This window comes from Rhizobium hidalgonense (genome assembly GCF_002914525.1).
Classification (GTDB): Bacteria; Pseudomonadota; Alphaproteobacteria; order Rhizobiales; family Rhizobiaceae; genus Rhizobium; species Rhizobium hidalgonense.
On the sequence record NZ_LODW01000059.1, the window covers coordinates 224,998 to 279,691 of the forward strand.

The window sequence follows — 54,694 nt, forward strand, 5'->3', positions numbered from 1 at the left end:
CCGTCGAAACGACGGCACGCGTATTCCGCAAGGCAGACGCTCGGATTGAAATCGGCGTCTACGCCAATGCCTTCGAAGGGGAAACAGGTGAAGCGGCCGCCAATGAAGGCCTGCACGATACTCGCGACGACCTGAACGACGATACTTATTCGCGTTATGCCTGCTCCTGGGCCGACGCTGGGGCTACGATCATCGGCGGCTGCTGCGGCATCGGCGCTGCCCATATCCACCGTCTCAGGCAGACGCTTTCGAGATGAGCCGCCACGGCTTCGTTCATCCCGCTTTCGACGCCGCCTTTTGAAGCTCAAGGAGAAGCTCGATCAACTTCGGCGCCATGACCCGGATTTCCGAAAGGTGGACGGCGCTCAATCTCGTCAGGAGGTCGTCGGCCTTCTCGGTCAGGAGCAGCGTCTGCCGGCGCCTGTCGGCCGGGTCGGCATGGCGTTCGACCAGTCCGGCATCCGACAGCCGCCCGACGAGTTCGGTGGCCGTATGCGGCGCGATGATCAGCCGCTCGGCCAGCATGCCGATGGTTACCGCTTCGCCGCCGCGTTGTCCCTTGATCGCCAGTAGCGCCTGATGCTGCTGCACGGGCAGTCCTTCCGACTGCGCAGCAGAGGCGCTGAAATCCATGAACTGGCGAAGCGCGAAGCGAAGGTCGGCGAGCGCCTCGTAGTCCTCCTGTCTCAGTGGCAGCGGGTTTTTCTTCACACTCGTTCTCCTCTGCCGCTTGAGCGGAGCGACCGTGCTCGGCTGCGGCCCGGGTAACACGCGACCCCGGCTTCTGCGCGCGAACACTTCGCCATCTCGAATAGATGGGCAGCCGCTGGCCGGTCAAGTGAGGCATCTTCTGAGACATTTTCGCCTTGTTGCATTCGTCCATTGATTTATATCGTATCACGATATAATGACGCCACTCTAGCATACCCATTTCCGCGTAGCAGAGGCTTCCATGGCGCAGCATCAACCCAGCAACCGGCCGCATGATTTCACCGGCGGCCTTTCTCGGCGCGAGGCCGGGGATTTCACCACCGACAGGCGCGTGCTCGTCCTGATCGGCATGTCCATCATCATCGGCACCGCCGGGGCCTTTGCGGCCTGGTGTCTCGTCAGCCTGATCGCGCTTGTGACAAATGTCATCTGGTTCAGGCAGATCGGCATTGAGCCTGCCTCTCTGGCTGCCGTGCCGCGTTCGCTATGGGTGGTGCTGGTGCCGCCGCTCGGCGGCTTCGTCATCGGACTGATGGCCCGCTTCGGATCGGAGAAGATCCGCGGCCACGGCATTCCCGAGGCGATCGAGGCGATCCTGATCGGCGGCAGCCGGATGTCGCCGAAGGTTGCGGTCCTCAAGCCGCTGTCCTCGGCAATCTCGATCGGCACCGGCGGGCCGTTCGGCGCCGAGGGGCCGATCATCATGACCGGCGGGGCGATCGGCTCGCTTTTTGCCCAATTCTTTCACATGAGCGCCGCCGAGCGGAAGACGCTGCTCGTCGCCGGTGCCGCCGCCGGCATGACGGCGATCTTCGGCTCGCCGATATCGGCGGTTATGCTGGCGGTCGAACTCTTGTTGTTCGAATGGAAGCCGCGCAGCTTCATTCCCGTCGCCGTTGCCGCCTGTGTTTCGATCTACTGGCGCCCGCTGCTCTTCGGCACCGGCCCGCTGTTCCCGACCCATTTCCAGGTAGATTTGCCCTGGTGGGGAATTTTCGCCTGTGCGGCGATGGGCATCATCTCCGGCTTGCAATCGGGGCTGCTGACGACGCTGCTCTACAGGATCGAAGACCTGTTCGAGGCCTTGCCGATCCACTGGATGTGGTGGCCTGCGCTCGGCGGTCTCGTCATCGGCCTCGGCGGCCTGATCGAACCGCGGGCGATGGGCGTCGGCTACGACATCATCGATGGCCTGCTTAACAACCGGCTGCTCGCGCCGGCTGTACTGTCGATCCTGCTGGTAAAGACCATCATCTGGCTGTTTGCCCTGTCGTCGGGCACTTCGGGCGGCGTGCTCGCTCCGCTTCTGATTTTCGGCGGCGCTCTCGGATGGCTGGTCGGGCTTGTCATGCCGGGCAATGATCCAGGCTTCTGGGCGCTGCTCGGAATGGCGGCGATGATGGGTGGAACCATGCGTGCGCCGCTGACGGGAACCTTCTTCGCGATGGAGATCACCGGCGACGTCAGCACGCTCGTTCCCCTGCTCGCCGCAACTGTTGTGGCTTATGCCGTCACCGTCCTGCTGCTGCGCCGCTCGATCCTCACCGAGAAGATCGCGCGCCGCGGCCAGCACATCACCCGCGAATACGGCGTCGATCCGTTCGAACTGTCGCGCGCAAGGGAGATCATGATCGCCGATGTCGATACGCTTCCCGTCACCATGACGGTCGGAGAGGCCTGCGATTTCTTCGCCTCTCAAGAGAGGACCCATCGGATCTACCCGGTGGTCGATGCCGTCGGCAGACTGGCCGGCATCGTCTCGCGGGCCGACGCTCTGCTCTGGCAGGGTGAGGCGGCGCTTGCCGTCCAGACGCTCGGCGAAAACGTCACGGATGATTCCGTTCCCGTCGGGCATCCGGACGATACCGTCGCCTTCATCGCCGACCTGATGCTGTCGACGGGTGACGGACGCATTCCGATCGTCGATCCCGCCTCGGGCAAGCTGTGCGGCCTGATCGCCCGCAAGGATCTGCTGCGGCTGCGCAGTTCCTACCGGTCGGCGGAACTTGATCGGCGGCCTTATCTGACTGCCGGAGCAAAGAGCAAGGCTTGATAGCAGCCTCGGGGTTCCTTCAGGGCATGCAGGGGCCGAGCGTCGTCGGCCCCCCGCAAACCGAAGCATTCGATCCAGTGCAGCTTGCCACTTATCCAGTCACGGGTGTATGGTCATGATAGTCATTCTGGTCAGGAGGTGAGCGATGCGACCATCACGGCGGGGCGATGAAAGCTGGACTGTTGCCAGTGCAAAGGCGAAGCTTTCCGAGGTGATCGAACGTGCGCAATCCGCGCCACAGACAATCACGCGAAACGGCAAGCCGAGCGTCGTCGTCGTCTCTGCGGAGGAATGGCAGCGAAAGACGGCGCGCAAGGGGACGCTTGCCGAATTTCTGATTGAATCGCCGCTGCGCGGCGCCGATCTGGACCTTGAGCGTCAATACGACGAACCGCGTGATCCGGCGCTGTGAAGTTTCTGCTGGATACCAATGTCCTGTCCGAGGTGACCAAGCCGAACCCTGATGCGCGGGTCCTGGAATGGCTGGACAAGCTCGACGAGGATCGTTCTTTTATCAGTATCGTGTCGATCGCAGAGATCCGGCGCGGTGTTGCCCTGATGGACAAGGGACGCAAACGCGACGCGCTGGCCGAATGGCTTGCCCAGGATCTGACTCAACGCTTCGAGCACCGCATCATTCCGGTGGACGAACCGGTGGCCCTGGCCTGGGGAGACCTTATGGGCCATGCAAAGCGAAGTGGCCGCGGCCTGTCGTCGATGGACGGCCTGATCGCGGCGACCGCGGTTGCTCACGATCTCGGCCTTGCAACCCGCAACACGAGTGATTTCGAGGGCTTTGGGATCGAACTGATCGACCCCTGGGCCGGGTGAAGCGTCTCCGGTCTAATAGAGGCTGCAGCCTTCAATGCAATCCGAAGAGGTTCAGCAGTTCTTCGCGGTGCCGGACGAATTCCGGCGCGCTGCGGTCGCGGGGGCGCGGCAGATCGATGTCGATCAGGCGTGGCTCGCCTCCCTTTTCCCGCGGCAGGATCAGGATCCGGTCGGCGAGATAAATCGCCTCCTCGAGATCGTGGGTGACGAGAATGGTCGTCACATCCTCATCGCGCCAGATCCGGGCGAGTTCCTGCTGCATGCCGATCTTGGTCATGGCGTCGAGCGCGCCGAGCGGCTCGTCGAGCAGCAGGATTTCCGGCTGGACGGCAAGTGCCCGGGCGATGCCGACGCGCTGGGCCATGCCGCCGGAGAGCTGCCGGGGATAGGCCGTCTCGAATTGCTGCAGGCCGACGAGCTTGACATAGTGACGTGCCCGTCCCCTCGCCTGCTCGCGGGTGAGGCCTCTCGTTTCCAGCCCGAAGGCGACATTGTCCAGCACATCAAGCCAGGGCAGAAGACGCGGCTCCTGGAAAATGACGGCGCGCTCTGCGCCGACGCCCTGTATCGCCTCGCCGTCGACGAGCACGTCTCCGGCGTCGGAATCCTCAAGCCCGGCCAGAACCCGGAGCAGGGTCGTCTTGCCCGAACCGCTGGCGCCGACGATGGCGAGGCTTTCGCCGGAGCGGATATGGAGATTGATATCCTTCAGAACCTGCAGGGGTTTGCCGTTCAGTCTGTAGGATTTGGAAAGGTGACGGATCGTCACCTCTCCGCGGCGAATGTCCTCAGCGACGCTCATCACGCTTCCTCAGTTGCTTGCCGGCTTGGCGTCGGCGGTGAAGAGAATATCTTTGGCCGCCAGCTGGCCCTGCTTCAGCTTGCCTTCGCGAACCAGGACGTCGATCCAGAACTGGATGTCGCGCTCGACCGGCAGACCGCCGGCACGCACGCCGTAGCCGCGGAAATATTGTGCGAGATCAGCGTTCTCGCCACGCTCGCCGAGCGCCTTGGCCAGGATTTTCTTGGTTTCCTCGGGATGCTCGCGAGCATAGTCGAGGGCGCGGGCCGACTGCTCGACGAAAATCTTCGAGGCCTCCGGATGCTGCTGGATGAAATCGCGGCGCAGAACCACAAAGCCGCCGGCGATATCTCCCAGCACGTCGGTATCGTCGAAAACCGGACGCAGGCCGCCGTTCTTGAGTGCGGCCCCTTCGAAGGTCGTCTGCCAATAGCCGAAGGCGGCAATGTCGACCTGCTTGGAGCGCAGCACCTGCTCCAGCTGCGGTCCCGGAACGACGATCTGGTTGGCGGAGTCGCTCGGCAAGCCGACGGAATGCAGGGCTTCGCGGATCGTATAGTCGAGATGCGCGCCGAGCGTGTTGACCGCAATGCTCTTGCCGGCAATGTCCTTGATTGTTTTGATCGGGCTGTCTTCCAGCACGTAGAAGGTCGATTGAACCTCGTCATTGATGCCGTTCGACGGATAGGCGGCGACGAAGTCGTTGCCGCCGATGATCGAATTCAAGACGGCTGAGGTGGCGGCGCTGCCGATCTCGACATCGCCGGATGCGAGCGCGATCAGAGAGGCCGGACCACCCTGGGCATAGCCGACATTTTCCAGCGTGATGCCCGTATCCTTGAAGTAACCGAGTTCTTCGGCAAGCTCATGGGCGGCAAGGCCGCCTTGGCTGGCGAGATAGCGCAGCTTCACCGTGTCGGTGGCGGCTGCCGGCGTCGCAAGACCGAGAGCGATTGCGGCCGGCAGGATAAGATTGCGGGGATGGAATGTCATGTTGTGTCCTTTCGGAAGAGGAAAATCGGTGGAAGCAATCAGCGGCTCGGCTGGGACCAGCGGCAGAGACGGCGCTGCAGGAGAACGAGCAAGGCGTTGGCGGCAAGCCCAAGGAAGGCGAGCAGCAGGATCGCTGCAAACATCAGCGGGATCTGGAAATTGTACTGGGCGTTCATCACCTGGAAGCCGATGCCCTTGTTGGCGCCGATCATCTCGGCGGCAATCAACAGCAGAAGGGCGGTCGTCGCCGAAAGACGCAAGCCGACGAAGATCGCAGGGACGGACGCTGGCAGGATGACGCGGCGGAAGACGGTGAGCGGGCCGGCGCCATAGGTGCGCGCCATCTCGATGAGCTTCTGGTCCACCTCCTTGACGCCGCTGATCGTGGCGAGCAGGACCGGAAAGAGCGTCGCCCAGAAAATCACGAAGATCTTCGATGTTTCGCCGAGGCCGAGCAGCAGGATGAAGACCGGATAGAGCGCCAGCGCCGATGTCTGGCGGAAGAGCTGCAGGATGGGATCGAGCGCCTGCTCGACCAAGCGAAACTGGCCCATGAACAGGCCGAGCGGAATGCCGACCACGACGGCAAAGGCGAAGGCCGTTCCGGCTCGCTGCAGGCTGATGGCGATGTCATCGAGCAGCGCGCCATTGGCAAGGTTGGTCCAGAGAGCCGACAGGATCACGTTCAAGGGCGGGAAGACGGCGGGGTTGACCCAGCCCCTGGTGCTCGACACCTGCCAGAGTACCAGGAAGCTGATGAGCAGGCCGTAGCGTGGAAAAAGTGATGCGAGCACGCCGCGCAGCTGGGATGCGAGTGGGGAAGTCGTGCTTTCGCCGCTTTTCAGGCGGCCGAAGCTTGTCGGGAGAACCTGGTTGTTGATTTCATAGGCCATGGTGCGCTCCTCACTCCGCCGCCTGGAGAGTTGCGTGTCCTGCAACCCATCGATTGCTCGGGAAAGGCAGGCCGAGGTTTTCCCGCAGCGTCTTGCCCTCATAGGCCGTGCGGAACAGGCCGCGGCGCTGCAGTTCGGGGATGACCAGATCGACGAAATCGTCGAGCGCCGTCGGCAGCCAGGGCGGCAGAATGTTGAAGCCGTCGGCCGCTTCGTTCTCAAACCATGTCTGCAACGTATCGGCGATCTGCTCGGCCGTGCCGACGATGGTGTAGTGGCCGCGGGCCGATGCGATCCACTGATAGAGCTGGCGGATGGTGAAGTTGTTTTCGTCGGCAATCTGGCGGATGAGGGCCTGGCGGCTCTTCATGCCTTCGGTCGGCGGCGCCGGCGGAAGAGGCCCATCAAGATCATAGCCATGCAGGTCGAGCGTGCCGCCCGTCAGGCCGTTGAGCAGGCCGATCCCGTCTTCTTCGACGATCAGCGAGGTCAGGCGGTCGTATTTCTCGCGCGCCTCCGCTTCCGTCCTGCCGACGAAGGCCGAGACGCCGGGCATGACTAAAATGTGATCGGGGTTGCGGCCGAGGCCGCGGGCGCGCGCCTTGATATCCCGGTAGAATTCCTGGGCGGTTTCGATGTGCTGATGGGCGGTGAAGATGACTTCAGCTGTTGCCGCGGCGAGCCCGCGCCCGTCTTCCGACTGCCCGGCCTGGACGATGACGGGATGCCCCTGGGGCGAGCGTGAAACATTGAGGGGACCGCGCACGCTGAAATGCTCGCCGCGGTGGTCGGTGTCGTGCAGCTTCGCCGGATCGAAGAACACGCCCGTTTCCTTGTCGCGGATGAAGGCGTCGTCCTCGAAGCTTTCCCAGAGTTTGCGGACGACGTCGACATGCTCGGCGGCACGGCGATAACGATCGGCATGTGGCAGCTGGGTATCGCGGTTGAAGTTCTGTGCCGTGAGGTCGCCGGTGGTCGTCACGACATTCCAGCCGGCGCGGCCCTCTGAAATCAGGTCCAGCGAGGCGAACTTGCGGGCCGTTGTATAAGGCTCCTCATAGGTCGTCGAGGAGGTCGCGATAAAACCAAGATGGGTCGTGAAAGGCGCAAGCGCCGAGAACAAGGTCACCGGTTCGAAGCCGGCGACGCGGGCATTGCCGCCTTCGCGTGCTCCGCCGAAACCGACAGCCAGTCCATCGGCCAGGAAGTAAGCATCGAAGAGGCCGCGCTCGGCTGTCAGTGCCAGCTGCTTGTGAAACTCGAAACTGGTGGCGCCGTCGGCCGGCTGGTCGGGATGACGCCATGAGGCGACATGCTGTCCGCCACCAGGAAGAAATGCTCCAAGCCTGATTTTCCGTGTCATTTCGCGTCCTCTCCGTTTGCCCCGAACAGCCCCAGCTCCTCTGCGAGGGCAGGTATAAATCTGTCTATCGAGCCACTAGGATATGTTCTCCATAGATTTTATAGAGAAACTTAATTTCATAGTTTCGGGAGAAGAGTGAATAGATTTTCGGGATCGGGGGAAAATTGGAAATCAACGATTGGGGTCGCCAAACTGCTGGCAGCTGGTCTTGCGCTTGATCGTTGATGTCTTTGGTCGGGCCGGCAGATACGCAGGCATCCCAAACCCATCGCGAAGGCGGGCGAGCGTTGCACGATCAAGGAAGCATGCGGGGATGACCCGTTTAGTTACCACGTCCGTGACGCCGGATATAGCTCCCCACGTTTACCCGGGCATCAGCTCCGTTTTGGTCGGGCCGGGGCATGTTCGAGGCGGGCGGCGGCCTTCTTCAGGCAGCCGAGATAACGGTCCCTGTTCGCAATGCCGTCGTCGCGTGGCGTGACCAGGCAGAGCGTTGCGGCTGCATGGCCTTCCTCGCCGCGCACCGGCACGGCAAAACAATGGGTGAAACTATCGACGATGCTGTTGAAGGTGAAGAGACCTTCACGCTCGGCCTGGCGCACCTCGGCGATGAAGGTTTGCGGCTCGAGCCATTCGCCGCCCGGCAGGCGGAAATCCTGCGGCGGAATGAAGTTCAGTATCTCCTGATCCGACAGATGCGCAACGAGCAGGCGGCCTGACGCCGTCCACGGGATCGGCACCGACTGGCCGACATCCGTTGAAATGCGGAAGGGCCGCGCGCCTTCGCGCATGCGCACGACCGTGTACCTGTTTCCATCCAGCATGCAGAACTGTGCCGTCTCCCGCGTCTCGTCGGCAAGATGCTCCAGCGTCGTCTCGCATTCGCGGGTGAAATCGAAATGATTTTCATAGGCGGCGCCGAGGAAATAGAGCTTGCGACCGAGATAGACCCGCCCCTCGCCGCCGGTGAATTCGAGAATGCCGTTGCTCAGTAGCAGGTTGACGAGCTCGTAGACCGAGGAGCGCGGCGCGCCGATCTGCGCGGCGATCTCGTTCGGCTTCAGGGCCTGCCGTTTCTGGCGCAGGAAATCGAGGATTTCGAAGGCGCGGTCGAGCCCGCGGGCGCGTTTGCCGGCTGCTTCGTCCTGGACTGCATCCATTGCTGTCGATCCCAATTTTTGTTCGGTCAAGCTTTTCAAATTCTGTGGCGCATCTGTCAACCGACGCCCGTCATTCCTAGCAGACGAAAATTTTTTTCATCCCTCTTGCGAGGTGGAAAAATCGGCATAAGATCACCGCGTCCGTTATAAGGATCATATGTACATTATATTGGACGTTGATGGTCAGTCGTCAAGGCTGCCGCACAAAAAAGGGGATCGACATGAAGAATTTAGAAAACAGCATTTCCGCTTCACTGCGCCGCCGCCTTCTCGCCGGCGCCGCTGCCGCCGCTGCCCTCCTCGTCTTTTCCACCGGTACGGCCTCGGCCGCTGCCAATTGCATCAAGGGCGACAGGAAAGCGCCCTACACGATCGGCTGGGCGAACATCTATTCGGTGCCGACCTGGATGAAGCAGACAGAAGGCACGATCACCGCCGAAGTGGAGGAACTGAAGAAGGCGGGCCTCGTGAAGGACCTGATGATCACGGATGCGCAGGGCAACGCCCAGACGCAGATCCAGCATATCCAGTCGATGATCGACGCCAATGTCGACGCCATTGTCGTTATCGCCGGCTCCTCCAACGCGCTCGACCGCGTCATCTCTGATGCCTGCGACAAGGGCATCGCCGTCGTCAACTTCGACAGCCTCGTCAACACCGACAAGGTGACGGCGAAGATCAACACCGATTCCAGCGAATGGGGTGCGACCGCGGCCAAGTGGATGGTCAGCCAGCTCGGCGGCAAGGGCAAGATCATCATCATGAACGGCCCGGCCGGCATTTCGGTCAGCGACGACCGTCGCAAGGGCGCCCAGCCGGTGCTCGACGCCAATCCGGGCCTCAAAGTGATCACCGAGACGAACACGGAATATAACGTTGCCCCGGCGCAGGAAGCGATGACCAGCCTGCTCTTTGCCAATCCCGAAATCGATGGCGTGCTGTCGCTCGGCGGCGCGCTGTCGGCCGGCTCCGTCATGGCCTTCGAGCGTCAGGGCCGCGACCAGGTGCCGACGACGGGCGAAAATGCAAGGCAGTTCCTGGAACTGTGGAAGGAGAAAGGTCTGAAGGGCTGGGCGACGATGCAGCCCAACTGGCTCGGCGCGCTTTCCGTCTATACCGCCGTACAGGCGCTGCAAGGCAAGGACGTGCCGGCCTTCGTCAAGGTGCCGCTGCCCGTCATCGACGACAGCACGATCGGCAGCTACCTCTCACGGGCCGACAAGTTCCCGGCTGACGGCTACATCTACTCGGATTACGACCAGGCGCTCTTCGACAAGCTGCTTGCCAAGTAATACGCCCAAGTAATCCTGAGCTGAGGACACCGTCATGACGGAAGAACGGCCCCTGCTGGAAGCCCGGCAGGTGTTCAAGGGATTTTTCGGCAATCCCGTTCTGAAGGGCGTCGATATCGCCCTTCTGCCGGGCAGGGTTCACGCTCTGCTCGGCGAAAACGGCGCCGGCAAGTCGACGCTGATCAATCTCCTGTCCGGCGCCCTTCTGCCGGACAGCGGGTCCATCCTTGTCGACGGCAGGCCTGTCGGGCGTTTCAGCCCGGCGGCGGCGCGGGCAGCGGGCATCGCCGTGGTGCAGCAGGAACTGAGCCTGACGGCCAATCTCTCGATTGCCGAAAACATCGGGACCGGCGCCTTCCCGCGCCGGTTCGGCCTCATCGATTACAGAGCGCTGCATCGCGGTGTGCAGGATGTCTGCGATATGGTCGGGCTCACCGAACCGCTCGACATGCCGGTCGCCGATCTCGCGCTCGGCCGCCGTCAGATGGTGGAGATCGCCAAGGCGCTGTTCCGCAAACCGCGCGTGCTGATACTGGACGAGCCGACCTCGTCACTTTCCGCGCATGAAGCCCGCATCCTTGCCCGCCTCATCGAGACGCTCAAGGGACGCGGCACCGCGCTTCTTTATATTTCCCACCGCCTCAACGAGGTGCAGGCGCTCTGCTCGCATGTCACGGTGCTGAAGGACGGTGGCGTCACCGCCGACCAGTCGCTCTCCGGCATCGATGGCGAGGGGCTGGTCCGCCTGATGGTCGGCCGCGAAACCGGCGACCTGTTCCCGCCGCGCGCCGTCGCCAAACCAGGCGCGATACGCATCGACGTCGAAGATTTTTCCGCCGGCATGGTACGCCATATCGGTTTTTCTGTCCGTGCCGGCGAGATCGTCGGCATTGGCGGGCTCGTGGGACAGGGTCAGGAAGACCTGCTGCTCGGTCTCTACGGCGCGATTCCCGCGTCCGCCGCCCGTGCTGATGTATCGGGCAAATCAGGCCTGCCCGCCAATGTCGGCGCGGCGAATGCGGCCGGTATCGTCTATGTGCCGGCCGACCGCAAGCATGAGGGATTGGTGCTGCCCCACTCCATCGCCGCCAATCTCATCCTGCCCTCGCTCGGACGGCTCGCCCGCAGGGGCTTACGCGACCGACCGGCGGAAGGCGGCCTGGTCGCCGATCTCGCCCGTCGCCTGGCGATCAAGGGCGATACCGCCCGCCCGGTGCAGGCGCTTTCCGGCGGCAATCAGCAGAAGGTGGCGCTCGCCAAATGGCTGCCGCTCGATCCGTCGGTTCTGCTCCTCAACGACCCGACGCGCGGCGTCGACATCGAGACCAAGCGTGAGATCTACCTGATGCTGCGCGCCTTCGCTGCCGAGGGGCGGCTCGTCATTCTCGCCAGTTCCGACACGCCGGAACTCGTGCATCTTTGCGACCGCGTCGTGGTTCTGCGCGAGGGGCGCGTTGCGGCAACACTGTCGCAGGATGAAATCAGCGAAGCGGCGATCGTCGGCGCGGCCATGGGCATTGCGGCCGCGACGCAGGGAGAGGCGGCATGAGCACGATTTCGTCATCCGGGCTTTACGGCGCAATCCAGCTCCGCCGCAATCGCGGCCTCGCCGGCCTCTATCTGGTGGTCGCCACCTTTCTCATCCTTTATGCAGTGCTCTTTCCCGGTATCCTTTCGATCGGCGGCTTCTCGAAATTCACGCAGAACTGGTTCCCGCTTGCGCTCGTCACCATGGCGCAGGCGCTGCTCATGCTGAACGGCGGCATCACCCTGGCGATCGGTCCGCTGGTGAGCCTGGGAGCGGTGATCGCGGCGACGACGATGGAAGGGGCGCTCGGCGTGCCGGGCGGCATTCTGGCCGTCGCGCTCGCCGGTCTCGCGATCGGCGCCCTCATCGGCGCCATCGTCACGCTTTTGAGGCTGCCGGCAATCATCGTCACGCTGGCCGGATCCTTCATCATCAGCGGCGTTGCGCTCATTCTGCTTCCGCGGCCGGGCGGGGTCGTTCCCGATTGGCTGTCGACCGCGCTTGCCGGCCACACGCCGGTTGCTTTCCTGCTGCTCGTCTTGATCCTTGTGCTCTGGAAAGCCTTTCTCGCAACGCCGCTCGGTCTCGGCATCTATGCGGCCGGCGACAACCCGGTCGGCGCATTCCGCTCCGGCGTTCCGGTCGAACGGGTGAAGGTTGCAGCCTTTGCGCTCTCCGGTCTTCTTGCGGCGCTGACCGGCCTTTTCGTCGCCGCGCAGACCGGCTCGGGCGATCCTGTGATCGGCACGCCCTTCACGCTGAACTCGATCGCTGCCGCCGTGCTCGGCGGGGTGGGTTTCCTCGGCGGCAAGGGCACGATGCGCGGGGCGATCTGCGGCAGCCTGCTGCTCTCTGTGATGATCAACGTCATGTTCTTTCTCGGCTTCCCGCCGGTCGCGCAATATGTCGCGCAAGGTCTGATCATCGTCGGGGCGGTCGCCGTTCCGGAGCTTCTCGGTCAATGGAGGGCAAGGCGATGAACATCATCAGATCCGCATCCCGCAATCCGCCGCTTCTGACCTTGCTTCTGGTCGCGCTCGTCTGGATCGTCGCGAGCCTTGCGCTGCGCGGTTTCGGCGCCTATGGCCATCTGCGCTATCTGCTCGAACTCGCCGCCGTGATCGGCATCGTCGCTGCCGGGCAGACGCTCGTCATCCTGATGGGCGGCATCGATCTTTCCGTCGGGGCTGTCATCACCGTCACGGCGATCCTGCTGCCGCTGATTTCGCCGGCCTGGGATCCGACAGGCCTTGCCGGCATTGCGGCGGCGCTTGCCATCGCCACCGGCATCGGCCTGATGAACGGCGCGGGGGCTGCCTATCTTCGCGTGCCGTCGATCATCATGACGCTTGCCATGGCGACCTTCCTGCAGGGCCTGCTGGTCATCGTCGCCGGCGGCAGTGCGGTCACCGTCAGCAATCCCGCAGTCATTCTGCTCGGTCAGGCGCGGCCGCTCGGCATTCCCTCGGGCATCATTCTGTGGCTCGTTGTTGCGATCGCCGTGCTGCTGCTCGTCCACCGCATGCCGACCGGCGCCCGGTTTCTGGCGCTCGGGGCAAACCCGCTCGCTGCCCGGCTCTCCGGCGTCAGCATCACCCGCAACACGCTGATCGTCCACACCCTGTCCGGCTTCTTTGCCGGGCTGGCGGGCCTTCTCGTGCTCGGCATGAACCGGCAGGGCTATGTCGGCATCGGCGATCCATATCTGCTGACGTCGATCGCCGCCGTGGTGCTCGGCGGCACCTCCATCCTCGGCGGCCGCGGCACCTATGCCGGGACCATCCCCGGGGCGATCCTGCTCGTCACCACGACGGCGCTGATCACCGTCGTCAACGCCTCGCCCGGCTGGCGGTCAATCATGTTCGGCACGCTGATCCTTGCCCTCCTGCTTGTTTCCGGCCGCGAGGCGCGCAGATGACGCAGCGCTACGATGGGCCGGTGATCGACCCGCACCACCATCTCTGGGACCTCGGCCTGCAGCGCCATCCCTGGCTGCAGAAGGCGCGGGCATCAGGCGAGGAAATGGTATTCGGCAGCCTGGCGCCGATCCTGCGCGACTATGGCATCGATGATTATCGCGCCGATGCTGCCCGCCAGGACGTGATCGCAACCGTGCATGTAGAGGCCGGTTGGTCCGTTGCCTATCCGCTGGAAGAGAGCCGCTGGCTTGAGGGTCTCGACCGCAGCTCCGGTGTGGCCCGCCGCTATATCGCGCGCGTTCCCCTCGACGGGCCGGATGCCCAGCGCCTGCTCGAAGCCGAAGCGGAAAACTCCAACGTCGTCGGCATCCGCGATATCCTGAGCTGGCATCCCGATGCGGCGAAAAGTTTTGCGTCGCGTCCGGATCGCATGGGCGATCCCGCTTGGCGTGCGGGGCTTGCCCATGCCACGCGGCTCGGGCTGGTCTTCGACCTGATGCTCTATCCCTGGCAGATGGCTGAGGCGCTGGAACTGGTGCAGGCCTTTCCCGAAACGCTTTTCGTGCTCAACCACGGCGGCAGCCCTGCCGATCGCACGAAGGACGGCATGGCGCTCTGGCAAGGCGGCCTGTGGGCACTCGGCGGCGCACCCAACGTGCGCGTGAAGATTTCCGACCTCGTCGCCTATGACCATGCGTGGACGCTCGAAAGCCTGCGGCCGGTGATCGAACATTGCCTCGACTGTTTCGGCCCGGCGCGCGCGATGTTTGCCAGTGACTTTCCGGTCGCCGGCCTGCATGCCTCTTTCGACGAGGTCTATCAGACCTTCCGCACGGTCGCCGCCGAGCTCTCTCTCGACGAGCAGCGCGCCTTGTTCTTTGCCACCGCCAACGACACCTATCGCCTCGGTTTGGCCGATCCGGCCGAGATCGGAAGAGGCCGCCATGTCTGATCTTCATATTGCGGCGGAAAACGTCCTGATCGACGAGCGGGTGCGCGGCTTTCCGCCGGGTCATCCGCCGCTGCCGCCTGCCGCGATCGGAATGCAGGGATGGAGGCCCTATGATGGCAGGATGGGCCTGCCGCTGATCTCGCTCGACCGGCAGGCCTTCACCGGCAATGTCGAGCTGATGATGGCCTATGTGAAAAGCCATGGCGCCGAAATCGCGCCGCACGCCAAGACGCCGATGTCGACGGCGCTGGCAGAGGCGCTTCTGGCCGCGGGCGCCTGGGGCACGACCGTCGCCGACATCCGTCAGGCGGCCGTCCTGCTCAAGGCCGGACAGCGCCGGCTGATTCTTGCCAACGAGATCGGCGGGATCGCCGCCGCCCGCCGGCTTGCAGCCCTGCTCGGCCATTATCCCGATGCGGAGCTCCATGTCTTCGTGGATTCGACGGTGCTCGTCGAGGCGCTTCGATCCGCATGGCAGGAGCGTGCGGATCTGCCGCCTCTCGGCCTGCTGCTGGAATTCGGCGCCGGCCGCGCCGGTCTCCGCGGCGCCGAAGCCGCAGCGACAATTCTCGACGCGATCCTGGCGGTGGAGACGCCCGCCTTCCAACTGACCGGCATTGCCGCCTACGAGGGCGCTGCCGCGACCGCAAATGCGGAAGAGACGATGCTTCGTATCGAGGCGCTGATGGCGATGACATCAGATTTCCTGCCGACGATCCGCGCCCGCATCGGCAAGGCCCGGCCGCTTCTCGTCTCCGCTGGTGGCTCGGTGTTTTTCGATGTCGTGGTGGCGCGGCTTTCAGCCGCCGTCGCCGTCGATCCCGCCAGCCGGCTCGTGCTGCGCAGCGGCGCGATCTTCTTCCACGATCACGGCGTCTACGAGCGCGGTCTTGCCGGCCTCGATGCACGTGGCGGCCTGCGCGTCGGCGATAAGATGGTTTCGGCGGCGGGGGGGTTCCGTCCGGCGCTCAGGGTCTGGGCCGAGGTTCTTTCCCGGCCGGAGCCAAAGCTTGCGATCTCAGGCATGGGCATGCGCGATGTGGCAATGGATCAGGGCCTGCCGCGGCCCTTGGCGCTCTACCGCAATGGCGCGTATCTCGGCAATCTCGAAAGCGCCGAGGTTTTCCGTCTCAACGATCAGCATGCCTTCCTGGCCATTGCCGAGGATAGCGACGTCTCGATCGGCGACGTCATCGAGTTCGGCATCTCGCATCCCTGCACCTGCCTCGACCGGCATGCAATCCTCTATGGCCTCGACCCGGATCATTCGGTGACGGCGGCCTATCTCACAAGCTTCGGCTGAATTCTCCTTCCAAGCTCAGAAAAGGAAAAGCTGCATGATCCAGCGTTATCAGAAGGGCTCGCGTATGAGCCAGGCCGTCAGCTATGGGGGTCTTGTCTATATTGCCGGCCAGGTGGCGGAAAACCGCAAGGCGGGCATCGAGGAGCAGACCCGCGACGTGCTCGCCAAGATCGACGCCCTTTTGAAGGAAGCCGGCACGGACCGTTCGCGCCTCCTCGCCGTCGACGTGTTTCTGCCGGCGATTACCGATTTCGAGGCGATGAACGGCGTCTACGACAGCTGGATCGACATCGAAAATCCGCCGGCCCGCGCCTGCACCGAAGCACGGCTCGCCGATCCCGATCTGCGCGTCGAAATGACCGCGGTCGCCGCACTCTGATCCAACGGCAACCGCCCGCACTGGAGACATCATGCACAGCGGCCTCGTCAATCCGATCGACTTTTCGCGCCAGGGCCGTCAGGCCGGTCATCTCGCTATTCCCTATTCGATCGACCGCTCGCCCTATTATCAGATCCGCATTCCGGTCCTTCGCTTGCAGAATGGCAAGGGGCCGTCCTTGCTGCTGATGGCCGGCAACCATGGCGACGAATATGAGGGCGAACTCCAGCTCGGCCGGCTGATGCGCCTGCTTGACGTCGCCGAAATCCGCGGCGCCGTCACCATCCTGCCGATGGCGAACCTGCCGGCGGTGATGGCGGCCAAGCGCTGCTCGCCCTTCGACGGCGGCAACCTCAACCGAGCCTTTCCCGGCGATCCCACGGGCTCGCCGACGGCACGCCTCGCGCATTTCCTCGAACACGTCCTCTTTCCGCGCCATGACGCCGTGCTCGACCTGCATTCCGGCGGCACGTCGATGACCCACCTGCCCTGCACGCTGATCGAGCGGCAGGCCGATGCCGCCCGCTTCGAGCGGTCCGTCTCGCTAATGCGGGCGATGGGCGCGTCGCATGCCTTCATCGCAGATAACGGGCCGGCGGCGCCGACATCGATGGGGGCTGCGGCACGGGCCGGCATCATCGGGCTTTCCGGCGAATTCGGCGGCGGCGGAACCGTGACGCCCGAGACGATGGCTTTTACGGCGGCGGCGATCGACCGGCTGCTCGTGACGCTCGGGATCGTCGGGCGCCCGGTTCTGTCGCGCGCGCCGCTCTCGGAGCCGGGGCCGCTGCAGCTGCTCTCGCTGTCACGGCACAGCCAGGGCATCTACGCCAACCGCAGAGGCTGGTTCGAGCCAGCCGCAGCCCTCGGGGCAACCGTTTCCGCCGGTGATCTCGCCGGATGGTACCATGACCTGGAACGCCTGGAGCCGCCGGAGGAAGAGCTGCGTTTTGCCGAGAGCGGCATCGTCATTTCCCATCGGCTGCATTGCGACAGCCAGGCCGGCGACTGCCTGATCCAGGTTGCCGAGCCCATCACCGCTTAGGTAATGGCGCCGACCGCCGCCCTGACCCAGTCGAGACGTTTGGCCGGGATGAGGCCGTAATTGTAGAAGTTCACGCCGTCAGCGCCGGCATCGACGGCCGCCTTGGCGCGGGCCGCCAGCACCGCGGCTTCACCGACCTCGGGATAGAAGACGCGCAGGCCGACGCCGAGGAATCTCTGCGGCCCGATCGCCGCCCGGCCGGCGCGGATGACATCGCCGATCGCATCGGGCTCCATATCGTAGCAGCAGAGGATCGCCCCGTCGCAGAGCTTGCCGACGGCGGTCAGATCGACGCCGCCGAGCCAACCGTCCTTCAGGTCGATCAGCACGATCCGGCTCGCCGGATCGGCCGCCGCCTTGATCTCGCCGATCAGGCTGGTCACCGGTTCGCTGCGCCAGGCGAGATAGGCATGCAGATCGGGATGGTCGCGGAAGGCATCGATGCCGGCCGCCGGAAAATCCGGGAACTGGCATTCCGGGATATCACGTTCGCAGAGTTCGGCGATGAAACGCGCAACAGTTCGGCGCGCACCTTCGGCCGGCACGCCGGCCTTTGCGGCGCGCGCCGCGCAATGATCGCAGAAGCAGAGCGACAGCAGAAAATCGTCTTCGGCGTTGAGGCCGACGCCGTCTTTCTCGTGATGGTATTCATGCGCGAAGCCCATGAAGTTCGGGCTTTCGAGCTCCACCATATCCGGCTGGTAATTCACTGTGATGTCGCGCACGAGGGTGACGGCATAGGCGCGCGCCGCCGGGCTGGAAGGGCAGAGATTGTAATAGTTGGGATTGCCGAAGGCGTTGCGCGTCACGTGATCACGATGCAGCATGCCGAGACGGCTGTTGTGGAGGCAGACCGTCCAGCAGGAGACCTTGAGACCGGTCGCCTCGCGTTCCCTGGCCAGCGCCTCCAGCATGTCGCCGCGCTCGGTGACATTCCCCGCCATCAGCGGCCGGATCAGCTTGTCCTGCCACAGGCTCTCGTCCGGCCGGAAGTAGACCGTCCCGTCCTCGGGAAAATAGGCCTTCTGCTGCGGGCTGCGCGGCTGGAGAAAGCGGCCGGCATGATAGGAGGTCGCCATGCTGATCGTGTTGAGGCCTGCCCGGTTGCGAAGCTCGGCGGCAATCGCATCGAGCCCCTGGTCCTGGATATCCCAGGGGTAAGTCCACATGGAAAGGTGCATGGTGCGCTCCGGTTCAAGTCTGTCCGCTTTATAGAACATGTGTCCATAATAGTGTCCAGGCTCGTTTGAACGCGGAGGGCGGCGCGAAAGCCGCCCACCCTGCCCTGTCAGCGGCTGATCGTTGCCTGCAGCGCGTCGATGGAGGATTGGATGCCGGCCTCGGTCGACATGGTGAAGTCTTCCATCTCGAGGCTGACCCAACCGTTGTAGCCGACCATCCTGACGACCGAGAAGAATTCCTTCCACCACTGCAGGTCATGGCCGGCGCCGACGGCGACGTAATTCCAGGTGCGGTTGGCAACGTCGGTCACGTCCTTTAGTTCCAGAAGACCATTGATGTCGGCAAGTCCCCGCTCGATACGCGTATCCTTGCCGTGGCAATGATGGATTGCGCTTCCGAGCGCGCGTGCCGCGGCAATCGGATCGGCGCCCTTCCAGAACAAGTGGCTCGGATCGAGGTTCATGCCGACCGTCGGACCGACCTCGTTGCGCAGGCGGAACAGGGTTTCCGGGTTCCAGACGAGCATGGCCGAGAAGTTTTCCAGCGCGTATCGCTCGACCCCGACTTCCCCAGCGAGCTTGACCAGATCATGCCAGAGCGGGAAGGCGCGATCTTCCCACTGGTAGCGGTCGCGTTCCGGCATCTCGTCCGGCCAGCTTTTGGTATAGACGAGCCAGTTGGGTACGCTGTCGCCGGGGGCGGCTTCCGGCAGGCCGGACATGGTGACGATCGTCTTGACGCCGATTTCGCCGGCAAGACGGATCGTCTGTTCCATTTCCTTGCGGTGACGCTTGCCCATGTCGCCCGGATCGAGCGGATTTGCCGAGCAGTTCAGCGCCGCGATTTCGAGGCCGCGGGCTTCGATTTCCTTGAGCTTGGTTTTCAGCAAGCCCTTATCTTCGAGCAATTCATCGGCGCGGAAATGCGGCGCGCGCGACCAGCCGCCGCCAGTCATCTCGATGCCTTCAACGCCGAGTTTGACGCATTTGTCGAGCATATCGGTAAAGGACAGGTTGCCCATGACGTCGGTGCAGATCGAAAGTTTCATATCATTGTCTTTCTAAAAGAGGGGTGGGGAACGCGCCCGGGAGGAGGATGGAGGAGATCCCGCGCGCCCCCGGAACTGATCACTCGAATGCGACCCAGGCGGCGCCCGCATCGGCCGAGCGGACGCAATTCTCAAGCCAGCGCACGCCTTCGGTGCCGGCCTCGATGCCGGGATAATGATGGGTCTTGAGGAAGGCCTCGTCGCCGCGGCGTTTTGCATCGATCGCTTGGGCGAGCCAGAGGTAGATGTTCGCCCAGCTGTCGCCGAGGCCCTCGGTATGCAGCGCGCCCATGCGGTCGGCCGCGAGGCTTTCCTCTTCGAGATAGGGCATGCCGTGATGCAGCGTTCGGTTCGGTTCGCCCTGCACTTCATAGATCAGCTGGTCGGGATGGGCATCCGACCATTCGATCGAGGCCTTGGAGCCGACGAAACGGTAGCGCTGCGAACCCATGTTGCCGGCATTAACCGAGGATACCCAGAGACGGCCGCGGGCGCCGTTGTCGTAATGCATGAGAACGGTTGCGTGGTCTTCGAGCGGCGCGCGGGTCGGAATGAAGGCTTTGCGGTCGCAGAGCAGCTTTTCGATCTTCAGATGCGGCAGCACGACCTCGGAGAGGTAGTAGAGGTGCGTGCCGATATCGCCGAGAACGAAGGTCGGGCCGGCGGTTTTCGGATTGGTGCGCCATTTCACCGCCTCGCCGGCGCCGACATCATCGCCCGAATTGAAGCCGTGGGTATATTGCATGTCGACGATGCGGATCTCGCCGAGCATGCCCTTCTTGACCATCGCCGCCATCTGATGAACCAGCGGATGGCCGGTGAAGCCATAGGTGACGCCGACGATCAGGCCGTTCTCTGCGGCGAGTTTGGCGATTTCGTCGCATTCGGTGACGGTGAAGAACAGCGGCTTTTCGCAGATCACGTGCAGCCCGGCTTCCAGGCATGCCTTGGTGATCTCGTAATGGGTGAAGTTCGGCGTGGCGATCGAGACCACCTCGACGCCGTCCTCGCGCCCGGCCTCCCCAGCGATCAACGCCTTATAGTCGCCGTAGCAGCGGTCGGCGGCGACGCCGATCTTCGTGCCGAAGTCGCGCCCGCGCGTCGCCTCGAGGTCGAAGGCCCCGCAGACGAGCCGGTAGGTGCCGTCCCGCTGGGCGCCGGTTCTGTGCTTGTAGCCCACCTGCCCGGTGCGGCCGCCGCCGACCATGCCCCAGCGCAAGGGGCGTTCGATGGATCTTTCTCCGTTGATCATCTGATCATTGCTCCTGAAATGGCCTGCCGCGTCATTCCGCCGCCATGGCGGTCGGCAGTGCGTAAAGCTTGGGTTTCGGTATCATTTTCACCGGTTCGAGGCCGCCGCTGGACACGGCTCTCAGAGCAGCATCGGCCACCAGTGTCGCCGCATATCCATCCCAGGTGGAAGGTCCGCCGGCCGTTCCTTTAGAGGCGGCGACGATCCATTCACGGAATTCCTGGTCGTAGGCCTCGATGAAGCGCTCGCGCCAATCCTCGGGGATCGCCTGGCGAATGCCGTTCAAATCCGAGATCACGGTCGCCGGGCGGTTCGGCAGCGCGGCGACGCCCGTCTCGCAGCTGATCTCGCCGCGGATGTCATAGCCATAGGCGATGTTCACCGAAATCTCGACGTCGACCAGCGCACCCGAGGCCATGTGCAGGAGCACGAACACCGGATCGCGCAACGCGCCGCCGCGCGAGGACCGGCGCGGCACACGCACCTCCACGCCGGTGATTTCATCGGACAGCAACCAGCGGGAAATGTCCGCGTCATGCACCAGCGTGTCGTTCAGCGGCATCTCCGAGCTGTAGAGCCCTTCGGGAACGGAAGCGTTGCGATGCACGGAATGGAAGAGCAGCGGCGCGCCGAGTCTGCCGCCATCGATGACCGCCTTCAGGCGGCGATAATCGGCATCGAAACGACGCATAAAGCCTACCTGCACCAGCCGCCGGCCGAAGGCTGTTTCCGCCTCCATGACGCGGAGTGCGGCCGCCTCGGAGGTCACCAGCGGCTTTTCACAGAAGACCGGCTTGCCGGCGGCAATCGAGGCGAGCAGCTGCTCCTCATGGGCCGGCCCCCAGGAGCAGATGATCACGGCCTGCACCTTTTCCGAAGAAATCAGCGCCGAAGGCGTGGCGAAGACCTCCGCTCCCGCGGGGGCGGCAGCGGCGGCGCGGGCCTGGTCGATATCGGTGACACCGACGATTTCGACACCGGGAACGACGTTCGTCAGGCGGCGGATATGATCCCGGCCGATCATGCCGGTGCCGATGACGCCAACCTGAAGGGTCATTTCGCCCCCCAATGCTTATCGATGTAGCGCTGCATTTCGGAGCGCATGAAGGTGCCGCTCTGGTCCGCTTTGTCCTCCCAGGCAAAGACGCAGGCGGTCATGATGCCGTCGAAGCCGATCTCGGCGAGCGTGCCGAAGAACGCGTCCCAGGGAACCTCGCCCTGACCGATATTGAGGTGCTGGTGCACCCGGGCGTTGGTACCGGGCGGATTGAGGATATATCTGAGGCCCGACGAAGCCTTGTGGTTGAAGGTGTCGCCGACATGGACATGCGCCAGCACGTCCTTCGCCTCGCGCAGCATCGCTTTGGTATCGTCGCCGAAATAGAAGGTGTGTGGGGCGCAATAGAGGAACTTGACGCTCTTCGAATTGACCGTGCGGATGATGTCGAGCGCCGGCTGCAGCGTTTCGCACCAGTCTTCCGGATGGGGCTCGACATTGAGCTGAATGCCCTCGCGCTCGAAGAGCGGCACCAGTTCCTCCATCGAGCGCCACCACGCATCTTCGCAGGCCTCGATCATCGAGCCGGTGTGGCAGCAGTAGCAGGATCCCTTGTCCGGGTGCGGGCCGCGGCCGAACTCGGAATTCATGGTGTCGACTTCCAACTCGACCGCGATTTCGATGGCGCGTTTCCAGTGCTTGACGGCGGCCTGGCGTTCGGTCTCGTCATTGGAGGCCCAACGATACATCGGCAGCAGCGAGGCAATGCCGACGTCCGCCTCTTTCAGGGCCCTCTTGAAACTTCTGATCCGCTCGGGAAAGACACGCGGCGCCTTGAACCATTCGAGGAAATCGCCGCGTGGGGATAGTTCGATCCAGTCGTAGCCGAGTTCCTTGACCTTCCCAGGCAGTTCCTCAAGCGAAAGGTGCCGGTGCATGAACGGGTCGATTGCGATTTTCATTTTGACCTCCGGATTCCAGTCATGATTTTCCTTCCCCGGCGGCGGTCTATTCTGCCGCTGCCGGACGCTGTGTGTTTTGTGCTGTGTCGTTTGCAGTGCCGTCAGCGGTTACTCAGCCGGCGGCGAGTGGCTCTCATGGCTTGCTATGTAAGTATCGATTTGAGCTTCGAGGCCCGCCATGGTTTCCCCGCCGGCCATCAGATCGGTAATCTCCTCGCGGGTCTTCTCGCCCCGGCGGAAATCGGCGGCGATCGCGCCGCGGATGAGCACCGCGAAGTGATCGCCGACCGCCATCGCATGCATGACCTGGTGGGTGATGAAGATCACCGCCAGACCGCGCCGCTTCGCCTCATTGACGATCCTCAGCACGTGCGCCGCTTGCTTCACACCGAGAGCGGCGGTCGGTTCGTCGAGGATCAGCACGCGCGCGCCGAAATGCACGGCCCGGGCGATGGCGAGCGACTGGCGTTCGCCGCCCGACAGCCCGCCGACAAGGCGGTCGCCATCGTCGATCCGGGTGATGCCGAAATCCTGGACGGCTTTGACGGCAATCTCATTGGCTTTCCTGCGGTCATAGACCTTGAAAAGACCCCAGCCCTTGGTCGGCTCGACGCCGACGAAGAAGGAGCGGCCGATCGACATCAGGGGAAATGTGCCGCCGAATTGATGCACCGCCGAGATGCCCTTTTCCTGCGCATCACGCGGTCCGCTGAATTCGACCGGGTTGCCGTCCATCAGGATGGTGCCGCGCGTCGGTTTGTGGACGCCGGCCAGCGTCTTGATCAGCGTCGATTTGCCGGCGCCGTTGTCACCGAGCAGGCAGAGCACCTCGCCGGCGCGGACCTTGAGCGAGATATCGTGCAGCACGTCGATCGGGCCGAAGCTCTTGTCGACATTCTGGAGTTCAAGGATTGGAACATTGTCGGACATGGGTGTCGCTCACTTGTTTTTCTTCGGCACGAAGCTCAAAGCCATCTGCCGGAACGTGTTGTTCATCAGAACGGCGGCCATGAGCATCACACCGATAATCAGGTTGGACCAGTTGCGGTCGATGTTGGTGAAGTAGATGCCCTGGCTTACGACCGCGAAGGTCAGCGCGCCGAGAAAGATCCCGGCGACCGAACCGAAGCCGCCGGTGAGCAGCACGCCGCCCACCACGATCGAGACGACCGTATTGAAGATGTAGTTCATGCCCCCCGAGACCTGCGCGGAATTGAACAGGATGGCGCCGCACATTCCGACGAAGGAGGCGGCCGTGCTCGACAGAACGAAGAGGACGATCCTCAGCCGGTCGGTCGGAATGCCGGCATTGCGTGCGCTGACCTCGTCTCCACCCATGGCGACGATCCAGTTGCCGTAGCGGGTCGCGTGCAGCACGAAACCAAAGACCACCGTCAGTGCCAGCCACCACAGGATGATCACCTGGAATTTGCCGTGGATGAGGTCGCCGAACACCGTCTTGGCCCAGGCGGGGGCGTTGAGCGGAACCGAAGCGGCCCCGGTCAGGATGACGGATCCGGCCAGCACGAGCCCCTGCACCGCCACCAGCGTGCCGAGGGTTATGATCAGCGAGGGCACGCTGGTGCGCACCGCCAGGAGACCGTTGACCAGCCCGACGAGGACGCCGATGGCGAGCACGCCGAGCATGCCGATGACGATTGGCAACTCGTAATAGCCCGAGAGAATGGCGATCGTCATCGAGCCCGCCGGGATCATCGCGCCGATCGAGATATCGAGCTCGCCTGATATCATCAGAAGGCCGACAGGCAGGGCGACGATACCGAGATTGGCGGCGAAATTGACCCAGCTTGCCGCGCCGAAGAGCGTACCGAGGCTGACGCCGCCAAAGGCGACATAGAAGACGATCACCGCGACGAAGCTCAACACGGCGCCGAATTCCGGGCGGCGTACGAAGTGTCCAATGGAAAAGCCGTTCATCTCTTCGCCCTCACTTCTTCTTTTTCGCGGCGTAGGACATCGCCATCAGCCGGAACTTGTCGTTCATCATCACGGCGAGCAGCAGGAGCGCCCCGATGATGACGCTGCCGAGATTCGGGTCTATGCCGGTGAAATAAATGCCCTGATTGACGATCGCGAAGGTGAGCGTGCCGAAGACGATGCCCACCACCGATCCGGCGCCGCCGGTCAGAAGCACACCGCCGATGACCACGCACATGATTGAATTGAAAATGAAGGATTGCCCGCCGAGCACCTGCGCGCTCTGGTAGACGAGCACTTGGCTGACGCCGACGAAGGCGGCGGAAAAGCCCGACAGCATATAGAGGGCGATGGTCAGTTTGTCGGTCGGAATACCGGCGTTGCGGGCCGAGACCTTGTCGCCGCCGAGAGCAAAGATCCAGTTGCCCACGGGCGAGATGTGCAGCAGGCAGAAGAACCCCACCGCAAACAGAATCCACCAAAAGATCGTCACCTGGAACATGCCGCCGATAAAATCGCCGAGGATCGCTTTGACGGTTGGGCTTGGCACCAGCGATACGCCGGTGCTGCCGGCGATCAGCACGGTGAAGCCCAGCGTCAGGCCCATGACGGCGAACATCGAGCCGATGGTGACGATCAGGGACGGGACGCGGGTGCGGTTGACGAGATAACCGTTGAAAAATCCGACGATGAGCCCGACGCCCAGGCCGGCGGAAATCCCGACGATTTCGGGAAAGCCGTAATGGCCGGAAAGGATCGCCACCGTCAGTGATGATGCCGGGATCACCGCGCCGATCGAGAGGTCCATTTCGCCTGCGATCATCAGGAGCCCGATCGGCAGCGCAACGATGCCGATCTCGGCGGCAACGTTGAGCCAGCTCGCATAGCCCGCAGCGGACAGGAAGACCTTGCCGCCCAGCAGGGCGAAGAAGACGAACACCGCAATCAAGCCCAGCAACGATCCCGCTTCGGGGCGTCGGGAAAGCTGACCGATGGTCGCTTTGGCATGGCCGCCCGAAGCAGCCGACGGGGCGAGGACATCGTTTCTCGCGTTCATTTGACACCACCAATAAAGCCGCATGACCGGTAAGGGTCGGCGCTTCTGAAAGAATGGAAGCTGCCCGCGTGAGGGGCAGGCAGCTTCACCACGTTCGGCCGATCCCTTACCGGGCGCCGGCCTTCACGCCTGCCAAGGTGGCATCGACGTTGGACGCGTCGATGACGCCGGGGCCCGTCAGGATTTCGCGGGTCGGCACGGTGAGGCCGTAATTGACGTTGCCGTTCAGGATTGAAACCGCCAGATAGCCCTGCAGGTAACCCTGCTGGTCGATCGCACAAAGCTGGCTGCCACTCTTGATGTTGTTCAGAACGGTTTCATCCATGTTCATGCCGCAGACCTTCACCTGTCCGGCTTTGCCGGCCTGCGTCACGCCGTTGACCGCCGAATTGGTATCGACATTGCCGATCGCGAAGACCGCCTTGATCTCCGGATGCTGCAGCAGATGCGCCTTCAGCGCCTGTGCCACGGCAGTTGCCGAACCGAATGACGTGGCGGGCAGCGGCAGCGACGAACCGGTGCCGCCCCCTTCGGTCACGCCGTCGGTCATACCTTTGCAGAAAGATTCGATGTTTGCCGCACCTGGAAGCGTGTTGAGGCAGACGGCGTTCTTCAGGTCATGCTTGGCGAAGTAGCTGCCCGCAGCCTTGCCGGAGAGATAGTCGTTTGAGCCGACATAGTTCATTGCACCGAGGCGATCGGCGGCTTCGATGCCGCCGGCATTATAGATGATCAGCGGAATTTTCTTGTCGACGACCGCTTTGAAGGCGGGGTCCATGGCCTCCGGCACCCAGTCCGGGCCGACGATCGCATCGGCGCCCTGGTCGATGGCCTGACGGATCAGCTCGGCCGCATCGACGCCGAGATTGTCGTAGTTCTGCGGCCCGAGCCAGACGACCTTGCCGCCCTGGGCTTCCGCGACCTTGCCGGCATCCTCGGCGCCACGCTTGACGATCGACCAGAACGGATCGTCCGGCTTGCCGCCCACAACGAAAATGTTGGCGGCCATAACGGCCGTGGCAGTGCAGGTCACGATGGCAGCAGCCGATATGGTTGCCGCGAGGCGGCGTAATCTAGTCATCTCAATCTTCCTCCCGTGGCCCGCCTCCCTGGCGTGGCCGTGAAGAGAAACATATCACCGCTTGAAATTCTCGAAATGTGAAATCATACTAAACATGCATAAAGTATCACAGAGTATCAATCATAATGATACGAACGCTGTGGACGATGGAGGGAATAATCATGCGGCGGCCAACCATATCCGATCTTGCCAAGGAGGCCGATGTCTCCATTGCGACCGTCAATCGGATCCTGGCCGGCACCGCCTCCGTCAAAGGCACGACCGTGCAGCGCGTCCAGGCGGCCGCGGAGCGGATCGGCTTTTACGGCGCCGGGGCAATCGAGGACCGGCTGCGGAAGTCGGCGCCGAAATACCGGCTTGGCTTTCTGCTGCAGCAATCCAGCCGCGAGCTCTACCAGCTCTTCGGCAAGAAGATTGTCGAGGCGTGCCGCGCCAGGCGCGATGAAGTCATCGAGCCGGTGGTCGATTTCGTGGATCTGCTGACGCCGGAGAATATTGCCGGCCGGCTCAAGGCGCTCGGCGCAAATTGTGACGCCGTCGCCGTGGTCGCCGCCGATCACCCGGTGATCGCCCAGGCCATCCGCGATTTGCACGACAAGGGCAAGCCGGTCATTGCCTATATTACCGACCAATCCGCCCGCGAACGGGCCGCTTATGTCGGCGCCGACAATTGGAAAATGGGGCGGACGGCGGCATGGCTGATCTCGAACATGACCCACGGACCGGGGCGGATTGCCGTCTTCATCGGCAACCACCGTTACCAGTGTCAGGACGTCTCCGATGCCAGCTTCCGCTCCTATGTGCGCGAACACGCGCCGCATCTGACCATCGAGGACAGCCGTCCCACGCATGAGGAGCCGAACGAGGCCTACCGGATGGTCAAGGAATTACTGGCGACGACGGATGACCTCACCGGCATCCTGATCGTCGGCGGCGGCATTTCCGGGGTCTTGCGGGCGCTGAGGGAAGTGCCGCAGGAGCGGCGCCGCAGCATCCGCCTCGTCTGCCGGGACATTGGCCCGGAGACGCGAAAAGGCCTGTCAGAGGGGATGATTACCGCGGCTCTCTGCCATCCGCTAGAACAGACGTCCACGGCGCTGGTCGAGACGATGATCGAAACGATCACGCAGGGTGCCTCGGGCGGCACTATCCAGCGGACCATTACTTTCGAAATCGTGACGCCCGAGAATATCTGAGATGACAGCCGCAGCGTTCGCCGCGACTGGAAAGCTGGCCCGGGCTTATCAAGGGCCGATCCGCGCGGCGTCTCAGATGTCGACGACAAGGCCCTTGGCTTTCAGCACCGGTGCCAGATTGCTGACCTCGATGACCGATTTGCCCGCCTTGTAGGCGGCGATATAGCCGGCTTCGGCATCTTCGCGAGCCTGCGAAAGCCGGGCGGCTTCCTGCGCTTCCTGCCTGCGCACCACCACCAGTCCGTCGGCGTCGCCGACGATGATGTCGCCCGGATTGATGGTTTCGCCGCCGACGATGATCGGGTCGTTCACCGCCGCAATGGTTTCCTTCACCGTGCCCTTGATGCAGACGCTGAGCGAGAAGACGGGGAAACCGAGTTCTCTGAGCTGCAGCGTGTCGCGTACGCCGGTGTCGGTGACGAGGCCGCCGATGCCTTTGGCAATGCAGGCATTGGCGAGTACATCGCCGAAGGATCCTGCTTCCTCGTACTCGCCCGCCGAGACAACGATGATATCGCCGGGCTTCGCGTAGTTGATGGCGAGCTGCAGCATGATGTTGTCGCGCGGCGCGCATTTGACCGTGAATGCCGGACCGCACAGTTTCATGCGGTAGTCGACGGGCTTGAGGCGCGAGGAAAGCGCGCCGCGGCGTCCCTGGGCCTCGTGGATCGTCGCCGGCGAAAATTTCGAAACGGCCTCGATGTCAGCTTTGCTGGGCCGTTCAGCGATGTCTTTTATATGAATCATGGGTGCCTCACATCGTTGGTAGACGGCGGGCAAATCCCGCCGTCTTATCTCGGTTGAATGTCTTCGGGAGGTTCCGAGACCGGTCGGTCTACGGGATCGGGTCGAATTTCAGCTGCGCGAGCGGCACGACTTTGTCGGTGCGGGTCATCTTGTACTCGGTGTTCGGGCCGAGCCACTTGTCCCAGATCTTGTTGATGTCGCCTGAAGCGTCGAGCTTGTGCAGGATTTCGTTGATCTTGGCCGTCAGCGCCGGCTGATCCTTGGCCATGCCGATGCCGATCGGCTGGTAGAGCATCGGCTCCTCGATCATCCGCATTTCCTTGCCCTTGCTCTTCGATTCATTGACGAACTTGGTCGTCGTCATGGTGTTGGCGACCATGCCGCGCGCCTTGCCCTGCTGGACGGCGAGGTAGGCCGAGGCGGTATCCTGGAAGGTCAGCGGGTCGGATTTGTTCAGCTTGATCGACATTTCCGAGGTCGAGCCCTTGGTCGAGGCGATGCGCTGGCCTGCATAATCGGCCTTCGACTTGCCGGCATCGTCGGCCGGCACGATCAGCATCTCCTTGGCGAGATAATAGGGATCGCTGAACTGGATCTGCTCGGCGCGGCTCAGCGTATAGGCAAGGTTGGCAACGGTGATGTCGACCCGGCCGAGCTTGACCTCCGGCACGCGGGCTTCGACCGAAACCGGCTTGATCTCGGCCTTGACGCCCAATTCCTTGGCGATGGCGCCGCAGAGATCGACGTCGAAGCCGGCCATTTCGCGGGTCTTCGGATCCGGCGAAGCGAAGGGAGGAACGTCGGCGAACGTCGCGCAGCGCAGGGTCTTGGCCGACATGATGGTGTCGAGCTGATCGGCTTTCGCGGGCAAGGCGGCTGCCATGCCGGCGAATGCGACGGTGAGGCTTAGGTATTTCCACTTCATTGCTGTTCTCCTTTGTTTTTAATGGTTAGGTATCAATGCCTGAGATCAGCGAGGAACCGCTGAGCCCGGGGATGGGTCGGATTGCTGAAGAAGTCCTCGGGGCTCGCCGTTTCGATGATCTGGCCGGCATCGATGAACCAGATCCGGTCGGCGACATCGCGGGCGAAACCCATTTCGTGGGTGACGCAGAGCATGGTCATACCTTCGGACGCCAAGCTCTTCATGACGGCGAGCACCTCCCCGACCATTTCGGGATCGAGCGCGCTCGTCGGTTCGTCGAACAGCATCACCGGCGGATCCATGGCGAGGGCACGGGCGATCGCCACCCGCTGCTGCTGGCCGCCCGACAGCTGGCCGGGATAGGCCCGGGCCTTGTCGGCAAGCCCGACACGATCGAGGAGCTTGAGCGCCTTTTCGTGTGCGACATCGGGCGCCACGCCCTTCACCCGGATCGGCGACATCGATACGTTTTCGGCGACCGAAAGATGCGGAAACAGGTTGAAGTTCTGGAAGACGAAGCCGATCCGGCTGCGCATCGCGTTGAGTTGCCTCGCCCGCATCGAGGCGTGAATGTTTTGCCCGTCGAGCGCGATCGACCCGCTGTTGATCTCCTCGAGGCGATTGATCGTGCGGATCAGCGTCGATTTTCCCGAGCCGGACGGTCCGCAGATGACCACGACCTCGCCGCGCGCCACCTCAGCATCGATGTCCTTCAGGACCGGATAGTCGCCGTAGCTCTTGCAGACCTGCGAAAGCCGGATCGTCTGCGATTCCTGCGTTGAAACGGACATGGTCATAGCTGCTCCGATACGATTTTCGACGGCGTGACCACGGCGGCGGAGACGTTGAGAAGTCCCGCACGCCGCCGCGTGATGCGCCGCTCGAGGCGATTTGCGAAGTAGGTCAGCGTCCAGCAGATGGCGAAGTAGACGATCGCCAGGATGAGGAAGACCTGGAAGGGCTGCGTCAGCAGCTGGTTGTTGACCTGGCTTGCGGCAAAGGTCAGGTCCGGCACGTTGATCACGTAACCGAGCGTCGTATCCTTGATCGTCGAGACGAAGGTCGAGAGGATGCTCGGGATCATGTTGTAGAGCGCCTGCGGCAGGATGATGTAGCGCATCGCGCCGATATAGCTGTGGCCAAGCGCCCGCGCCGCATCCATCTGGCCGGGACCGAGCGCGACGATGCCGGCTCTGACGACTTCGCTCAAAAACGCGCTCTGATAGACCACGAGCGTCGTCAGCATGGTGACGAAGCTCGGCACGTCGGCGCCGGTCAGCAGCGGAACCAGGAAATAGCTCCACAGGATGAGCATCAAGAGCGGCACGCCCCTGGTGAAATAGACAAGAGCGGTGACCGGCGAGCGCAGCAGCGGCGATTTGGAGAGCCGCGCCATTGCAAACAGGATGCTAATCGGAAAGGCGAGAGCGATGCTGAGCGCCGACAGGATCAGCGTATTGGCGAGCCCGCCGAGCGGTCCGTTCGGATATTGGCCGATCAGGAGCAGCAGCCAGTAGTCGCGGACGATGGCGATCATGTCCTGGATCATGCACGCGCACTCCTGGCAGGATCGGCGCGCATCGACAGATAGGCGCCGATGCTCATGATCACGAGCGAGAAGAAGAGGTAGAGAACCGTGCCGATCAGGTAGATCTCGAAGGTACGGAAGCTGAGGTTTTCGATTTCCTTGACGGCATGCGTCAGTTCCGACGCGCCGATGACCACGGCGAGACTGCTGTTCTTGAACAGGGAGACGCTGTGATTGATGAGCGGCGGCAGCGCGTTGCGCACGCCCTGCGGCATGATGACGAAACGCATCGCCGAGACGTAACCATGGCCGAGAGCGCGGGCTGCCTCCATCTGGCCGGGACCGACCGAGCGCACGCCGGAACGAAGATCTTCGCTGAAATAGGCTGCCTGGCAGAGCCCGAGCCCGATCACCGCAAAGATCGCCTCGGCATTATGACTTGCGAGCCATGTCGCGACCCCGTTCGGCATCAGGGTGAAAATCCCGAAGTACCAGAGCATCAGCTGCACCAGCGTCGGGACGTTGCGGTGGTAGGATACGTAAGCGGCGACCAACGGATCGCCGAAACGAAAGGGCGACAGGCGTATACCGAGCAGCAGAAGTGCGAGCGCCATCGCCAATGACCAGGATCCGGCATAGATGATGAAGGTCATCTCGATGCCATGCAGCAGCATGGCAGCATATTCGGGATTTCCGAGGATTGCCGAAAGGTCGAAGCCGCTCACCGCGTTGGCTCCCCGGACGGATCCGTATTCGACTGCGGCCGTGCGGTCTGCAGGCCGCCCATGACCTGCAGCGTCGGCGTGATCTCCATATGGCCGATATTGACGGCGACGGGAGCCGATATGGCGAAAGCGATCGCGTCGGCGATATCGGTGGCCTGCGGCAGCTCGAACCCGTCGATGAACCGTTCCCGAATGCTCGGATCATCGCCGTGGACGTGGTTGAAAATGTCCGTGGCGACCCGGCCGGGGCAAATTTCCGTGACCCGCACCCGCTTGCCGAAAGCATCGATGCGCAGTTGGTTGGACAGCATGCTCACCGCAGCCTTGGTGGCGTGGTAGGACGAGTTGCCGCCGAAATTATAGGCTCCGGCGATCGACGAGATGTTGATGACGTGGCCGCGGTCGCGCGCCACCATGCCCGGCACGACCAGACGGCAGATGTGCAGAACGGCCCGCAGATTGACGTCGACGATGAGATCGATATCGCCCTCGTCGGCTTCCAGGAACTTCTTCGGCCGGTCGACGCCAGCATTGTTGACGAGAATGTCGAACTCCACCCGGCCGGCGAGCGCGGCGATCGCCGGCCGGTCGGTCACATCGATAGCATGGGCAATGCAGCCCGTGCGTTCGGCCAGCTGTTGCAGCGCTTCAGCGCTGCGGGCAACGGCATGGACCTCGATATTCTCCCGGCGGAGCCGCTCAACCACGGCTGCGCCGATCCCGGAGGATGCGCCGGTCACCAGTGCGGTCTTGTAGTCGGAGAATGGCATTGTCGTTCCCTTGTTGTTGATGGAGACAGTAGCGAAGCTTTAACCCCTTGCCTAAGACCGATTATCTCTGGAGCAATAAGCAACGGTTATGGAGCAGGCGCGGTCTGCCGAAGAAGAGAAAGCGGCGATGCCGGTATTCTCTCGCGGCCTCGCGCGCCGCGTTGCAAAAGCAATACGCCTCTCCAAACATGCCGTCCGCAGATCAGAATGGTACCCCGATCCCCATGGACATCAGACGCCTCAAATCTTTCATCGTGATCGTCGACAGCGGCAGCATCACGCGAGCGGCGGATCTCTTGCACATCGCCCAGCCGGCTCTCAGCCAGCAGCTCGCGGCGCTGGAAGAGCATTTCGGCCAAAAGCTCTTGATCCGCAGCCAGCAGGGCGTCAGCATGACCGATGCCGGGCACGCGGTATATCGCCATGCGCAGATCATCCTTCGGCAGATGGAACAGGCGCAGGCCGATGCATCGGCGGCGGGCAATTCGCTTGCCGGGCGCGTCTCGGTCGGCCTGGTGCCGTTCAGCAGTGCGGCGACGCTCTCCGTCGATCTGCTCGCGGAAACTCGGAAGCGACATCCCGGTATTCTGCTGCACCTGACCGAAAGCGTCGGCCAGACCTATAGCCAGATGATCATGAACGGCCGGCTGGAGATGGCGCTTCTGCATGGAACCGGACCGATCAAAGGCGTGCGCTTCGAACCGATCCTGAGCGAAGAGTTTTTCCTGGTCGCCCATCGCGACTTTGGGATCGAAGCGGATGCGAAACCCGTTGCGGTCAACGCTCTCGACGGCATCCCGCTGCTCCTGCCGCCGGCCTATAATTTCGTCCGCCGCGCCGTCGATACCGCCTTCACCCGCACGCGCACCAATTTGAAGGTCGTGGCAGAAGTCGAAATCGTCCGGACGCTGGCCCGTGCGGTCGGCTGCGGCCTCGGCGCGACGATCATGCCGAAGGCGATCGCCGATCGCATCGTCTCGGAATCGAGCGAGCCGCTGATCTGCCGGCTCGTCTCACCCAGGATCGAGGAAACGCTGTCGCTTTGCGTTTCCGACCAGAACCCGCTGTCGGAACCGGCGCTCGCCGTCCGGGACATCCTTCTCGAACTGACGGCGCGGCTGAAGGATTAACGCTGCCGGTCAGCGCATATCCTTGCAGAACTCAGCGATGCGTGCACAGCCTTCGCCGAGTTTTTCCATGCTCGTCGCATAGGAGATACGGAAGAAGGGGCTCATTCCGTAAGCCGCGCCTTGCACGGTCGCGACATGATGTTCGTCGACCAGCGCCATGACGAAGTCGACGTCGGTCTCGATCTTGCGGCCGCCCTTGCTGGTCTTGCCGATCAGCCCCGAAATGTTGGGATAGATATAGAAGGCGCCTTCCGGCCGATGGCAGCGCAGCCCTTCCACATCTGACAATTTATCGAGGACGAAATCGCGTCGCGTCTTATAGATCCCGGCACGCTCTTTCAGCAGGTCCTGAGGCCCGTCGAGCGCCGCGGTTGCCGCGGCCTGGGTGAGCGTCGCGATGCCGCCGCCATTTTGTCCATTGACGTTGCTGACGGCCGAGATCAAGTCCTTCGGCCCGGCGCAGAAACCGAGCCGCCAGCCGGTCATTGCGTAAGCCTTGGAGACGCCGTTCATCGTCAGGACACGATCATACAATCTCGGCTCCACTTCCGCGATCGTGCAGAACTGGAAGTCGTCATAGACAAGGTGTTCGTAGATATCGTCGGTCATGATCCAGACGTTGGGATGGCGCAGCATCACCTCGGCAATGGCGGCCATCTCCGCCCGGGAGCAGGCTGCCCCTGTCGGATTGTTCGGGAAATTCAGGAAGAGCCATTTGGTGCGCGGCGTGATCGCCGCCTCCAGATCCTCCGCCCGCAGTTTGAAGCCGGTCTGCTCGTGGCAGGGGACCGCGACGGGCACGCCGGCGGCGAATTTGACGATATCGGCATAGCTGACCCAGGAGGGCGTCGGAATGACGACCTCGTCACCCGGATTGCACGTTGCCAGCATGGCGTTGAAGATCACCTGCTTGCCGCCACCCGAAACAACGATCTGGCTGGCATCGTAATCGAGATTGTTGTCGCGCTTGAACTTCTTGATGATGGCCGCCTTCAGCGCTGGCGTACCGTCCATCGGCGGATATTTCGTATCGCCTGCCAGTGCCGCCGCATGAGCCGCCTCGATCGCGTGTACCGGTGTAGGGAAATCCGGCTCGCCGGAGGAGAGGCTGACGACCTTGATCCCCTTGGCGGCCAGTTCTCGGGCGCGTTGGGTCATGGCGGCGGATGCGGATATGGAGACGTTTTTCAGGCGGTCTGCGATGACGGACATCGGAGTGGTCCTTCGAGGTGAGATTGGGGTAACAGACCGCCGGCAGGCGATCAGGATTGCGTCAGTCGGCGAGTTCGGCGGCGGGAGCGAGCGTGGCGCCGGTGGCTTCGACCTCGCCGCGGACGATGCCGGCAAGCTCCAGGGCGCCGGGGGTGTCGCTGTGAACAAGAATGGAGCGCGCCGGCATGGCGATGACGGCTCCGTCGATGGTTTCGACGGTTCCTTCGAGGAGGAATTTTCGGACGCGGGCGCGCACGGCGGCTTCGTCCTTGACGAGGGCGCCAGCAAGCCCGCGGGCGACAAGTCTGCCCTCGGCGTCATAGGCCCGGTCGGCCAGGAAAAGCGCCAGCGTCTTCAGGCGCGCACGCTTGGCCGCCCGCTGGATCTCGCTGCCTGGCGTAACAAAGACGACGAGATTGGCGTCGACGGTGGCGATCGCATCCATCATCAGGTCGGCAAGCACAGGATCGCGATTGACCATATTGCCCATGGCCGCATGGAAGGAGATATGGGAGACGAAGACCCGCTCGGCTCTGGCGATCGCCGTCAGCGCGCCGAGCTGGTAGAGCATCTGCTGGCGAAGCTCGTCCGCCGGGAAGGCTATTTCCCGCCGGCCGAAGCCCAGCCGGTCGGGCAGACCGGGATGGGCGCCGACGCCGACGCCGTTCAGTTTCGCCAGCCGCACCATGCGCCCCATCGTCTCGGGGTCGCCGCCGTGAAAACCGCAGGCGATATTGGCCGACGAGACGATTTTCATCATCGCTTCGTCGTCGCACAGCCGGTAGGGACCAAATCCTTCGCCCATGTCGGAATTCAGATCAATCTTCATCAGTTCCTCCTTTTGACGGCGGTTATCGCTGCTGGCATGGCCTAGGCCATCGCCTTCAGGGCGCGCTTGACCATTCCAGATGTCTGCCTGACATCCTCGACATAGCGGGCGACGGCCTGTTCCACCGCGCGCGCTTGCGCATGCGTCGAGCGGACGAATTTCAGGCGGGCGCCGATGCGGGCCTGCCCGAGCCGCCAGAGGTCGCACTCGATCACACCGGCGATCTTCGGATAGCCGCCGGCGGTGTTCGCATCGCTCATCTGGACGATCGGTTCGCCGCCGGGCGGAACCTGGATCACGCCGGGCACGACGCCGTGCGAGCGCATCTCGATGGAGGCGGTCGGCGTGATCGGCTCGCCGGACAGACGGTAGCCCGTGCGGTCGCTTCGCGAGGAAATCCTCCAGGTCTGGCTCCAGAAGGCTTCGCCGTCTTTAGCGAAAAGATCATGCTCGCCGGCCGGCAGGGCGCGGATCGGCAAGATGCCGTCGACAGGTGCCGGGAAGACTTCGCCCATGGCTACGGCCGGTTCGACGACCGCGAGACCCGCAGCCGGCAGCATGGAAATCTGCTGGTCCTCGCCGACCGCAATCCGATCGCCCTTCGCTAAGGGCCGGCCGGCATTGCCGCCGAAGCCGCCGCGCAGTGACGTGCTTCGCGACCCCATGACGACAGGAATATCAAGCCCGCCTCCGAGCGAAATATAGGAGCGCGCCAGCCGCGGCGGCTGCTTGAGCTCGAGAACCTGTCCGGGCTCTGCCGTATGGGCGCACCAGGAAATGAGTTCCGATCCATTGAGACTGAGGTGGCCGTCGGCGCCGGTCGCGGCAAATACGGTACGCCGCTCGAAACGCAGGCTGAATGGGAAGGTCTGGACCTCGATTACCGCCGCATCCTCGTCATTGCCGACGAGAATATTGCCGATCCTGACCGCAAGCGGATCCATGGCGCCGCTCGCCGATACGCCGATGTCGCGATAGCCGGGGCGTCCGAGATCCTGCACCGTGTTGAAAGGGCCGCTTTCCCCAATCTCGATCATAGCTCGATCCTTTCCGGCAGGAACCGCACCGTATCTCCCGGCGCCATCATCGCGGGGGTCGGCGACGTCGGGTCGAACATCTCAAGTGACGCGAAGCCGATGGAATTCCAGCCGTTGGGGCCGGTCAGCATGGCGACGCCGGTCTGCATGCCGCCGATGGTCACGCAGCCCTTCGGCATCTTCAGCGATGGCACGGTCTTTCGCGGCATGTAGATGCGTGGATCGAGACCATGCAGATAGCCGAAGCCCGGCGCGCTTCCTAAGGCGAAGACTCGATAGGTGGCTTCATGATGGATGCGCACGACCTCGCGGTCGTTTAAGCCCGAGAGATCGCAAAGGGCCGGAAGGTCAGTCGCATGTTCGCCGCCGTAATGGACGGGGATCTCGACGGTCTTGCCGTTGAGATCGATGCTCCGGGCGTTCTCCCATGCCTCCAGCAGCCGGGCGACCACCGCATCGGGATCTTCGGGCGTCTCCTTGAAAATCACCAGCAGGTTGGTCATCCCTGGAATATCTTCTGCAAGGTCCGCCCAGCCCTTCACCGTCTGGGACAAGGCCCAGATCCGCCGTTGCGCGACGAGATCGAAATCGCCTGGCGCCTCGAGCAGAAAGGATCTGGCGCCGATCGAGGAAACCCGCGCCCGGCTTCGGGTGGCCGGAACGATCTCGCGTTGCGAGGTATGTCTGTTCGTGGTGGCAATCATGATGGCAGCTCGATTTCGAACAGAGGGTCACCGAAACTGACCAGGGCGCCGGGTGCTGCGAGCAGCCTCATCAAAACGCCGGAACGGCCGGCGCGAAGGGGAAGCAGCACATGCCCTACCCTGACGAAGCCGATTATATCGGCGGCGGATACGGAGCGCGGCAGATTTCCGGGCACGGCCGGGGCGGCGGGATGTTCGGCGCAGAAATGCCCGGCCATCGTCGCCTTCACGACGACAGGTGCTGGACCTGGAGCGCGGAGCGTCGCTTCTTCTATGCCGATCCGGGCGCCCCCTTCCCCTGACATGACGATGCGAAGCTGCCCGCCCGGCAGGGAGATTTCGAGGCCTTCCACTCCGGCGGCCGTCAGCGCGTCGGTGAGGAATGCAACGGTTGCGGGATCGCTGAAATCGATGGCGCTCATGCGGCCGTCCTCCGCAGCTTCAGCCATTGCTCGAGATAATGGATATCGGTCTCACCGCGTGCGAATGCGTGATCCTCGAACAGGGCGCGGAGGAAGGGGATGTTGGTGGCGATGCCTTCGATTTCGATACCGGCAAGCGCCTCGCACATTCTTGCCATCGCTTTTGCCCGCGTCGGCGCGTGGACAATCAGCTTGGCGATCAGCGAGTCGTAATAAGGCGAGACCCGGTAGCCTGGATGAATGTGCGTATCGACGCGGATGCCCGGCCCCTGCGGCAAAGCCAGATGGGTGACGACACCGGCCGACGGCATGAAGGTGTCGGAATCCTCCGCGTTGATGCGGCATTCGAAAGAGTGGCCTTCGCAGGTCACCTCGTCCTGGATAAGGTTGAGAATCTCGCCCTGGGCCGCCTTTATCTGCGCCTGGACGATATCGATCCCGCTCGTCAGCTCGGTGACGGGATGCTCGACCTGAAGGCGGGTGTTCATTTCGATGAAATAGAACGCACCGTTCTCATAGAGGAATTCGAAGGTGCCGACGCCGCGGTAGCCGATCTGGCGGCAAGCCTGGACGCAGGCCATGCCGACCGGCTGAATAATTTCGGGCGCGATCCCGGGCGCTGGCGCCTCCTCCACCACTTTTTGATGGCGGCGCTGCATCGAGCAATCCCGGTGTCCCAGCCACACGGCATTCCCGTGGTCGTCGCAAATGACCTGGACCTCGATATGGCGCGGATACTCCAGGAATTTTTCCATGTAGAGCGAGGGCGAGCCGAAGGCCTTGCGCGCCTCTTCCCGTGTCAGCGCGATGGCTTCATGCAACTGGTCGGCTTTCGGCACGACGCGCATGCCGCGCCCGCCACCGCCGCCAGACGCCTTGACGATGATGGGATAGCCGATCTCCAACGCGATGCGCTCGATTGCGGCCGGCTCGTCGGGCAGCGCGGTGTCGGGACCGGGAACGCAGGGGACGCCGGCCGCCAGCATCGCCCGCTTCGCCGCGATCTTGTCGCCCATGGTGGCGATCGATGCAGCCGTCGGGCCGATGAAGACCAGCCCGGCCTTTTCAACGGCGTCGGCGAAGGCGGCGTTTTCCGACAGAAAACCGTAACCGGGATGGATGGCGCCCGCGCCGGTCAGGCGAGCGGCAAGAAGGATGGCATCCTTATTGAGATAGCTTTTGCCGGCAGCCGAGGGGCCGATGCAGAGAAAACTGTCAGCGGTCTCGATGTAGGTCGCTTGCCTGTCGGCCTCGGAGCAGATGGCGACCGTCTTCAGGCCGAGTTCGCGGCAGGCGCGCTGAATGCGGACGGCGATCTCGCCGCGATTGGCGATGAGGACGGTATCGAAACGGCGCCCTGAGACGGCGGATTGTTCTGGTGTTTCCGGCATCAGGCGATCTCCGCCAAGAGGTCGCCGGTTTCGACCTCGCCATTGTCGACTTCGGTCAGGTGCGCGATGCGCCCGGACCGCGGCGCGGCGATCGTGTTGAAGACCTTCATCGCCTCGATGATGAAGAGGGTCTGCCCCTCCTCCACCGCGTCACCGATCGCGACGAACGGCGGCTCCCCGGGCGCCGGTCCCCGGTGCAGAACGCCGAAGACAGGCGCCTTCACCGCATGGGAGGTTTTCTCGACGCTCGAATGCGCATCGGAGACGAGGCGTGCAGCCGAATCCGGCTTCTGCGAGGGCTCGGCAACAGCTGCCTCTGCCAGTGACGTGCGGAAAATCCGAACCGTCACGTCCTTTTCCGTCACGGTCAGCTCGGTAATATTCGATCGTCCGACAAAGTCGATCAGCGTCTTGATCTTCGAGAGGTCCATGTGCGTGCTCGGAATTTCAAAATTCCACCGCGCAGACCTGAAGTTTCAGATCGCCCGGTGTCGTGATTTTCGTAGCACGACGTATGGGCTGATGGGGTCAGACGAAGTTTTGATGGAGCGCAATCGGCGCTTATGGGAAGTATCGCCGAATGCCCTTGATGGCAGCCGGAGCGGTTGAGATGAAATATAAATCCGTGGCAGAGCAAAGCGGTTTTGGAAACCGCCCTCCGAGATGATTCACGTTTTGTAGCCCCTGACTTTCCGTGGCAGCGCCGTGGAGGTGATTGGTAAGTCGTTGACCATATATAGCCCGCAACTGAGCAATCTCTCCCTATACGACCTTTAATCCCGGTTGAGCATCTTGAAACTTGCCGTTCAATCTTATGGCAACCCACAAGTCTGTCCCGGTCGGAGCGCTAATCGGAGGCTTAGCTACCACCGACAATACCTCATCGGTACTCGTAGAAGAGTCAGTGATAGCTATTTTGAAGACCTCATCGCCGCCGTGTTCGTCGGTAGATACGTATACCTCGATCGTTTCTTTACTAAAGCCACGGCCTATTAGTCTGAAAGGCGTATCAACAAGTAACGGAGCAAGCACCTTCCTCGTGTCGAAACTGTCAATTTCAACTTCCGGTTTGCAATCGGACATATTTGCCTCCCTGTCCATCCTGTGCGTAGATCAATCATTGTCGCCCGGTCTGCGAGGTATAAATCCGCCTGATCTTGACATCACGCCACCGGAGCGGGACAAGGCACCGCCCGATCTGGACATTCCGCCGCTCGCCATTCCTCGGGGATCAGCCGAAACCTCGGCCGAGATCAGGATTTGCTCAAAGGTTCCCGTTTCGGCATCTAGCCTCATCGAGAGATCGCCCTTGTCATAGGTCCAAACCCTCATATCCTTGGCGAGAGCTCCAATTTGGGAACCGAGGCCCGTTCTGGCACTCGAGCCAGGGGACCGAGACAATCTGTCGTAGCCGAGATCGCTCGGCGCGGGATCGTCGGGATCCGCGCCGGCGCCATGGACAACGAAGATTGCTGGCCGACCCAGTTCCATGAAAGCGCCCTCGAAAGAGAATGCATAGATTCGCGCGAGAACTGCGTTGTCCGCACCAAGCTGACGCCTCAGGAAATTATTCTTTCCTACTTTAGGTATACCCAAAGGCCCGTAAACGCTGCCCCTAAGAATCAGATCACTCAGTGGGCGCCCGAACAGATATACCGCTGATACGCCGAGTAAGGTTTCATTGTCTGCCACTTCCCCCTCCATCTACCTGGTTATTGACTGCTCATTGATCTCGACAGCAGAACTTGCTCGCGAAAGGTCATCTTCGGAAGCTTCAGATTATCTCTGGGCAGTAATGTCCGCGCAGAGTGGACGTGACTGTGATGCTCGCCGCCTCTGAGGTGCGGGCCAGCGTGCAGCTCACCAATCGCGCGTCGACTGAAGTTTCTGCTGATGATCCGTGCGAACTGGCCGCCACTTTCGTCCTGATCGATCGCAAGCATCGTTCTCGCGACGTCGCCGTAGTCGAGAAAGTCGGGAGCGAGAGTCCACAAGGTTTCCGCCAGATACGTCCCGACGATATCGCGTGCGTCGAGCAGTGCTTCGACAAACCCATCAGCGTTCTGCGCAAAAGCACGGTTGAAAGCATGCTGCACCGGCGCCTCGGCTGCCGAATCGAACTCGGCAATATCTGCGAGATCTTCAACGGCATGCGAGATCAAGCGGCGCGCCACGAGGCTCTCATGAAAAATGTCGACGAGGATGTCGAATATCGCGCCGGTGAGCGGTTGCGAGAGTTCGTGCTCATCCTTCCATCCGTGCGCGAATTCGGCCATCGTCCGTTTGTTGTTTGCCGAGCGTATCTGGCGATGCGGCGAAAATTCCGAAAAGCGCGACAGACGGTTTGCGAGGTACAGGTTACCGCGCGTCTCCGCGAGAACATTGTCAATCACGGACGGAAAATGCATGGCCGCGATCAGCGACACGCAGTCGGAGAACGCCTCCTGAAAGCCAAGATATTCGGGATACTCGGTTCCCGGGCGCGGCACGCCCAAGATGCTGAAGATGACCGCGTGCCCCACCTCATGCGCGATGACGTCGAAATCCAGGCTGAAGGGAAGAACGCGCCCGTCGTTCTCGAACTGGCTCCCAACTTCGAGGAAACCATAGCCGTATTGTGCATTGTCCCATTGCGGCAGGATCGAGATTTCCAGGCGGTCATAGTGATCCCGAAAATGCCAGATGAGCGGCTGGCCGAGATAGCGCTCCCATACATCCAGTGTGAACCGCACGCATCCAAAAATATGCGCGGCTTCGAAGCCAGCCATCGAAGGTCGGAGATAGTCGAAATTGCCGCACTCGTCGGGGGTGGCGGGCTCGAGGATTTTTCCCGTCCAGGGCGGAAGCGACATGTACGGCGTGCCGAGCGGCCCGCGATTCACACCGTAAGGACCGGTCTTGCCGACCGGCTCTACAACGAACATGCGATCATCGGCCGGGCCAGCTGTCAGGCTACCCAACGGCGACGAAACTTCCACGATCTCGGGACGAGATCTAGCATCTTCAAATGGAGGCTGTACATAAAGTCTGAACCGGGCGCCCATCCGCTCCCCCTCAAAAGACTATTATGATTGCCAGTTTAAGTTGACCATCGGCGCTCGTGGGAATTTTAGCAAGTAATAAAATAGAATTACAAATAACCCGCCAAATGTAAGGGGCGTTATTCAGACCGCTCAAGCAATCCCGAATAGCGGGGGTGATCGCGAATGGAATCGAGGTCGGAATCATTCTTGAACCACAGCCGCATCTCTGCCCCGACTTGAGGCATCCAAGCCTCGAGCACGTCGATCGCTTGGTCAATTTCGCCAAGCAGCGCATATGTGCAGGCGGCGTTATATTGAATGTTTATGTCGCTGGGATCAGTCGCCAGGGAGCGGGCCAACCACTCCAATGCCCGATCTCGGATACCGAGAAAGGCCAGCACGGTCGCACCAAGACAGGCAACATTGGCATTCTCCGGATGTCGCCGTAGTTCGTCCTCAGCCTTTTTTATCGCGATTCGAGCATAGCTCTCGGCCCTGTCCAGCTGCCCGAGTGACCGAAAGACATTCACGAGCATGGTCGGCGCGCCATAGTCTGCAGGCTTGATTTCAGACGCGCGCACAAAGTACGTCGCCGCTTGCTCAAAATGGCCATCGGTAACGCAAAACTCTGCATAATATCGATTGGCCTCGTGGCAATCGGGGTCGAGCGATAAAGCTCGCTCGAACGAAGAAACCGCCTCGGCGCGATTGCCGGCGACCGCCAACGCAAACCCCTTGGCCGCATGGGCCTCTGCCAGATTGGGATCGATAGCGAGCGCCTTCGCTGTGTTCGCGAGAATGTCCTCTACCGGAATCCGCATACCAAACTGAGACCGAAGGCGGGAATCGCAGACCGCGATTCCCGCGTAGGCGCGAGCATAGTCCGGATCCAATTCTATAGCTCTCGCGAAGCTCTGTCTGGCCATGAGATGGTTTGAGCGCGAGGCAATGTGATAGTACTCGCGCCCCCTCAGGAAGTGCGTATACGCTTCGACGCTCTCCGTCGGCGCCTGCTCGATTGCCTCCCTTTCCTCCGGGAGCAGCTTGACCTTTAGTTGCTCGACAATTGCCTTCGTGATCTCGTCTTGCACTTCGAAGATATCGGTCAGGTCGCGGTCGTAACGTGCGGCCCAGACGTGGCCGTCGCTGGCAGCGTCGATCAATTCAGCATTGATCCTGACGTGGTTTCCCGCCTTGCGGACGCTGCCCTCTACGATATAGGCAACCCCGAGCTCCCTGGCGATGCGCTGCAGGTTCTCGCTCCGGCCCTTCCATGTGAAGACAGTGTGGCGGCTCAGCACAAATAGGCCTGAAACATTCGATAGATCAGTGATGATGTCCTCGGTGATGCCGTCACTGAAAAACTCCTGGGCGGCGTCGTCGCTGATGTTGGCAAATGGCAGGATTGCAACGGATGGCTTGTTGACGGGCGCCCGCGTATGGCCGCTTGCGACAGAGGGCACCTCTGCGCCGGAGGCGACGTTGCCCCAATCGGCAAAATAGACATGCACCGGACGGGAAATGTTCTTGACGGTCTTTTCGCCCTGGTCTGCGAAATCGAGGCCGAGTTTGTTTCCGACTTCGTGCCGCACAGCCGCCGAACAGGCAATGCCGCCCGGTGCTGCAAGGGCTTGTAGCCGGACCGCCACATTAATGCCGTCCCCATGAAAGTCATCCGCATCGAAGACGATGTCGCCCAAATTCAAGCCTATTCGAAACGCAAAGTGCCTGTCGGCTGGAAGCCCCATGTTACGCTCCAGCATGCCGCGTTGGATTTCGACTGCGCATCGTGCAGCACTCAGCACGCTACCGAACTCGACGAGGAAGCCGTCACCCATCACCTTGATGATACGCCCGTCGTGGGTCGTGACAGCTGGTTCGAAAAGCTCGCGGCGATGCTGCCGAAGGGCTTTAAGCGTCTCCTCTTCGTTTGCCTCCAAGAGACGGCTGTACCCCACCACATCGGCGGCCAGGATGGCCGTCAATCGTCGCTCGACAAGCTCTGCACACATGCCCGTCTCCCCAACGTGCTGGTGGCAATACTATGCAATTCGAGAAAGCTAGCCAGTAATGTTGCCGGACGAACGTATTACTGACAACTAGAATCTGCCTCTAGCTCGTAAGAACCTTCGGAGCCGCTTGATTTGAGTGCAGCTTCAAAATTGATAGTGCGGCCCCTCATTACGCGAGATCGCCGGTGCCGGCATCAAGTCTTCGCAGCGGCAACGCTCTCCCGCAGAATAAGCCTGCTGCGGATGACGGTGCGTACAGCTGCTGTATTTTGCGCCTGGCCGATGGCATCGAGCAGGAGATCGACCGCCGCGCGCCCCATCTCTTCCACCGGCTGCTCGATCGTCGAGAGCGGCGGTGAAGAGAATTCGCAGACTGGGGAGCCGTCGAAGGAGACGACAGAGAGATCATCGGGAATGCGCAAGCCTTTCCGCTTGATGCAACTGACAAATGAAATGGCCATGTCATCGCTGGTGGCGATCACCGCTGTCGGCTTTTCGGTCAGTTGCGCGAAATCCTCTGCCGCCTGCACGCCGATATCGAAACCGTGCTGATAATCGAGACGGCCGCCAGAGCGATGCACTGTCTCCTTTGATAGGCCAGCTGCCTCAAGCGCTTCGAGCAGGCCGCCATAACGCTCGACGTCGTGATAATTGCCTTCTGGCCCTGCCAGATAGAAGAATCGTCGATGACCCAGTCGGATCAGTTCGGCGGTCACGTCGCGCACTGCTTCGCGGTCGTTGGTGACCACGCTCTGCAGGCCGGCATCGCTCATGTCGAGCAGCATCGAGACGATCGGCAGGCCGGAACTCGCCAGCGAGCGCCCGTCGACCTCCGGAAGCTTCGACGACAGAATGATGGCGCCGCGCACGCTGCCGCCGAAGGCGAGGTCGAGTATGTGCCGCTCGGAAATCTCGTCGCGATCGAGGTTGGCGATCATCAGGTTGTAGCCGCCCTGGATCAGCGATTTGTTGATGCTTTGCAGCACTTGCGGAATGATCTGCGAGACGCCGTAATAGAGCGATCCCGGCAGGATGATCATGATGATGTTGGATTTACCGACCCTGAGGCCGCGCGCCATCGCATTGGGGGTGTAGCCGAGCTGCTTGGCCGCGGCATTGATCTTGGCGCGCGTCTTCTCGTTGACCCGTCCGGGATTGGCGAGCGCGCGGCTGACCGTAGAGATCGCAACGCCGGCAAGCCGAGCGACGTCGGCCATCAGCGCCCCCGATTGATCCTCTCCCGCCACATCCTTGTTTTTATTCACGTTTACTTCACTCTCTCGGATGCTTCGGTTTGCAACTGTAAGGCACCCAGCGATTTATAGCAAACGTTTGCCAAAAATCGCTTGCTTAAAAAACCAGCTTGATTATCATCTAGGCATGGCAAACGATTGCCATTTATTAACGCATTGAAAAATCGTGGCTTATTGGATGCGGAATTGCTCTTCCGCACCCGGTGGGTCATGCCTTGAGAAATGGACAGGTTATGGCTACTGGCGACAGGCTCCGCTTCGGCGTCGATCTCGTGACATTCTTCCATCCTGGTTTCTGGGGGGTCGATAGCCATGACGCGATCGTCGCCTATGCGCGCGCCGAACCGCGCGCCTTCTGGGACAAGCTCCTCGACAGCGTCCAGGCCGCCGGCGTCACCGGGGTCGAGCTGACCTTCTCTCCCTTCAACTGGCAGGATGCGATCAAGCCCTATGGTTCCGTCGATGCCTTCGCCGCCGAGCTGACAAGACGCGGGCTGACGCTGTGCAGCGGCTTTTTCGCGGAGCTGGAGGCGGCGGGCGACTTTGCCGAGCCCGAGGCCCAGCGCGCGCTGATCGACAAGGCGGAACGCTATGCCGACTTCCTGAAAGCCTGCGGCAGCGACATCATGGTGATCGGTGCGCCTTTGCGCCAGACGCTCGGCGCCCAGCCGGTGCAGTTCCATGATTTCGACCGCGCCAAGGTGATTGCCGATTTTCTGAACCGGCTCGGCGCGACCCTCCATGCCAGGGGCGTGCGGCTGGCGCTGCACACCGAGGCGCATTCGATCTTTGCAGGCGCGCGCGATGTCGATCTGATGATGCTTCTGACCGATCCGGCCTATGTGCATATGTGCCCGGACACGGCCCATATCATCGTTGCCGGCTCCGATCCCGTCCAGCTCGTCGATCGCCATCACGAGCGCATGATCATCGCCCATTGGAAGGATGCGATCGGGCCGATGCCCGCCGACACCCCGATCGACAGGCATATCCATGAACGCCACCAGCCGTATTTCTGCAGCTTCGGGCTCGGACGGGTCGACTGGCCGGCCTGGATCCGGCTGCTGCGCGACCGGTCCTATGAAGGCTGGGCAATCCTCGAACTCGATGCCGCGCCGGATCCCGTCCGCGACATCGCCAACGGGCTAACGCTCGTCCGGCAGGCGCTCCTGCCGATCTATCGTTGACAGTCACTCCCAAGACAACAAACGCCCCGCAAAGAGGGCATTTTTTCAAGAGGTGGAACGATGAAGACCATGATGAAACTTTTTCTGGCCGGCGTGGCATTGGCCGGTCTGTTCGCCTCGGCGCATGCCGAGGACAAACCGACGATCGAGATCATGTCGTCCTGGACGTCGGGCGGCGAAGCGGCAGCCCTCAACGTCATCAAGTCCGAGTTCGAAAAGCGCGGCGGCGTCTGGAAGGACTCCTCGATCGCTGGATTCGGGGCTGCTGACGCCGCCTTCCAGAACCGTATCGTTGCCGGTGACGCGCCCGGCGCCAAACAGGGCGTCATCGGTCTTGCCGCCGCCGATTTCGTCAGCCAGGGCCTGTTCAATCCGATCGACGACGTCGCTGCCGCCGGCAAATGGGCGGACGCCCTACCGAAATCGATCCATGATCTGATCTCCTATGAAGGCAAGGTCTATCTCGCTCCGACCGGCGCCCATGGCGAAAGCTGGGCCTTCTATTCCAAGGAAGCCTTTGGCAAGGCAGGCATTTCAGACGAGCCCAAGAGCTGGGACGAATTCTTCGCCGACCTCGACAAGCTGAAGGCTGCCGGCATCGTTCCGGTCGCCTGGGGCGGTCAGCCCTGGCAAGAGACCAAGGTCTTCAACATGATCCTGCTGTCGCAGGTGGGGATCGACGGTTTCCTGAAGATCTATGTCGACAAAGACAAGAGCCAGGCCTCCGTCGAAGGTGTGAAGAAGACCCTTGCAATCCTCGGCAAGCTGCGCGGCTATGTCGATGCGGGGGCTGCCGGCCGCAACTGGAACGACGCGACCGCCATGCTGATCACCGCCAAAGCCGGCGTGCAGTTCATGGGCGACTGGGCGAAGGGCGAATTCACCGTCGCCGGCAAGCAACCGGGCAAGGATTATGGCTGCATGATCGTGCCGGAATCCAACGGCATGGTCTATATCGCCGATGCCCTGTGGTTCCCCAAGACCAACAATGCCGGGACCGACAAGGCGCAGAAACTTCTCGCTGAAGTCGTGATGGACCCAGCCGTCCAAGTCGAATTCGCCCTCAAAAAGGGAGCGATTCCGATGCGCTCCGACGTCGACAAGACGAAACTGGATGTCTGCGCCCAGAAGGGTGCTGAGCTGATGGCCGCCGGCGCCATCGTACCGGATCAGGCGATCGTGCTCACCCCACAGCAGGTCGGGGCGCTCGACGATTTCGTCGATGAATATTGGAGCGGCGGCTCGGACGATGCGGCTTCGTCGGCCGAAAACTTCTTTGCCATCTTCGAGTAGGATCGTGACCGTGGCGTCGGCTTGATGTCGGCGCCACGGCTGTAGACCGTTGCGCTCCACGCGGCGGCGCGAGCCCCGCTTTCATCCGTCAACGAGCTGGCCGATGCCCATCAAACGCAAGCCCAATCTTTCCTCCACCATCGCGCTGCTGCCGACATGGTTCGTCGCGGTCGTCGTCTTTATCGGCACCATGGCCTGGTCGATCCGCCTCTCCTTCACCAATTCGACGCTGTTTCCATCCTCGACCTATGTCGGTTTTGCGCAATATTCGAAGCTGTTCTCATCTGCCAAGTGGCTGGCATCGCTGCAGAACGTGTTGATCTTCGGCCTTCTCTATGTCGCAGGCTGCCTGCTGCTCGGCTTCCTGCTGGCGGCGGCGCTCGACCGGAAGATCCGTTTCGAAAGCGCCTTTCGGACGATATTCCTCTATCCCTACGCCATGTCCTTCGTGGTGACCGGGTTGATCTGGCAATGGATGCTCAATCCGACGCTCGGCATCCAGGCGAGTATGCGTTCGCTCGGCTGGGAAAGCTTCGTCCTCGACTGGGTGGTCAATCGCGACATGGCGATCTATGCGCTGGTGCTTGCCGGCGTCTGGCAGGGCGCCGGACTGGTCATGGTCATTGCGCTTGCCGGCATGCGCGGCATCGAGGCCGAGCAATGGAAGGCGGCGCGCATCGACGGCATTCCCGTCTGGCGGATCTATGTCTCGATCATCCTGCCGCAGCTCGGGCCGGCGCTCGCGGCTGCCGGCATGCTGCTCGCCATGGGCGTGATCAAGACCTATGACATCGTCGTCGCCATGACCAATGGCGGCCCCGGCAATGCGACCGAGGTGCCGGCGAAATTCATCATGGACAATCTGTTCGGCCGCCAGAACCTCGGCCTTGCCACTGCAGGCGCGACGGTACTCGTCCTCGGTGTGATCATCGCGGTCGCCCCGTTCCGCTACGCGATGCACATGCGCAACCGGGCGAAGGGAGGCGCGTGATGGTCCATCCTTATCCGAACGGCCCGAAGCCGGCACGCATCACGGCCGGACGCGCCGGCCTCTATGCCTTCCTTGTCGTCGCTGCGCTTTTCTTCCTTTTGCCGCTCTATACGATGGTGGTGACTTCGCTGAAATCCATGGACGAAATCCGGCTCGGGCAGATCTTCGCCCTACCGGCCAAGCTCGATTTTTCCGCCTGGGTTACCGCCTGGTCGGGCGCCTGCATGGGAACGGTCTGTGTCGGCATTCGCAGCGGCTTCTGGAATTCGGTGGCGATCACCCTTCCCGCGGTCGCACTCTCGGTCTTCATCGGCGCCGTCAACGGCTATGCGCTGTCGCTCTGGCGGCCGCGCGGCGCAAACCTGCTCTTCGGCCTGCTGATGGCCGGCGGCCTGATCCCCTACCAGATATTCCTCTATCCGATGGTCCGGGCGATGGCGAATATCGATCTCTACAATTCGCTCGCCGGCATCATCCTCGTGCATGTCATCTTCGGCCTGCCGTTGGTGACGCTGCTCTTCCGCAACTATTTCGTCACCGTGCCGGAAGAGCTTTGCAAGGCGGCGCGCGTCGACGGCGCCGGTTTCTGGCGCATCTTCTTCGAGATCATGCTGCCGATCGCCGTGCCGATGGTTGTCGTGGTCTCCATGCTGCAATTCACCGGCATCTGGAACGACTTCCTGCTCGGCCTCGTCTTTGCCGGCCGCGACAACCTGCCGATGACCGTGCAGCTCAACAATATCGTCAACACCACGATGGGCGAGCGAACCTATAACGTGAACATGGCGGCAACGATCCTAACCGCCCTCGTTCCCCTTGCCATCTATTTCCTGTCCGGCCGCTGGTTCGTCCGCGGTATCGCAGCCGGCGCAGTCAAGGGGTAACGCTTCCATGCAATCTGCCGTCTCCGTCAAGGACCTGAAGATCGTCTACGGCCACCACGCGGTGATCGAGAAAATGTCGATCGACATCGCGCCCCACGAGTTCCTGGTGCTGCTCGGCCCTTCCGGCTGCGGCAAGTCCACGCTTCTGAATGCCATTGCCGGCCTTCAGGACATTACCGCAGGCGAGGTGTGGATCTCAGGCAGGAACGTCAGCTGGGAGGAGCCGAAGGACCGCGGCATCGGCATGGTCTTCCAGTCCTACGCCCTCTATCCCCGCATGTCGGTCCGCAAGAACCTCTCCTTCGGTCTTCGCGTCGCCGGTCTGCCGAAGGCCGAAATCGAGGCCCGTGTTGCCCGCACCGCGGCGCTCCTCCAGCTCGACAGGCTGCTCGACCGGCGCCCCGCCGAACTATCGGGCGGCCAGCGCCAGCGCGTCGCCATTGGCCGGGCGCTGGTGCGCGAAGTCGATGTCTTTCTCTTCGACGAACCCCTGTCGAACCTCGATGCCAAGCTGCGCAATGAATTGCGGGTCGAGATTAAGAAGCTGCACCAGCGCCTCGGAAATACGATGATCTATGTCACCCACGACCAGGTCGAGGCCCTGACGCTGGCCGATCGGATTGCCATCATGCGCGACGGCGTGATCCAGCAGCTCGCCTCGCCGGCGGAGATCTATCGCCGCCCGGCCAATCTCTTCGTTGCCGGGTTCATCGGCGCTCCGGCAATGAATTTCATCGAGGGTCAGATCGAGCGCGGCCGCGGATCGGCGGTTTTCCGAAGCCGTGAGCTTATCGTCGATCTCCGCGGCTATTCCTTCAGCCAGGCAGCGGCAGAAGGACCTGCCACACTCGGCTTTCGCCCTGAGCATCTTGTGCTCGACGGTGCATCGAGCGGCCTGCCGACCATTCCAGGCCGCGTTTCCGTCGTCGAGCCGATGGGTTCGGACGCCGTCGTCTGGTTCGATTGGGCCGATCAAAGCCTCTCGCTCCGGCTGATGGGCGACGTCGCTCTTGAGCCCGGCGATCCTCTCGCGCCCGGGCTCGATATCGCCAAAGCGTCGCTCTTCGGCGCCGATGGATCGCGGCTCTGATGCGCGGTCCCTTTGTTTCCCGCAGTTCCGAATGCGTTTTGCACTGCTTTGAGGAATTGCCCCAGGACAGGATTTGAAAAGACATGTCTGAGATTGTCTATGATGCGCTGGTGATCGGCTCCGGCGCGGCGGGTTCCTTCGCGGTTAGGGAATTGACGGAACAGGGGCTGTCGGTGCTGCTGCTGGAGGCCGGCCCTGCCGTCGGGCCGAAGGATTTCGACCCCGCGCGCAAGAAGGCGCCGGCAAGCAGCATCAATATCTGGGAGCGCGCGCGGGCCACCCTCAAGGGTCAACCGATCCAGGCGCGCGCAGCGTTTTTTACCGAGCGCTTCAGCCATTTTTTCGTCAACGACCGCAAGAACCCCTATACGACGCCGAAGGGCGAACCGTTCCTGTGGATCCGCGGCCGCCAGGGCGGCGGGCGCCTGCACAGTTTCGGCCGCGTGCTGCTGCGTTGGACCGACGACGATTTCAAGATCCGGTCGCGCACGGGAAAGGGCGTCGACTGGCCGGTCTCATATGACGAACTGACGCCGTTCTACGACGAGGTCGAGACTTATCTTGAGCTCTACGGCAACAAGGACGATGTGACCACCCTGCCGGACGGGGTCTATGCGAAGCCGGCAAACCTGACGCCGGCCGAACAGATCTTCAAGCAGGCTGTGGAAAGCCGCTGGCCGGAAAGACACGTCGTCTCCTGGCGCTATATCGCGCCGGACGCTGACCGCATGCCGCGACCGTTGCGCGATGCCAAGGCGACCGGCCGGCTGACGATCCGCTACGACGCCGTCGTCCGCCGCATCACCACGGACGAGAAAACCGGCCGCGCCACCGGCGCGGAATTCATCGATCGCAACACCGGCGAGCTATCGACCGCGCGTGCCGCCACGGTGGTTCTCTCCGCGTCGCCGATTGAGAGCGTGCGGCTGCTCCTGAATTCGGCTTCGGCAAGACATCCAGGCGGGCTCGGCAACAGCTCGGGCGCCCTCGGACGTTATTTCATGGACCAGCTTCCCTGTCTTGCCTTCGGATCCTTTTCGAAGGCGAAGGGCTGGGCGCACGACGAATCTGCCCCGACCGATCCGTTCTACAATCCGTCAGGCGGCATCTTCATCCCGCGCTTCGGCGAGGGTGACACGGCCCGCGGCGATTTCGACTACCAGGGCAGCGTCGGCCGGGCTCCGGTATCCGGGGAGACCGATGCGCGTCTCGCCTTCTTCGGCTTCGGCCGCATGCTGCCCTATGCCGACAACCGCATCACCCTCGACGGCAAGCGTCGGGATGCCTGGAATATTCCCGTGCCACACATTCGCTGTGTCATGCAGGCGGAGGAGCAGGCGCTGCTTGCCCGGCAGGAGGAGACGCTGATCGCCATGATCAGGGACGTCGGCGGCGAGCTCGAATTCATCGGCTCGCCCACCGGCCTTAAGGAGATGGGCGAGGGCGCCTTCCCCGAGGTCGATGCCTTCAGCCGCTTCATGTTCCGCACATGGTTCCGTAAGACCATGTGCATGGGTGCGGCGATCCATGAAACCGGCGGTGCGCGCATCGGCGAGACCCCGGAGGCGTCGGTGCTCAACCCCTATAACCAGGTCTGGGACGCCCCGAACCTCATCGTTACCGACGCCAGCGCCTTCCCCGGCAGCGGCATCGCCGGCACGACGCTTACCGTCATGGCCCTGACGATCCGCGCCTGCCGGAACCTTGTCGACCAATACCGGACGGGGCAGCTATAGGCGTGGGAACGAGAGACGCGACTAATCCGTTTCAGCTTCGATCAGTGGTCGTCATATAACCTTCGCACTGACATGCTCCTGTCAACGAAAGCAGGAAGGAAAAGCCTATGTCGCAAACACATCAGGACCAACTCAGCCGGATCAAGGCCGAGATCGCCGACAGCTTCGATGAGGAGCTGGAAATGCAGATGGAGGAGGACCGGCTGGACGATCTGGTCGCCGAAGGAATGTCGGAACCGGCCGAGCAGACCCTCGAGCGAAAGATCTATTTCCGGGAACTCTTCCGGCTGCAGCACGAGTTGGTGCGGCTGCAAGATTGGGTTCAGCATAAGAAGCTGAAGGTGGTGGTGCTGTTCGAGGGCCGGGATTCGGCTGGCAAGGGCGGCGCGATCAAGCGCGTGACCCAGCGGCTCAATCCGCGGGTCTGCCGGACGGTGGCCCTGCCTGCGCCTACCGAGCGGGAACGCCATCAATGGTATTTCCAGCGTTATGTCCCGCATCTTCCCACAGCCGGCGAAATGGTGCTCTTCGACCGAAGCTGGTACAACCGCGCCGGCGTCGAGCGCGTGATGGGCTTCTGCTCCCCGGAAGAGCTCGACGAATTCTTCCGCTCGGTGCCTGAATTCGAACGCATGTTGGTCCGTTCCGGAATCGTGTTGATCAAATACTGGTTTTCGATCACCGATGAGGAGCAGGAATTCCGCTTCAAGATGCGCATCCACGATCCGCTGAAGCAATGGAAGCTTTCGCCAATGGATATGGAAAGCCGTGTCCATTGGGAGGAATATACCAAGGCCAAGGAAGAAATGCTGGCGCGCACGCACACCAAGGAAGCGCCTTGGTGGGTGGTACAGGCAGTGGACAAGAAACGGGCGCGGCTGAACTGCATCGCCCATCTTCTTGAGCAGATTCCCTATGAGGATGTGCCGAAGCCGGAAATCCAACTGCCGGATCGCATCCGTCATGCCGATTACAACAGGGCGCCGGTCCCCGCTGAAATGCTCGTGCCGGAGCGCTACTGAAAGCGCGGTCGTGGCCGATCCCCTCTGGACCGTTTCCCAGCCGACACTAGGTTAGCTTGGAGAAATGAGACTTCGGACGTGGCGTTTGCGCTGAAAGACTGAGGTGACAGGAGGCTGGTTATGACGCGCTTTGCGAAACTGATCGTTCAGGAGGTTGCTCTGTCGGCGGTTCTGGCGGTCGGCACCGTCATCGGCATTCCAAAGCTGGCCGATCCGAATGCGATTGCCAATTATCCATTGGCAATCGTGGTTTTTCTGGCGATGTCATCGGCCCTCGTAGCCTATGAGCTTCTCACAAGGAAGCCATCCTGATTTATCGTCCGGCTTGAAAAGCGTTAGAATTTTTCAACGGCCGGAAGGCACGTATCCAAGGTTATGATCGGTTTCGTCCAGCCGCGCCGGAGAAGATAGCGCACGCTCACATGGCTGTCAGGCGGCGATGTCAGCCATGCTGTTCAATTTTTCGACAGCATCATCCGGCAGCACCAGCTCGGCAGCTGCGAGGTTTTCCCTGAGATGACTGAGCGACGAGGTGCCGGGGATCAGCAGGATGTTCGGCGCGCGACGCAGCAGCCAGGCGAGTGCAACCTGCATGGGCGTGGCATCAAGGCGTGCGGCGAGATCGGACAGGGTGGAGGATTGCAGCGGGGTGAAGCCGCCGAGCGGGAAGAATGGCACATAAGCGGTGCCCTCCCGGATAAGATCGTCAATCAGGCGATCGTCAGCCCGATGCACAAGATTGTATTGATTCTGCACGCAGACGATTTCGGTGATCCCGCGACCTTCGACGATCTGCTTCGATGTGGCGTTGCTTAAGCCAACATGGCGTACCAGGCCTTGCCGCTG

General features: G+C 62.2%; 55 protein-coding genes (2 of these 55 running past the window's edge). 22 read left to right on the plus strand and 33 right to left on the minus strand.

Going from position 1 to position 54,694, the window contains the following annotated elements; translation table 11 throughout:
* Positions 1-257: the 3' portion of a homocysteine S-methyltransferase family protein gene (locus ATY29_RS18485; protein ID WP_097532972.1), read on the plus strand. The gene continues 652 nt to the left of window position 1, outside the view; 257 of the gene's 909 nt are visible here — the last part of the coding sequence; its start codon lies beyond the left edge, outside the window; it ends in the stop codon at positions 255-257.
* A 16-nt stretch (positions 258-273) separates the two neighbouring features.
* Here ATY29_RS18485 and ATY29_RS18490 read toward each other — a convergent pair whose 3' ends face one another.
* A complete protein-coding gene (locus ATY29_RS18490) occupies positions 274-711 on the minus strand; it encodes a MarR family winged helix-turn-helix transcriptional regulator (protein WP_003572248.1) in 438 nt (145 codons plus the stop codon).
* 241 nt (positions 712-952) lie between these two features.
* On the opposite strand from ATY29_RS18490, the gene ATY29_RS18495 reads away from it, so the two are divergent.
* The 3 genes from ATY29_RS18495 (at position 953) to ATY29_RS18505 (ending at position 3,595) form a co-directional block, all read left to right on the plus strand.
* A complete protein-coding gene (locus ATY29_RS18495; RefSeq protein ID WP_097532973.1) occupies positions 953-2,764 on the plus strand; it encodes a chloride channel protein in 1,812 nt (603 codons plus the stop codon).
* A 145-nt stretch (positions 2,765-2,909) separates the two neighbouring features.
* The gene (locus tag ATY29_RS18500; protein ID WP_097532974.1) at positions 2,910-3,176 is read left to right on the plus strand and encodes a type II toxin-antitoxin system Phd/YefM family antitoxin; all 267 of its coding nucleotides are present in this window, start codon (positions 2,910-2,912) and stop codon (positions 3,174-3,176) included.
* Positions 3,173-3,595 carry a type II toxin-antitoxin system VapC family toxin gene (locus ATY29_RS18505; RefSeq protein ID WP_025417897.1) on the plus strand — a complete coding sequence of 141 codons (423 nt, stop codon included), beginning with the start codon at positions 3,173-3,175 and terminating at the stop codon, positions 3,593-3,595. Before ATY29_RS18500 ends, ATY29_RS18505 begins: the two co-directional genes overlap by 4 nt.
* 31 nt (positions 3,596-3,626) lie before the next feature.
* Here the strand turns inward: ATY29_RS18505 and ATY29_RS18510 are convergent, their stop codons facing one another.
* The 5 genes from ATY29_RS18510 to ATY29_RS18530 form a co-directional block, all read right to left on the minus strand.
* Positions 3,627-4,397 (minus strand): ABC transporter ATP-binding protein, encoded by a 771-nt coding sequence (locus ATY29_RS18510; protein WP_025417898.1) that lies wholly within the window; start codon positions 4,395-4,397, stop codon positions 3,627-3,629.
* Positions 4,398-4,406: 9 nt separating this feature from the next.
* Positions 4,407-5,390 carry an ABC transporter substrate-binding protein gene (locus ATY29_RS18515; protein WP_097532975.1) on the minus strand — a complete coding sequence of 328 codons (984 nt, stop codon included), beginning with the start codon at positions 5,388-5,390 and terminating at the stop codon, positions 4,407-4,409.
* A 38-nt stretch (positions 5,391-5,428) separates the two neighbouring features.
* Entirely contained in the window at positions 5,429-6,283 is an 855-nt protein-coding gene (locus tag ATY29_RS18520) for an ABC transporter permease (protein WP_097532976.1), read from the minus strand.
* Between the two features lie 10 nt (positions 6,284-6,293).
* Entirely contained in the window at positions 6,294-7,646 is a 1,353-nt protein-coding gene (locus tag ATY29_RS18525; protein ID WP_003572240.1) for an LLM class flavin-dependent oxidoreductase, read from the minus strand.
* A 374-nt stretch (positions 7,647-8,020) separates the two neighbouring features.
* Positions 8,021-8,806 carry an IclR family transcriptional regulator gene (locus ATY29_RS18530; RefSeq protein WP_097532977.1) on the minus strand — a complete coding sequence of 262 codons (786 nt, stop codon included), beginning with the start codon at positions 8,804-8,806 and terminating at the stop codon, positions 8,021-8,023.
* A 221-nt stretch (positions 8,807-9,027) separates the two neighbouring features.
* Between ATY29_RS18530 and ATY29_RS18535 the strand changes: the two genes are divergently transcribed.
* Genes ATY29_RS18535 through ATY29_RS18570 form a run of 8 tightly spaced genes read left to right on the plus strand, consistent with a single transcriptional unit; the run spans position 9,028 to position 17,224 of the window.
* Positions 9,028-10,098 (plus strand): ABC transporter substrate-binding protein, encoded by a 1,071-nt coding sequence (locus ATY29_RS18535; RefSeq protein WP_097532978.1) that lies wholly within the window; start codon positions 9,028-9,030, stop codon positions 10,096-10,098.
* 34 nt (positions 10,099-10,132) lie between these two features.
* Positions 10,133-11,647: a sugar ABC transporter ATP-binding protein gene (locus ATY29_RS18540; RefSeq protein WP_003572234.1), complete on the plus strand. Its 1,515-nt coding sequence runs from the start codon at positions 10,133-10,135 to the stop codon at positions 11,645-11,647.
* Complete coding sequence (locus tag ATY29_RS18545) at positions 11,644-12,606, plus strand: ABC transporter permease (protein ID WP_025417904.1); 963 nt, start codon at positions 11,644-11,646, stop codon at positions 12,604-12,606. Before ATY29_RS18540 ends, ATY29_RS18545 begins: the two co-directional genes overlap by 4 nt.
* Positions 12,603-13,544, plus strand: coding sequence for an ABC transporter permease (locus ATY29_RS18550; RefSeq protein ID WP_097533077.1), 942 nt, complete (start codon positions 12,603-12,605; stop codon positions 13,542-13,544). The genes ATY29_RS18545 and ATY29_RS18550 overlap by 4 nt, the downstream gene beginning before the upstream one ends.
* Entirely contained in the window at positions 13,541-14,497 is a 957-nt protein-coding gene (locus ATY29_RS18555; RefSeq protein ID WP_097532979.1) for an amidohydrolase family protein, read from the plus strand. Before ATY29_RS18550 ends, ATY29_RS18555 begins: the two co-directional genes overlap by 4 nt.
* Complete coding sequence (locus ATY29_RS18560) at positions 14,490-15,800, plus strand: alanine racemase (protein ID WP_097532980.1); 1,311 nt, start codon at positions 14,490-14,492, stop codon at positions 15,798-15,800. The genes ATY29_RS18555 and ATY29_RS18560 overlap by 8 nt, the downstream gene beginning before the upstream one ends.
* A 34-nt stretch (positions 15,801-15,834) precedes the next feature.
* On the plus strand, positions 15,835-16,179 hold the full coding sequence (locus tag ATY29_RS18565) for a RidA family protein (protein WP_003572224.1): 345 nt from the start codon (positions 15,835-15,837) through the stop codon (positions 16,177-16,179).
* A gap of 31 nt (positions 16,180-16,210) precedes the next feature.
* Positions 16,211-17,224, plus strand: coding sequence for a succinylglutamate desuccinylase/aspartoacylase family protein (locus ATY29_RS18570; RefSeq protein ID WP_097532981.1), 1,014 nt, complete (start codon positions 16,211-16,213; stop codon positions 17,222-17,224).
* Here the strand turns inward: ATY29_RS18570 and ATY29_RS18575 are convergent.
* The 9 genes from ATY29_RS18575 to ATY29_RS18615 all read right to left on the minus strand — a co-directional run bounded on the left by ATY29_RS18575 (position 17,221) and on the right by ATY29_RS18615 (position 26,741).
* The gene (locus tag ATY29_RS18575; RefSeq protein WP_097532982.1) at positions 17,221-18,405 is read right to left on the minus strand and encodes a hypothetical protein; all 1,185 of its coding nucleotides are present in this window, start codon (positions 18,403-18,405) and stop codon (positions 17,221-17,223) included. The genes ATY29_RS18570 and ATY29_RS18575 overlap by 4 nt on opposite strands.
* Positions 18,406-18,512: 107 nt before the next feature.
* Positions 18,513-19,454, minus strand: coding sequence for a sugar phosphate isomerase/epimerase family protein (locus ATY29_RS18580; RefSeq protein WP_097532983.1), 942 nt, complete (start codon positions 19,452-19,454; stop codon positions 18,513-18,515).
* Between the two features lie 79 nt (positions 19,455-19,533).
* Positions 19,534-20,706 (minus strand): Gfo/Idh/MocA family protein, encoded by a 1,173-nt coding sequence (locus ATY29_RS18585; protein ID WP_097532984.1) that lies wholly within the window; start codon positions 20,704-20,706, stop codon positions 19,534-19,536.
* Positions 20,707-20,737: 31 nt separating this feature from the next.
* On the minus strand, positions 20,738-21,763 hold the full coding sequence (locus ATY29_RS18590; RefSeq protein ID WP_097532985.1) for a Gfo/Idh/MocA family oxidoreductase: 1,026 nt from the start codon (positions 21,761-21,763) through the stop codon (positions 20,738-20,740).
* The gene (locus ATY29_RS18595; protein ID WP_097532986.1) at positions 21,760-22,665 is read right to left on the minus strand and encodes a sugar phosphate isomerase/epimerase family protein; all 906 of its coding nucleotides are present in this window, start codon (positions 22,663-22,665) and stop codon (positions 21,760-21,762) included. The genes ATY29_RS18590 and ATY29_RS18595 overlap by 4 nt, the downstream gene beginning before the upstream one ends.
* A 108-nt stretch (positions 22,666-22,773) precedes the next feature.
* Positions 22,774-23,595: an ATP-binding cassette domain-containing protein gene (locus ATY29_RS18600; protein WP_097532987.1), complete on the minus strand. Its 822-nt coding sequence runs from the start codon at positions 23,593-23,595 to the stop codon at positions 22,774-22,776.
* Between the two features lie 9 nt (positions 23,596-23,604).
* Entirely contained in the window at positions 23,605-24,603 is a 999-nt protein-coding gene (locus ATY29_RS18605; RefSeq protein ID WP_097532988.1) for an ABC transporter permease, read from the minus strand.
* A gap of 10 nt (positions 24,604-24,613) precedes the next feature.
* Positions 24,614-25,660 (minus strand): ABC transporter permease, encoded by a 1,047-nt coding sequence (locus tag ATY29_RS18610; RefSeq protein ID WP_097532989.1) that lies wholly within the window; start codon positions 25,658-25,660, stop codon positions 24,614-24,616.
* Positions 25,661-25,766: 106 nt separating this feature from the next.
* On the minus strand, positions 25,767-26,741 hold the full coding sequence (locus ATY29_RS18615; protein ID WP_165779352.1) for a sugar ABC transporter substrate-binding protein: 975 nt from the start codon (positions 26,739-26,741) through the stop codon (positions 25,767-25,769).
* Positions 26,742-26,902: 161 nt separating this feature from the next.
* Between ATY29_RS18615 and ATY29_RS18620 the strand changes: the two genes are divergently transcribed.
* Complete coding sequence (locus ATY29_RS18620) at positions 26,903-27,937, plus strand: LacI family DNA-binding transcriptional regulator (protein WP_097532990.1); 1,035 nt, start codon at positions 26,903-26,905, stop codon at positions 27,935-27,937.
* Between the two features lie 72 nt (positions 27,938-28,009).
* On the opposite strand, the gene ATY29_RS18625 is transcribed toward ATY29_RS18620, so the two are convergent.
* From ATY29_RS18625 to ATY29_RS18650, 6 genes are all read right to left on the minus strand, one after another.
* Positions 28,010-28,684, minus strand: coding sequence for a 4-carboxy-4-hydroxy-2-oxoadipate aldolase/oxaloacetate decarboxylase (locus ATY29_RS18625; protein ID WP_097532991.1), 675 nt, complete (start codon positions 28,682-28,684; stop codon positions 28,010-28,012).
* An 88-nt stretch (positions 28,685-28,772) separates the two neighbouring features.
* Positions 28,773-29,609: an ABC transporter substrate-binding protein gene (locus ATY29_RS18630; protein WP_097532992.1), complete on the minus strand. Its 837-nt coding sequence runs from the start codon at positions 29,607-29,609 to the stop codon at positions 28,773-28,775.
* 32 nt (positions 29,610-29,641) lie between these two features.
* The gene (locus tag ATY29_RS18635; protein WP_097532993.1) at positions 29,642-30,406 is read right to left on the minus strand and encodes an amino acid ABC transporter ATP-binding protein; all 765 of its coding nucleotides are present in this window, start codon (positions 30,404-30,406) and stop codon (positions 29,642-29,644) included.
* A complete protein-coding gene (locus ATY29_RS18640; RefSeq protein ID WP_097532994.1) occupies positions 30,403-31,158 on the minus strand; it encodes an amino acid ABC transporter permease in 756 nt (251 codons plus the stop codon). Before ATY29_RS18640 ends, ATY29_RS18635 begins: the two co-directional genes overlap by 4 nt.
* Positions 31,155-31,862 (minus strand): amino acid ABC transporter permease, encoded by a 708-nt coding sequence (locus ATY29_RS18645; RefSeq protein WP_025417909.1) that lies wholly within the window; start codon positions 31,860-31,862, stop codon positions 31,155-31,157. The genes ATY29_RS18640 and ATY29_RS18645 overlap by 4 nt, the downstream gene beginning before the upstream one ends.
* Positions 31,859-32,632, minus strand: a complete 774-nt coding sequence (locus ATY29_RS18650; RefSeq protein WP_097532995.1) for an SDR family oxidoreductase — start codon at positions 32,630-32,632, stop codon at positions 31,859-31,861. Before ATY29_RS18650 ends, ATY29_RS18645 begins: the two co-directional genes overlap by 4 nt.
* 224 nt (positions 32,633-32,856) lie before the next feature.
* Here ATY29_RS18650 and nac point away from each other — a divergent pair, with 224 nt between their 5' ends.
* Positions 32,857-33,762, plus strand: a complete 906-nt coding sequence (gene nac, locus ATY29_RS18655) for a nitrogen assimilation transcriptional regulator NAC (protein WP_097532996.1) — start codon at positions 32,857-32,859, stop codon at positions 33,760-33,762.
* Positions 33,763-33,771: 9 nt separating this feature from the next.
* On the opposite strand, the gene ATY29_RS18660 is transcribed toward nac, so the two are convergent.
* The 11 genes from ATY29_RS18660 to ATY29_RS18715 form a co-directional block, all read right to left on the minus strand.
* Positions 33,772-34,974: a pyridoxal phosphate-dependent aminotransferase gene (locus ATY29_RS18660; protein ID WP_097532997.1), complete on the minus strand. Its 1,203-nt coding sequence runs from the start codon at positions 34,972-34,974 to the stop codon at positions 33,772-33,774.
* A 61-nt stretch (positions 34,975-35,035) separates the two neighbouring features.
* Positions 35,036-35,803, minus strand: coding sequence for a 5-oxoprolinase subunit PxpA (locus ATY29_RS18665; protein ID WP_003572203.1), 768 nt, complete (start codon positions 35,801-35,803; stop codon positions 35,036-35,038).
* Positions 35,804-35,844: 41 nt separating this feature from the next.
* Complete coding sequence (locus tag ATY29_RS18670) at positions 35,845-36,840, minus strand: 5-oxoprolinase subunit C family protein (protein WP_097532998.1); 996 nt, start codon at positions 36,838-36,840, stop codon at positions 35,845-35,847.
* Entirely contained in the window at positions 36,837-37,544 is a 708-nt protein-coding gene (pxpB, locus tag ATY29_RS18675; protein ID WP_097532999.1) for a 5-oxoprolinase subunit PxpB, read from the minus strand. The genes ATY29_RS18670 and pxpB overlap by 4 nt, the downstream gene beginning before the upstream one ends.
* The gene (locus ATY29_RS18680; RefSeq protein ID WP_003572195.1) at positions 37,541-37,966 is read right to left on the minus strand and encodes a biotin/lipoyl attachment domain-containing protein; all 426 of its coding nucleotides are present in this window, start codon (positions 37,964-37,966) and stop codon (positions 37,541-37,543) included. Before ATY29_RS18680 ends, pxpB begins: the two co-directional genes overlap by 4 nt.
* Positions 37,963-39,357: an acetyl-CoA carboxylase biotin carboxylase subunit gene (gene accC / locus ATY29_RS18685; RefSeq protein ID WP_097533000.1), complete on the minus strand. Its 1,395-nt coding sequence runs from the start codon at positions 39,355-39,357 to the stop codon at positions 37,963-37,965. Before accC ends, ATY29_RS18680 begins: the two co-directional genes overlap by 4 nt.
* Entirely contained in the window at positions 39,357-39,788 is a 432-nt protein-coding gene (locus ATY29_RS18690) for an acetyl-CoA carboxylase biotin carboxyl carrier protein (RefSeq protein WP_025417917.1), read from the minus strand. The genes accC and ATY29_RS18690 overlap by 1 nt, the downstream gene beginning before the upstream one ends.
* A gap of 682 nt (positions 39,789-40,470) precedes the next feature.
* Complete coding sequence (locus ATY29_RS18700) at positions 40,471-41,061, minus strand: hypothetical protein (RefSeq protein WP_082366294.1); 591 nt, start codon at positions 41,059-41,061, stop codon at positions 40,471-40,473.
* Between the two features lie 8 nt (positions 41,062-41,069).
* Positions 41,070-42,401 carry a gluzincin family metallopeptidase gene (locus ATY29_RS18705; RefSeq protein WP_097533002.1) on the minus strand — a complete coding sequence of 444 codons (1,332 nt, stop codon included), beginning with the start codon at positions 42,399-42,401 and terminating at the stop codon, positions 41,070-41,072.
* A gap of 116 nt (positions 42,402-42,517) precedes the next feature.
* Positions 42,518-44,392, minus strand: a complete 1,875-nt coding sequence (locus tag ATY29_RS18710) for an adenylate/guanylate cyclase domain-containing protein (RefSeq protein ID WP_097533003.1) — start codon at positions 44,390-44,392, stop codon at positions 42,518-42,520.
* A 194-nt stretch (positions 44,393-44,586) separates the two neighbouring features.
* A complete protein-coding gene (locus ATY29_RS18715) occupies positions 44,587-45,657 on the minus strand; it encodes a LacI family DNA-binding transcriptional regulator (protein ID WP_097533004.1) in 1,071 nt (356 codons plus the stop codon).
* 221 nt (positions 45,658-45,878) lie between these two features.
* Here ATY29_RS18715 and ATY29_RS18720 point away from each other — a divergent pair, with 221 nt between their 5' ends.
* The 8 genes from ATY29_RS18720 to ATY29_RS18755 all read left to right on the plus strand — a co-directional run bounded on the left by ATY29_RS18720 (position 45,879) and on the right by ATY29_RS18755 (position 54,160).
* Entirely contained in the window at positions 45,879-46,832 is a 954-nt protein-coding gene (locus tag ATY29_RS18720; RefSeq protein ID WP_097533005.1) for a sugar phosphate isomerase/epimerase family protein, read from the plus strand.
* A 60-nt stretch (positions 46,833-46,892) separates the two neighbouring features.
* A complete protein-coding gene (locus ATY29_RS18725) occupies positions 46,893-48,125 on the plus strand; it encodes an ABC transporter substrate-binding protein (RefSeq protein WP_097533006.1) in 1,233 nt (410 codons plus the stop codon).
* Positions 48,126-48,228: 103 nt separating this feature from the next.
* A complete protein-coding gene (locus ATY29_RS18730) occupies positions 48,229-49,116 on the plus strand; it encodes a carbohydrate ABC transporter permease (protein ID WP_097533007.1) in 888 nt (295 codons plus the stop codon).
* Positions 49,116-50,000, plus strand: coding sequence for a carbohydrate ABC transporter permease (locus tag ATY29_RS18735; RefSeq protein WP_003572170.1), 885 nt, complete (start codon positions 49,116-49,118; stop codon positions 49,998-50,000). Before ATY29_RS18730 ends, ATY29_RS18735 begins: the two co-directional genes overlap by 1 nt.
* A gap of 7 nt (positions 50,001-50,007) precedes the next feature.
* Positions 50,008-51,090 carry an ABC transporter ATP-binding protein gene (locus ATY29_RS18740; protein ID WP_097533008.1) on the plus strand — a complete coding sequence of 361 codons (1,083 nt, stop codon included), beginning with the start codon at positions 50,008-50,010 and terminating at the stop codon, positions 51,088-51,090.
* An 83-nt stretch (positions 51,091-51,173) separates the two neighbouring features.
* Positions 51,174-52,826 carry a GMC oxidoreductase gene (locus ATY29_RS18745; RefSeq protein WP_097533009.1) on the plus strand — a complete coding sequence of 551 codons (1,653 nt, stop codon included), beginning with the start codon at positions 51,174-51,176 and terminating at the stop codon, positions 52,824-52,826.
* 107 nt (positions 52,827-52,933) lie between these two features.
* On the plus strand, positions 52,934-53,848 hold the full coding sequence (gene ppk2, locus ATY29_RS18750) for a polyphosphate kinase 2 (protein WP_097533010.1): 915 nt from the start codon (positions 52,934-52,936) through the stop codon (positions 53,846-53,848).
* A gap of 120 nt (positions 53,849-53,968) precedes the next feature.
* Positions 53,969-54,160: a hypothetical protein gene (locus ATY29_RS18755; RefSeq protein WP_097533011.1), complete on the plus strand. Its 192-nt coding sequence runs from the start codon at positions 53,969-53,971 to the stop codon at positions 54,158-54,160.
* A 117-nt stretch (positions 54,161-54,277) separates the two neighbouring features.
* Here the strand turns inward: ATY29_RS18755 and ATY29_RS18760 are convergent, their stop codons facing one another.
* Positions 54,278-54,694: the final stretch of an aldo/keto reductase family oxidoreductase gene (locus ATY29_RS18760; protein ID WP_097533012.1), read on the minus strand. The gene runs 459 nt beyond the window's last position; 417 of the gene's 876 nt are visible here — the last part of the coding sequence; its start codon lies beyond the right edge, outside the window — the gene reads right to left on this strand; its stop codon occupies positions 54,278-54,280.

What these genes read in the sequence shown, in the direction of transcription:
- ATY29_RS18495 (WP_097532973.1), top strand. Translation starts at nt 953, where the DNA reads ATGGCGCAGCATCAACCCAGCAACCGGCCGCATGATTTCACCGGCGGC.
- ATY29_RS18500 (WP_097532974.1), top strand. Translation starts at nt 2,910, where the DNA reads ATGCGACCATCACGGCGGGGCGATGAAAGCTGGACTGTTGCCAGTGCA.
- ATY29_RS18510 (WP_025417898.1), bottom strand. Translation starts at nt 4,397, where the DNA reads ATGAGCGTCGCTGAGGACATTCGCCGCGGAGAGGTGACGATCCGTCAC.
- ATY29_RS18515 (WP_097532975.1), bottom strand. Translation starts at nt 5,390, where the DNA reads ATGACATTCCATCCCCGCAATCTTATCCTGCCGGCCGCAATCGCTCTC.
- ATY29_RS18520 (WP_097532976.1), bottom strand. Translation starts at nt 6,283, where the DNA reads ATGGCCTATGAAATCAACAACCAGGTTCTCCCGACAAGCTTCGGCCGC.
- ATY29_RS18525 (WP_003572240.1), bottom strand. Translation starts at nt 7,646, where the DNA reads ATGACACGGAAAATCAGGCTTGGAGCATTTCTTCCTGGTGGCGGACAG.
- ATY29_RS18530 (WP_097532977.1), bottom strand. Translation starts at nt 8,806, where the DNA reads ATGGATGCAGTCCAGGACGAAGCAGCCGGCAAACGCGCCCGCGGGCTC.
- ATY29_RS18535 (WP_097532978.1), top strand. Translation starts at nt 9,028, where the DNA reads ATGAAGAATTTAGAAAACAGCATTTCCGCTTCACTGCGCCGCCGCCTT.
- ATY29_RS18540 (WP_003572234.1), top strand. Translation starts at nt 10,133, where the DNA reads ATGACGGAAGAACGGCCCCTGCTGGAAGCCCGGCAGGTGTTCAAGGGA.
- ATY29_RS18545 (WP_025417904.1), top strand. Translation starts at nt 11,644, where the DNA reads ATGAGCACGATTTCGTCATCCGGGCTTTACGGCGCAATCCAGCTCCGC.
- ATY29_RS18550 (WP_097533077.1), top strand. Translation starts at nt 12,603, where the DNA reads ATGAACATCATCAGATCCGCATCCCGCAATCCGCCGCTTCTGACCTTG.
- ATY29_RS18555 (WP_097532979.1), top strand. Translation starts at nt 13,541, where the DNA reads ATGACGCAGCGCTACGATGGGCCGGTGATCGACCCGCACCACCATCTC.
- ATY29_RS18560 (WP_097532980.1), top strand. Translation starts at nt 14,490, where the DNA reads ATGTCTGATCTTCATATTGCGGCGGAAAACGTCCTGATCGACGAGCGG.
- ATY29_RS18565 (WP_003572224.1), top strand. Translation starts at nt 15,835, where the DNA reads ATGATCCAGCGTTATCAGAAGGGCTCGCGTATGAGCCAGGCCGTCAGC.
- ATY29_RS18570 (WP_097532981.1), top strand. Translation starts at nt 16,211, where the DNA reads ATGCACAGCGGCCTCGTCAATCCGATCGACTTTTCGCGCCAGGGCCGT.
- ATY29_RS18575 (WP_097532982.1), bottom strand. Translation starts at nt 18,405, where the DNA reads ATGCACCTTTCCATGTGGACTTACCCCTGGGATATCCAGGACCAGGGG.
- ATY29_RS18580 (WP_097532983.1), bottom strand. Translation starts at nt 19,454, where the DNA reads ATGAAACTTTCGATCTGCACCGACGTCATGGGCAACCTGTCCTTTACC.
- ATY29_RS18585 (WP_097532984.1), bottom strand. Translation starts at nt 20,706, where the DNA reads ATGATCAACGGAGAAAGATCCATCGAACGCCCCTTGCGCTGGGGCATG.
- ATY29_RS18590 (WP_097532985.1), bottom strand. Translation starts at nt 21,763, where the DNA reads ATGACCCTTCAGGTTGGCGTCATCGGCACCGGCATGATCGGCCGGGAT.
- ATY29_RS18595 (WP_097532986.1), bottom strand. Translation starts at nt 22,665, where the DNA reads ATGAAAATCGCAATCGACCCGTTCATGCACCGGCACCTTTCGCTTGAG.
- ATY29_RS18600 (WP_097532987.1), bottom strand. Translation starts at nt 23,595, where the DNA reads ATGTCCGACAATGTTCCAATCCTTGAACTCCAGAATGTCGACAAGAGC.
- ATY29_RS18605 (WP_097532988.1), bottom strand. Translation starts at nt 24,603, where the DNA reads ATGAACGGCTTTTCCATTGGACACTTCGTACGCCGCCCGGAATTCGGC.
- ATY29_RS18610 (WP_097532989.1), bottom strand. Translation starts at nt 25,660, where the DNA reads ATGAACGCGAGAAACGATGTCCTCGCCCCGTCGGCTGCTTCGGGCGGC.
- ATY29_RS18615 (WP_165779352.1), bottom strand. Translation starts at nt 26,741, where the DNA reads ATGACTAGATTACGCCGCCTCGCGGCAACCATATCGGCTGCTGCCATC.
- ATY29_RS18620 (WP_097532990.1), top strand. Translation starts at nt 26,903, where the DNA reads ATGCGGCGGCCAACCATATCCGATCTTGCCAAGGAGGCCGATGTCTCC.
- ATY29_RS18625 (WP_097532991.1), bottom strand. Translation starts at nt 28,684, where the DNA reads ATGATTCATATAAAAGACATCGCTGAACGGCCCAGCAAAGCTGACATC.
- ATY29_RS18630 (WP_097532992.1), bottom strand. Translation starts at nt 29,609, where the DNA reads ATGAAGTGGAAATACCTAAGCCTCACCGTCGCATTCGCCGGCATGGCA.
- ATY29_RS18635 (WP_097532993.1), bottom strand. Translation starts at nt 30,406, where the DNA reads ATGACCATGTCCGTTTCAACGCAGGAATCGCAGACGATCCGGCTTTCG.
- ATY29_RS18640 (WP_097532994.1), bottom strand. Translation starts at nt 31,158, where the DNA reads ATGATCCAGGACATGATCGCCATCGTCCGCGACTACTGGCTGCTGCTC.
- ATY29_RS18650 (WP_097532995.1), bottom strand. Translation starts at nt 32,632, where the DNA reads ATGCCATTCTCCGACTACAAGACCGCACTGGTGACCGGCGCATCCTCC.
- nac (WP_097532996.1), top strand. Translation starts at nt 32,857, where the DNA reads ATGGACATCAGACGCCTCAAATCTTTCATCGTGATCGTCGACAGCGGC.
- ATY29_RS18660 (WP_097532997.1), bottom strand. Translation starts at nt 34,974, where the DNA reads ATGTCCGTCATCGCAGACCGCCTGAAAAACGTCTCCATATCCGCATCC.
- ATY29_RS18665 (WP_003572203.1), bottom strand. Translation starts at nt 35,803, where the DNA reads ATGAAGATTGATCTGAATTCCGACATGGGCGAAGGATTTGGTCCCTAC.
- ATY29_RS18670 (WP_097532998.1), bottom strand. Translation starts at nt 36,840, where the DNA reads ATGATCGAGATTGGGGAAAGCGGCCCTTTCAACACGGTGCAGGATCTC.
- pxpB (WP_097532999.1), bottom strand. Translation starts at nt 37,544, where the DNA reads ATGATTGCCACCACGAACAGACATACCTCGCAACGCGAGATCGTTCCG.
- ATY29_RS18680 (WP_003572195.1), bottom strand. Translation starts at nt 37,966, where the DNA reads ATGAGCGCCATCGATTTCAGCGATCCCGCAACCGTTGCATTCCTCACC.
- accC (WP_097533000.1), bottom strand. Translation starts at nt 39,357, where the DNA reads ATGCCGGAAACACCAGAACAATCCGCCGTCTCAGGGCGCCGTTTCGAT.
- ATY29_RS18690 (WP_025417917.1), bottom strand. Translation starts at nt 39,788, where the DNA reads ATGGACCTCTCGAAGATCAAGACGCTGATCGACTTTGTCGGACGATCG.
- ATY29_RS18700 (WP_082366294.1), bottom strand. Translation starts at nt 41,061, where the DNA reads ATGGAGGGGGAAGTGGCAGACAATGAAACCTTACTCGGCGTATCAGCG.
- ATY29_RS18705 (WP_097533002.1), bottom strand. Translation starts at nt 42,401, where the DNA reads ATGGGCGCCCGGTTCAGACTTTATGTACAGCCTCCATTTGAAGATGCT.
- ATY29_RS18710 (WP_097533003.1), bottom strand. Translation starts at nt 44,392, where the DNA reads ATGTGTGCAGAGCTTGTCGAGCGACGATTGACGGCCATCCTGGCCGCC.
- ATY29_RS18720 (WP_097533005.1), top strand. Translation starts at nt 45,879, where the DNA reads ATGGCTACTGGCGACAGGCTCCGCTTCGGCGTCGATCTCGTGACATTC.
- ATY29_RS18725 (WP_097533006.1), top strand. Translation starts at nt 46,893, where the DNA reads ATGAAGACCATGATGAAACTTTTTCTGGCCGGCGTGGCATTGGCCGGT.
- ATY29_RS18730 (WP_097533007.1), top strand. Translation starts at nt 48,229, where the DNA reads ATGCCCATCAAACGCAAGCCCAATCTTTCCTCCACCATCGCGCTGCTG.
- ATY29_RS18735 (WP_003572170.1), top strand. Translation starts at nt 49,116, where the DNA reads ATGGTCCATCCTTATCCGAACGGCCCGAAGCCGGCACGCATCACGGCC.
- ATY29_RS18740 (WP_097533008.1), top strand. Translation starts at nt 50,008, where the DNA reads ATGCAATCTGCCGTCTCCGTCAAGGACCTGAAGATCGTCTACGGCCAC.
- ATY29_RS18745 (WP_097533009.1), top strand. Translation starts at nt 51,174, where the DNA reads ATGTCTGAGATTGTCTATGATGCGCTGGTGATCGGCTCCGGCGCGGCG.
- ppk2 (WP_097533010.1), top strand. Translation starts at nt 52,934, where the DNA reads ATGTCGCAAACACATCAGGACCAACTCAGCCGGATCAAGGCCGAGATC.
- ATY29_RS18755 (WP_097533011.1), top strand. Translation starts at nt 53,969, where the DNA reads ATGACGCGCTTTGCGAAACTGATCGTTCAGGAGGTTGCTCTGTCGGCG.